The sequence below is a fragment of the Terrabacter sp. NPDC080008 genome (genome assembly GCF_040702505.1).
Taxonomy (GTDB): Bacteria; Actinomycetota; Actinomycetes; order Actinomycetales; family Dermatophilaceae; genus Terrabacter.
On sequence record NZ_JBFBLC010000010.1, the window covers coordinates 1 to 57,671 of the forward strand.

A 57,671-nucleotide genomic window follows, 5' to 3' on the forward strand; every position below is an offset into this window, starting at 1 on the left:
AGATCAAACGCTGCCTCAAGCGCTACATCGCCAGAGACCTCTTCCGAACCCTCGAACACCCACCCGCAACCACTTGACGATCCATAGGAGCGTCGCGACGCCCAGACGAGCAGTATGCGAAGGCCAGGTGCCCACGGCACCTGGCCTTCCGCATACCCCGCCGGTCGGCGTCGGGTCGCCTCAGTTCCGACGGAACCCTTGCCGCCCCGAGACGCCGAGCCGTCCGGGCAGGGACCGCCAGTAGGACACTGCCGCCTGCGGCCACAGGAACGACCGGACGCGCACCTGCCAGGCGCGGGTCCGGCCGATCTGGCGACGGATCGCGCGGATGTCCTCGTGCAGGGCCGCCGCCTCTTCCGGCGTGGTGCGCTCGGGCAGGTCGTAGCGGGACTTCTCGAGGGTGGCGGTGACCCGGCCCATGGCCGTGGCGTTCTCCGGGTCGAGGTGCCCGTCGGTGACGTACCGCGTCCGCAGCTGGCGCAGGGTGATCCCCGCCGGTGTGCCGATGCCGAGATCGCTGAGGTGCGAGGTCAGCTCGGCCCACTCGGCCTCGATGAGGTCCTGCTGCGTCACCGCGGCGCGGCGACGACGCAGGCGCAGCAGCCAGGCCGTGATCGGCATCGAGAAGGCCGCGAGCACCCCGATCAGGAGTGCAAGGACCACGGCGAGGTTGCGCCACGTGAAGACCGAGCCGACGGTGTCGAGGAACGTCGGCGACTTCCGCTGGACCGGAGCCGCCGTCGGACGCGCCGTGGTGGGCGCCGCTGAAGGGACGGCCCCGCTGGACGCCTTCTCGGTGACCTCACGACCCCCACCGGTGGCGCCCGTGCTGGCCCCGAGCACGGCATACGGCGGCGGGCTGCCGGAGCGGGCGCCGGGCGTCGGCTCGAAACGGAGCCAGCCGAAGCCCTGGAAGTACAGCTCGGGCCAGGCGTGCGCGTCGCTGGCACGCACGACGTACTGCTCGCCGGAGAGCTGCCCCGGCAGGAAGCCGATGGCCATCCGCGCCGGGATGCCCTGGGCGCGCGCCATCATGATCATCGCGGTGGCGAACTGCACGCAGTAGCCGCGGCGAGTCTGGTAGAAGCTCTGGATCGGGTCGAGCAGTCGTCCCTGGCTGTCGCGCAGCGGCTCCCCGAGGTCGAGCGAGTAGGTGTAGACGCTCGTGTCGCGCAGGTGGTTCTGGATGGCGATGGCCTTGTCCAGGGGGTTGTCCTGTCCGCGGGTGACCTCGTCGGACCAGCGCTGGAGGAGCTCTTTGCTGCGGTCGGGCACGGCCAGGTCGTCGCTGGTGATCGAGGGGGAGTCCGGCGGACCGGACGCGCGCAGCTGTGGCGGCGCCGGCGCGAGGTCGGCGTAGGTGATGCGGTAGCTGCTGACCGCCCGGCCGACCCGCACGTCCCGGGTCACCGGGTCGATCGACCACGGCGTGCCCTCCATCGCCACAGCCACGACGGGGTAGGGCGCGGCGATCCGCGGAGCCGCCAGCGTGTTGTTGGTGACGGTGATGACGTAGTCGCGACGCTGGCTCGGCGGGGGGAGCGGGGCAGGGCTGTCGGGCCGCTCGGTGGACGAGCCGACGACGCTCCACTGCCCACGCGAGTAGTAGGAGGTCGCGAGTACCCGGAGCGGTGGGCGGCTGAACCCGGTCGTCGTGTAGGTCAGGACCGGTGTCTGGTCCTGGTCGTTGAGGCTGCGCGAGAGGTCCAGGGTGTCGTTGAAACCGACGGAGCCCTCGCCCCCGCTGCTGGTCGAGCGGCCCAGCCCCTCGGTCAGGTAGTGGGGCGGGAAGTGCGGGACGAGGCTGGGGATGGCGACCGCCACGACGATTCCCAGCAGCCCCAGCTGGACCGCGCCCGCCGAGAACGAGCGCAGGGTCTGCCGGTCCTGCTCCGCCTCCTCGATCTCGCCGCCCGCGGCCGCATGCGTGGTGCCCCAACGGCCGAACTGGGCGCGGGCGGTCGTGTGCAGCATGACCAGCCACAGGGCGACCGGGACGACGAAGTAGCGCACCGCCAGCGCGGAGTCGCCGTTCGCGGCGGTGATGAGGTATGCCGTGAGCAGCGGAAGCCCGGCAGCCGCGGGGCTGCGCCACGTGGCAGCCATGGCGTCGACGGCGATCGCCACGAGGGCGACGGCCATCAGCAGGCAGAAGGTCGTCCCGTCGTTGAGCGGAGCCGGCGCGGAGTACCGCTGCACCGTGTCCAGGGCCTGCAGGCCGAGGCTGTTGGCTGCCTCGGCCGTGGCGGGGGTGGGCAGCAGGAAGGCGAACGTGTCCCCGGCCCAGACCGCGAGCAGGACGTAGCCCGTCACCAGCACCTGGACGACGACGACGAGCAGCCGGGAACGGGTCAGGCCCCGCCCCAGCAGGCCGAGGCCCGCCACGAGGGCCACGACGAGCACGGCCCCGGGCAGCCACGTGGCGGCGGTGAACAGGCTGGTGATGGGGTAGATCGCCCCGAGGGTCGCGAAGGCGGCCAGGAGCGTGATCCTCCAGCGGCGGCGGCTCATCGGCTGCTCCCCACCGCAGCCGCGGTCAGCAGCGACCAGGTGCGGGCGACGTCGTCCTCGCTCGTCACCCGGACCGCGCGCCAGCCGGCGAGCCTGAGGGCGTCCACGTGGTCCTGGGCGGGCTCGGCATGGCTGGCCCCGAAGCTCGCAGCGTCGAGCACGAGGGCGAGCCCGGTGGTGCCCGGCTGGCGCAGGCTCGCCACGCGCGAGGTGACATCCCGCCCACTGGCCCCGACGATCGCCACGAGGAAGCCACCCGCCGCGGCCAGGGCCTGGCCGGCGCGCAGGATCTCGTCCTCGCCGGACTCGTCGCGCATCGAGGCGACGGCCAGGACGTCGAGCATCTCGTCGGTCGTCATGGTCTCGACGGCTCGGGAGCTCTCGACCGTCTCGGCGCACACGAGGTGGACGGCATACCCGTACTCGTAGAGGTGCGCGCCGACGGAGGCCGCTGCCGTGACGGCCCACTCGAACGAGCTGCCGGCCCCCACGCCGCCGTGCGCGGCCGGCCGCGGGTCGAGCAGCACGACGGCACGGCGCTGGGCAGGTCGGTCCTCCTGGCGCACCATGAGGTCGCCGGTGCGAGCGGTGGCCGGCCAGTGGATGCGTCGCAGGTCGTCGCCGTCGCGGTACTCGCGGATCGTCACGTCGTCCTCGCCGTGCAGCGCGATCAGGTGCGCCAGCTCTCCTTCCGAGCCGACGCCCGAACTGCGCTGACGACTCGACGCGAGCGGCTGCACGGCGGGCAGCACGACGAGGTCCGAGCTTCCCTCGAGCACGGCGTTGCGGTTGGCGAGCCCGAAGGGGTCCTGGACCTGCACCCCGAGGGGCCCGAGCCGGTAGCGACCGCGCAGGTGCGAGCGCACGACGTAGTCGATCGCGCGCACCCGTCCCGGCGGGATGCGGCCGACGACGAACCGGGGCCGGTCACCGAGGACGTAGTCGAGGCGTTCCTCCGCCAGGAAGATCGGCGTCGTCGTGCCCGAGACGTTCTCGAAGGAGAGGGTGACGTGCGCGTCCTGCCCGACACTGATGCGCTCGGGATGCGTCTGCCGCTCGATGTGCATCCGCGTCTTGCGGGTGCGCACGAGCACCGCCGAGATGAGCGGCAGGGCGATGAGCAGCACCCCGAAGCGGGTGAGGTCGCGGAAGCCGAAGATGACGCCGGCGAGCGCGAGGACCACTCCCGAGCCGAGGAAGGCGCGGCCCCTCGTGGTCAGGACGCTGCGCAGTCGGCCCATGGGCGGCGGCCTCTCCCGGTCGTGCTCGTCGTCATCGGGCGGCGGGCGGCACCGGCACCTGCCGCAGCAGGTCGGTCACCACCTCGGCGGTGGTCCGGCGGGCGAGCTGGGTCTCGCTGGAGGGCATCAGCCGATGGGCGAGGACCGGTCCAGCCAGGGCCTGCACGTCGTCGGGGATCACGTGGTCGCGGCCCTCGAGTGCGGCATACGCCCGGGATGCGCGCAACAGGTGCAGCGCGGCACGGGGTGACGCGCCGAGCCGCAGGGCGGTGCTGGAGCGGGTCCGGGTGACCAGGTCGACGATGTACTGGCTCACCGCCGGGCTCGCGTGCACCCGCGTGACCGAGTGCACGACGCGGGTGATCGTCTCGGCGTCGGTGACGGGGGAGAGGTCGTCGAGCGGGGAGCGGGCCCCGTGGGTGGCGAGCAGGTCGAGCTCGGCGGCCGGCGACGGATAGCCCATCGAGATGCGTGCCATGAAGCGGTCTCGCTGGGCCTCGGGCAACGGGTAGGTGCCCTCCATCTCGATGGGGTTCTGGGTCGCCATGACGATGAAGGGCGTGTGCAGCGGGTAGGTCGTGCCGTCGACGGTGACCTGCTGCTCCTCCATCGACTCGAGCAGTGCGGACTGGGTCTTCGGCGAGGCCCGGTTGATCTCGTCGCCGACCACCACGTTGGCGAAGATCGCGCCCGGCCGGAACTCGAAGCGCCGGGCGTCCTGGTTGAAGATGCTGACGCCCGTGACGTCGCTCGGCAGCAGGTCGGGCGTGAACTGGATGCGGCGCACGGTCGCGTCGATCGTGCGGGCCAGCGTCTTGGCGAGCATCGTCTTGCCCACGCCGGGCACGTCCTCGATGAGCAGGTGGCCTCCGGCGAAGAGCACGGTCACCGTGGTGCGGACGACGTCGGGCTTGCCCTCGATGACGCGCGTCATGGAGGTCATGAGCCGGTCGGCCACCTCGTGGACGAGGTGCAGGTCGAGAGCGTCGGACGCCGAGCCGTCGGACCGGCCGGGCGCCCGCGACGGGAACGGGGTGACCCCCGCAGCCGCGGAGCCGGCCGTCGTGGTGCTGGCGGACGACTCGCGCCCGGTCTCGATCCTCGTCACGCTGTCCTCCGCTGCTCGTCCCCATGTCGTGGCGCAGCCTGCTTCTCGCGGGGTGCGCGACCCGTGGGGAGATCTTCTCCCATGCTTCGGCAAAACCGGTAGCGATCCCCGGCGATGCGGGTCGGCCGGCTTCTCCTCCACTTTCCACCACCCCGACGTCCGAGGCGAGCGTTCGGTTCGTCCCAGCGGGGCGGCTGAGCACGCCCGGGTGTGGTGGGGCCGTATGCCGTGTGCCTGCGCCGGCGGCACGGAGACCCTTCGCGGCGGTGCGCGGGAACAGGCCTCGTCCTCGCCGCTCCACTTCGCACCACCCGCGCTGACCTGCGCAGATGCGCAACTCGCCGGGGCAATTGAGGCCAAAGTTCGTTGACGGTGGAGCAAAGTGGAGTACGGTGGGGCAACAAGGCAGGAGATGGCACGTCTGCGGGTCGGACAGGGGAGGTGGCGGACGATGTTTCTCGGGACGCACACGCCCCGGCTCGACGAGAAGGGCCGCCTGTTCCTCCCCGCCAAGTACCGCGACCGCATGGCATCCGGGCTCGTGGTCACGCGCGGCCAGGAGCGCAGCCTGTTCATCTACCCGATGGACGAGTTCGTCAAGGTCGCCGAGCAGATGCGCCAGGCACCCACCACGAGCAAGGCCGCCCGCGACTACATGCGCGTGTTCCTCTCGGGCGCCTCCGACGAGATCCCCGACAAGCAGGGCCGCTTCACCATCCCGGCCAACCTGCGCCAGTACGCCGGACTCGACCGCGAGGTCACCGTCATCGGCGCCGGCTCCCGCCTCGAGGTCTGGGACAGCGCCGTGTGGAACGCCTACCTGGAGCAGACCGAGCAGAGCTTCGCCGACACGGCGGAGGAGGTGATCCCCGGGCTCTTCTGAGCCCCGGATCCACCCCGACGTCCCGCCCTCGACAGCGCACCAGCCCGCACCAGCCCGCCCAGTCCGACACCGGCCCACCCGATACCACCTGGGTGCCGGCCTCCAGCCGCTCCACACCCGGGACGACTTCCCCCGTCCCGGGCGAGGCAGCGGATGGGGACCAGCCCGCAGGTGGCAGCCGCGGCCCCGCAGGACGGGCGCCACCAGCAGCACACCAGCAGCACCGACCAGCAACACCAGGAACCAGCGTGAAGGACGCAGCATGAGCGACCGAGGACCCGCAGCGGGACGACACGTCCCGGTCATGCGCGACCGGATCCTCGAGCTGCTCGCCCCGGCCCTGCAGCGGCCCGGCGCCGTTCACGTCGACGCGACCCTGGGAATGGGTGGCCACGCCGAGGGCGTGCTGGAACGCTTCCCCGAGTGCGTCGTCGTCGGCATCGACCGCGACCGGGAGGCGCTGGCGCTGGCGGGCGAGCGACTGGCGCGTTTCGGCGACCGGTTCCGTCCGGTTCACGCGGTCTACGACGAGATCAAGACCGTCGTCGCCGACCTCGACGTGCCGGCGGTCGACGGCATCCTCTTCGATCTCGGCGTGAGCTCGCTCCAGCTCGACGAGGCCGACCGCGGCTTCGCCTACCGCGTCGACGCGCCGCTCGACATGCGAATGGACCAGTCGACCGGCCAGACGGCCGCCGACGTGCTCAACACGTACTCGGTCGAGGACCTCACCCGGATCCTGCGGGACTACGGCGAGGAGCGCTTCGCGCGCAAGATCGCCCGCGCCATCGTCCACGACCGCGAGATCGAGCCCTACTCGACCTCGGGTCGGCTCGTCGAGATGCTGCGCCGGGTCATCCCGGCCGCCTCGCAGCGCCAGAGCGGCCACCCGGCCAAGCGGACCTTCCAGGCCCTGCGCATCGAGGTCAACGACGAGCTCGAGGTCTGGCGCCGGGCCATCGACGAGGCGATCGACGTGCTCGCCGTCGGGGGCAGGATCGCCGTGCTGTCCTACCACTCGCTCGAGGACCGCGCCACCAAGCAGGCTTTCGCCGCGGGAGCGACCTCCAGCACGCCGCCCGGCCTGCCCGTCGAGCTGCCCGAGCACGCCGCATACCTCTCCCTCGTCACCCGCGGCGCCGAGGCGCCGGACGACGACGAGGTCACCACGAACCCGCGGGCCGCCTCGGCTCGCCTCCGCGTCGCCGAGCGCGTGCGCGCCACCTCCACGCCCTCAGCCAGCAGGACCAGGAAGGGACACACCCGATGAGCCAGATGACTGCCACGGCCAGGCCGCTCCGCACGCCGCGACGGGGGCCCGCCCCGACGCCCCTGCGGGTCATCCCGAGCAGCATCTCGCGCACGGGCAACGGCGTGTTCACGGCGATCTGCATCGCGCTGCTCGCCGTCGGCCTGATCACGCTGCTGCTGCTCAACACCGCCCTCGCCCAGGGGGCCATGGCCCTCGGTGACCTCCAGCGCGAGTCGGTGCGGCTCAGCGACACGACCGGCAACCTCCAGGAGGAGATCGCGCGCGCGTCGGCCACGGGGGCCCTCGCCGCGAGCGCTGCCAAGATCGGCATGGTCCGCATGAACACCCGCGGCTACATCGACCTGTCCACGGGCACGGTGACGGGCAAGCCGGAGCCGGCCACCAAGGAGAACGCGTTCCCCGTCGTGACCAGCCCCACTCCGCCCGCCTTCTCCTCGACCGTCAGCAAGATCCTGTCGTCCGGCACGGCGAGCGCCGCCGCATCCTCCGCCGCCTCCTCCTCGGCGGGGGCCACGGCTGCGCCGTCACACGACGCCACGCCGACGACCCCGGGTGCCGGGGCGCAGGCCCCCGCAGCCTCCACACTGGGCGGGACGCCCGGCGCGTCGACCGACGGGACCGGCGCCCCGGCCGCGTCGAGCCAGGACGGGCAGGACCAGCAGACGACGGCGAGGTGACCCGGTGACGCAGAACCGAGGGACCGATCCCCAGAGGACCGGTCGCGGCGCTGCACCCGCCCGACAGCCCCGGCAGTCCCGGCAGTCACAGGGGAGCCGGCAGACCCGAGAGCCTCGACCGGCCCGGCAGCCCCGACAGGCGCAGCCGAGCCGCCAGGCCGGATCGGTGCGGAGCGGTGCGGCGCCCAGCCCCAAGCCGCAGCCCGGTGTGCGGGCCGCGCGCCCGACGCGTACCCCGGCGTCCGGCGGCGCAGGCCGCGCCGGCAGCGGCCGGGGCAGGTCGTCCGGCGCACCCGTTCGCGGTGGCGCGGCCGGGTCGAAGCCACGTGCGGCGTCCGCGAGGTCCGGTGGCCCGCGAGGTCCCCGTGGCCCTCGTCGGCCCCTGCGGATCTCGCGCGCCAACCCCAGGCGCCGGGCCCGCGTGATGTTCGTGGCGATCCTCTTCGTCTTCACGATCTTCGCCGGCCAGCTCATGCGCATCCAGGCCTTCGACGCGTCGGCAACCCAGGCCGCGGCGCTGTCCAAGCGCACCGTCAAGACGACGACGCCCGCCCTGCGCGGTCAGATCCTCGACACGAACGGTCAGGTGCTCGCCTCCTCGGTCGAGCGCTACACCCTCACGGCCGACCCGACGGTCGTGCCCCTCTACACGGCGGTCGTCGACGGCGTACGCCGCCAGGTCGGGGTCTCGCGCGCCGCGGCGGACCTCGCACCGCTGCTGGACGTGTCCGAGGGCGACCTCACGAAGCTGCTGACCCGGGCCAACACCCGCTACGTCGTGCTGAAGAAGGACGTCAACCCGGCCATCTACCGCGAGATCCGCGCGCTCGGCATCCCCGGCATCAACGGCGAGCGCGTCGCGCAGCGGGTCTACCCCACGTCGATGGCCTCGAGCCAGCTCGTCGGCTTCGTGCTGCCCTCCGACCAGACCGGCGCCGCCGGCATCGAGCAGATGTACAACTCGACGCTCAAGGGCACGCCCGGGGTCAACGTCGCCGAGCGCGCCCGTGACGGCTACGTCATCCCGGGCTCCCAGCGCGTCGACACCCCGGTCGTCAACGGGCGCGACGTGAAGCTGACCATCGACGCCGACCTGCAGTGGTACGCCGAGAACGCCCTGGCCAAGCAGGTGTCCGCGGTGGGCGCCGAGTCGGGCACGGCTGTCGTCATCGAGGTGGCGACCGGCAAGATCCGTGCGGCGGCGAGCTCCCCGACGTTCGACCCCAACGACCTGGCCGACGCCCAGGCCAAGTCCCTGCGCAACTACGCCTTCGACGACGCCTTCGAGCCGGGCTCCACCGGCAAGCTGATGACGATGTCGGCCGCGCTCGAGCAGAAGGTCATCACCCCCGACACGGGCGTCATCGTCCCGCCTCGGCTGCCTCGCGCCGGCACGAACTTCAAGGACAACGAGCCCCACGGCGTCGAGAACATGACGGCCACCGGCGTGCTCGCCAAGTCGTCCAACATGGGCACCATCATGATCGGGGAGCGGGTCTCGCCCGCCGTGATGGAGGGCTACTACCGCAAGTTCGGCATCGGCTCGAAGACACCGGTGGGCTTCCCGGGGGAGTCGGCGGGCTTCCTCGCCGGGGCCAAGGACTGGATCTCCAGCCGCCGCTACACGATCCTGTTCGGCCAGGGCTACTCCGTGACGGCCATCCAGCAGGCCGGGGTCTTCCAGACCATCGCCAACAAGGGCGTGCGCATGCCTCCGTCCCTCGTCGAGGGCACCGTCGACCAGAACGGCACGCTCATCCCCGCGGCACCGACCACGCCCGTGCGCGTCGTCTCGCAGGACACCGCCGTGAAGCTCTCCCGGATGATGGAGGAGGTCACGGGCAAGGACGGCACCGCCAGCGCCGCCCGCATCAAGGGCTACCGCGTCGCGGGCAAGACCGGCACGGCCGACCGCTACGACGAGAAGCTCAAGCGCTACAACGGCTTCACCGCCTCCTTCATCGGCTTCGCGCCGGCCGAGGCCCCGAAGTACGTCGTCGCTGTCTTCATCCAGAAGCCGAGCGCCGGAATGTTCGGTGGCGCGCTCGCCGGACCGGTCTTCAACCAGATCATGACCTACCTGCTCGAGCGCACGGGTGCGCCGCCGAGCCCGAAGTCCAACCTGAACTACCACGTGTGGGCCGACAAGCCCCTCTCGTCGGACGACCCGGAGGTCATCAGCAATGCGCGGGCCAAACGGGATGGCCTGTAAGTTGGGATGACGTGTCACCTTCCCCTCTACGACCCGCCACGTCGGGTGTGCGACTTCGCGACCTGACCCCCCTGGCGGGAGACGGCGCCAGCCTGCACACCCGCGAGCGCCCAGCCCCGCAGCAGCCCTGCGGCCAGGCCGCGGGGCAGTCCGGTGACGTCCTCGTCACCGGCGTCACGCTGGACAGCCGCGCCGTCGTCCCCGGTGACCTGTATGCCGCCCTGCCGGGGTTCAACGTCCACGGCGTGCGGTTCACGGCCGACGCCGTGGCGGCCGGCGCCGTGGCCGTGCTCACGGACGCCGCAGGGCTCTCCGAGCTGCGCTCGGGCGAGGGCAGCGCCGCCGACGTGCCGGTCCTCGTGGTCGATGACCCCCGGAGCGTGCTCGGCGAGCTCGCTGCCGCCGTCTACGGCCGGCCGTCGCAGAGCCTGACGATGGTCGGCATCACCGGGACCAACGGCAAGACGACCACCGCCTACCTCGTCGAGTCGGCGCTGCGCGCCCACGGCCGGCGCACCGGCCTCATCGGGACGGTCGAGACGCGCATCGGCGACGAGGCGGTCGAGTCGGTGCGCACCACCCCGGAGGCCACCGACCTGCACGCCCTCCTCGCGGTGATGGGCGAGCGGGGCCTCGACGCCTGCGTCATGGAGGTCTCGAGCCACGCGCTGGAGCTGCACCGCGTCGACGGCGTCGTCTACGACGTCGCCCTCTTCACCAACCTCTCGCAGGACCACCTCGACTTCCACGCGTCGATGGAGGACTACTTCGCCGCCAAGGCGTCCCTGTTCACGCCGCAGCGGGCGCGCTCGGCCGTGGTGTGCATCGACGACGACTGGGGGCGGCGTCTCGCCGGTGACGCCACCGTGCCCACGACCACCCTGGCGACGAAGCCCGCCGCGGCCGCCGACGCCGACTGGCTCGCCGAGCCGGGGGAGGGCGGCGGCTTCACCCTGCGCGAGCGCTCGGGCGCCGTCGCACTCTCACTCGTGTCGCACCTGCCCGGCGACTTCAACGTCGCCAACACCGCCCTGGCCGCCCTGGCCCTGCTCCGCCTCGGGATTGCACCGCTGGAGGTCGAGGCGGCCATGGCCGTGGCTCCCGACGTGCCGGGGCGCATGCAGGTCGTGTCGCCCGGCGGGGCGCACGGTCCGCGCTGCGTCGTCGACTTCGCGCACACCCCCGACGCCGTCGACGCCGCCCTGGCCGCGCTGCGACCCTCGACCCCTGGACGGCTGATCGCCGTGCTGGGTGCGGGGGGAGACCGCGACCGCGGCAAGCGTCCCGCCATGGGTGCCTCGGCAGCCCGGCAGGCGGACGTCGTCGTCGTCACCGACGACAACCCGCGCTCGGAGGACCCCGCCGAGATCCGGGCGGCCGTCACCGCCGGAGCCCGGGAGGCCCTGCGTTCCGGGTCGGCCCGCGCGAGCGAGATCATCGACGGCGGCACGCGCTCGAACGCGATCGCGGAGGCCATCGCCCTCGCGGTGGTGGCCGCAGGCAAGGACCGCCCCGTCGACACCGTCGTGGTGCTCGGCAAGGGGCACGAGAAGGGTCAGGAGATCCACGGAGTGAAGCACCCGTTCGACGACCGCGACGCCGTGCGCGCCGCCCTCGCAGCCGTCAGCTCGCAGACGGAGCTGGAGGCCACCTCGTGATCCCCCTGACGCTGAGCGAGATCCGCGACCTGACCGGGGGTGTGGTGCACGGCACGGACACCCCGGAGGCGGTTGTCGTCGACGGACCGGTCACGACGGACTCCCGTGAGTGCGGGCCGGGCAGCCTCTACGTCGCCCGCGTCGGCGAGGTCGCCGACGGCCACGACTTCGTCGGCGCCGCCGTGCAGGCCGGGGCCGTGGCGGCCCTCACCGCACGCGCCGTCGAGGGCGTGCCCTGCGTCGTCGTCGACGACGTCCAGACCGCTTTCGGCCGGCTGGCCCGCGGGGTCGTCGACGCCGCACCGGAGCTGCGCATCGTCGGCATCACGGGCTCGTCCGGCAAGACGAGCGTCAAGGACCTGCTCGCCTCCGTCCTGTCGTCGGTCGCCGAGACCGTGGCGCCCGTCAACTCGCTCAACGGCGAGATCGGCGTGCCTCTCACGGTCTGCCGCGTCACCTCGACGACGCGCTTCCTCGTGGCCGAGATGGGCGCCCGCGGCGTCGGGCACATCGACTACCTCACACGCATCGCGCCGCCGCAGGTCGCGATCGTCCTCAACGTCGGCAGCGCGCACCTCGGGGAGTTCGGCTCGCGCGAGAACATCGCCCGCGCCAAGTCGGAGCTCCCGCGCTCCGTGCCGGCCGAGGGGCTGTCCGTCCTCAACGCCGACGACCCGCTCGTGGCCGGCATGGCCGACGGGCTGCGGTCCCGGGTCCAGCTCGTGGGCCTGGCGCCCGAGGCGGACGTCCGCGCGGAGGAGGTCAGCCTCGACGAGCGCGGGAGGGCGGCATACGTCCTCGTCTGCCCGCAGGGGCGGGCACGCGTGACGCTGCGGCAGAGCGGCGCCCACCACGTCGGCAACTCGCTCGCCGTGGCCGCCGCGGCCCTCGAGCTCGGACTGTCGCTCGACCAGGTCGTCGCGGGCCTCGGCGCCGCCGAGGCGGTGAGCCGCTGGCGCATGGAGATCACCGATCGTCCCGACGGCGTCGTCGTCGTCAACGACGCCTACAACGCCAACCCCCACTCGATGCGGGCGGCGCTCGATGCCGTCACTGCCATGCACGTCACGGGGGAGCGCTGGGCCGTCCTCGGCGGGATGCTCGAGCTCGGCGCCGACAGCGACGCCGAGCACGCGTCCGTCGGGGCGTATGCCGCGTCGCTCGGACTCGACCACCTCGTGGCCGTCGGCGAGGGGGCGCGCCCGCTCGGCGACGCCTTCCCCGGGGCGGAGTGGGTACCCGACACCGACGCCGCCTACGAGCTGCTCGTCGGACGGGTGCGCCCGGGGGACCTCGTGCTGCTGAAGTCCAGCCGCGACAGCGGCCTGCGCTGGCTCGGTGACCGGCTCGCCGCCGACGCGGACACCGACGCCACCGCCACCACGAACCCCGAGGCGGTCACGCGGTGAAGGGTGTCCTGCTGGCGGCCTCCATCTCGCTGCTCATCTCGTTGTTCGGCACGCCGCTGTTCATCAAGTTCCTCGTCAAGCGCGGCTACGGCCAGTTCATCCGCGACGACGGGCCGACCTCGCACCACACGAAGCGCGGCACGCCGACGATGGGCGGCGCGGTCATCATCGCCGCCATGATCGGGGCCTACCTCCTGGCCCACCTGTTCACCCTGGTGCCGCCGACCGCCAGTGGCGTCCTCGTGCTGTTCCTCGCCGGCGGCCTCGGCTTCGTCGGCTTCCTCGACGACTTCATCAAGATCAGCAAGCAGCGAAGTCTCGGCCTGCGCTCGAAGCAGAAGCTGGTCGGACAGGCGCTGGTCGGCATCATCTTCGCCGGCCTGGCGCTGCAGTTCCCCAACGACCAGTACCGCACGCCCGCGTCTCTGCTCGTCTCGTTCGTCCGCGACACGAACATCAGCCTGGCTCTCGGGGGCAGCACCGTCGTCGGCGTCATCCTCTTCGTCATCTTCGCCAACGTCATGATCGCCGGCGCCTCCAACGGCGTGAACCTCACCGACGGGCTCGACGGCCTGGCCACGGGCGTGTCCACCATGGTCTTCGGCGCCTACGTCCTCATCAGCATCTGGACCTTCAACCAGAACTGCCAGACCAACCCGGGCATCAAGTGCTACGAGGTGCGCGACTCGCACGATCTGGCCCTCGTGGCCGCGGCCGGGATGGGAGCCTGCTTCGGCTTCCTCTGGTGGAACGCCACGCCGGCCAAGATCTTCATGGGTGACACCGGCTCGCTCGCGCTCGGGGGCGCGCTCGCCGGGCTCGCGATCATGACCCACACCGAGCTGCTCCTCATCATCCTCGGCGGCATGTTCGTCCTCGAGACGCTCTCGGTGGTGGCCCAGGTGGCCTCGTTCAAGACCACTGGCAAACGGGTGCTGAGAATGGCACCGTTGCACCATCACTTCGAGATGGTCGGGTGGAACGAGGTGACCGTCGTGGTGCGCTTCTGGATCATCGCCGGACTCTTCGCCGCCTTCGGCCTCGGCGTGTTCTACGCCGAGTGGGTGGTGGGGTCCCAGTGACGTACGACCCGCTCTACGAGCCCCGCGAGGGCCTGACCCACCGCGACGCCGACTGGTCCGGGCTGCACGTGCTCGTCGTCGGCCTCGGGGTGTCCGGCTTCGCGGCCGCCGACGCCCTCGCCGACCGCGGGGCCCACGTCGTGGCGGTATCCCGCGACGAGACCGACGCCATCCGCGAGCGCGCCACGATCCTCGAGATCCTCGACGTCGACGTGCGCATCGGGCCGGAGCACGTGGTCTCGCCACCGCCCGGCACCGAGCTCGTCGTCACCTCGCCCGGGGTCCCGCCCCACGACCCGCTGATGCTCGCGGCGGCCGCGGCCGGCATCCCCGTCTGGGGTGAGGTCGAGCTCGCCTGGCGGATGCGCGCCAAGGAGGGCGCGGCGCCGTGGCTGACCGTCACCGGCACCAACGGCAAGACGACCACCGTCACCATGCTCGCCTCGATCCTGCGCCACGCCGGCCTGCGCGCTACGGCCGCCGGCAACGTCGGCACGCCGCTGCTCGAGGCCGTGCTGCACCCCGAGCCCTACGACGTCCTCGCCGTCGAGCTGTCCAGCTTCCAGCTGCACTGGCAGCGGTCGATCTCGGCCGTCGCCTCGGCCGTGCTCAACGTCGCCCCCGACCACCTCGACTGGCACGGCAGCTACGAGGAGTACCTCCGGGCCAAGGGCAAGATCTACGAGAACACCCACATCGCGTGCGTCTACAACGTCGCCGACATCCAGACCGAGCAGCTCGTCATGGAGGCGAACGTCGTCGAGGGCTGCCGCGCCATCGGCTTCACCACCGGCATCCCGGCGCCCTCGATGGTGGGGGTCGTCGAGGACGTGCTGGCCGACCGCGCGTTCGTCGAGCAGCGGCAGCGCTCGGCTGCCGAGCTGTGCACGATCGCCGACCTGCAGGGCGACGCCCCCTCGGTGGCGCCGCACTACGTCGCCAACGCCCTCGCCGCCGCCGCCCTCGCCCGGGCCTACGGCGTGGGCCCCATCGCGGTGCGCGACGGGCTGCGCGCCTTCCGGCCCGACCGGCACCGGATCGCCGAGATCGCCACGGTCGAGGGCGTGCGCTTCGTCAACGACTCGAAGGCCACCAACCCGCACGCGGCCGCGGCCGCCATCCGGTCGTTCGACTCGGTCGTCTGGATCGCCGGTGGCCTGCTCAAGGGCGCCGACGTCGACAGCCTCGTCGAGGAGATGGCCGGCCGCCTGCGGGGTGTCGTGCTGCTCGGGGCCGACCGCGACCAGATCGCGCAGGCCCTTTCCCGACACGCCCCGGATGTGCCGGTAGTCGACGTGGCCCAGACGGACACTGGGGTCATGGACCGCGTCGTGAGGGAGGCCGCCCGCCTCGCCCAACCGGGCGACGTCGTGCTGCTGGCCCCGGCCGCCGCGTCGATGGACATGTTCACCAACTACGGTGCCCGCGGCGATGCCTTCGAGGAGGCGGTCCGGCGGCACCAGGAGGCGCACGGAGGGCTGCAGTGAGCACGACGACCGCCGGGCCCAAGGCCGGCGCCACCGCAACCACGTCAGGCTCGGACGGCTCGAAGGCGCGCTCGGAGGGGCATCGGCCACTGGCCGTCATCGGCAAGCTCGAGTCGCCGCTGACCACGTACTACCTGCTCCTGGGCGTCACCGCGACCCTCGTCGTCTTCGGGCTCGTCATGGTCTTCTCGGCCTCGAGCGTGGAGCAGCTGCTGGCCGACGAGGCGTCCTACACGGTCTTCGTCCGTCAGCTGATCTTCGCCGCCGTCGGCGGCGTCGCCGCGACCTTCGCCAGCCGGCTCGACGTGAGCTGGTGGAAACGCCTGGCCGCTCCCACGATGGCCCTCTCGATCCTGCTCATGGCCGCCGTCATCCCGCTCGGGCGCACCGTCAACGGCAACCGCAACTGGCTCTCGGTCGGGCCGGTGCAGTTCCAGCCCTCGGAGTTCGCCAAGCTGGGCATCGTGCTCGTGGGCGCGGTGATCTTCGCGAACAAGTCCTCGCGGATCAGCAGCCTCGTGCACGTGGCGGTGCCCTACCTCTTCCCCATCTCGCTCATCGTCCTCGGCCTGATCCTCGTCGGTCACGACCTCGGCACGGCGATGATCTTCATCGGCATCATCGGCGCGGTCCTGTTCGTCGCAGGCGTGCCCAAGCGTGTCTTCGCCATGGCCGGAGGCGTGGCCCTGGTCGGGGTCGCGTTCATGGTGACGGGCAGCGGCAACCGCACGAGCCGCATCGCCAACTGGCTCAGCCCCGCCTGCCAGTCCGACCCCGACGGCTGGTGCGGCCAGTCGGTCCACGGGATGTACGCCCTCGCCGACGGCGGCTGGTGGGGTGTGGGCCTCGGGGCCTCGAAGGAGAAGTGGGAGTGGCTCTCCGAGGCGCACAACGACTTCATCTTCGCGATCATCGGCGAGGAGCTCGGGCTGCCCGGCACGCTGCTGATCCTCGCGCTCTTCGCGATCCTCGCCTGGGCGTGCTTCCGGCTCGTGACCCGGACCCAGGACCGCTTCGTGCGCATCGCCGGCTTCGGCATCATGGCCTGGCTGCTCGGGCAGGCCATCATCAACATCGGCGCCGTGATCGGCCTCTTCCCCGTCATCGGCGTGCCGCTCCCGCTGGTGTCGGCCGGTGGGTCCTCGCTCGTGACCACGTTGCTCGCCCTCGGCATCCTGCTGTCCTTCGCCCGCAACGAGCCCGGGTGCAAGGCGCTGCTCGATGCGCGGCCCAGCCTCGTCCGCAGGTCCCTCGCGGTGCTGCCCGCCCGGGTGCGCTCCGTGCCGCAACGTCGCAGAAGTCGGTGATCCCGCTGTCCTCGCCCACCTCCGTCCTGCTCGCAGGGGGAGGGAGTGCCGGCCACGTGTCGCCGCTCCTCGCCCTCGCCGACGCGTTGCGACGACGGCACCCCGACCTGCGCGTGACCGCGCTCGGCACCCGCGAGGGGCTGGAGGCTCGCCTGGTCCCCGAGCGGGGCTACGACCTCAGGTTCGTCCCCAAGGTCCCGCTGCCACGTCGCCCGAGCGGCGACCTGCTCCGCCTGCCGGCACGGCTCAAGGCGGCGGTCGACGCCGCGGGGGCCGCGATCGACGAGACCGGGGCCGAGGTCGTCGTCGGCTTCGGCGGCTACGTCAGCACACCGGCCTACCTCGCCGCCCGGAGGCGGCGCGTGCCGATCGTCGTCCACGAGCAGAACACCCGGGCCGGTCTCGCCAACCGTCTGGGGGCGCGATGGGCCAGCGCGGTGGCCACCACCTTCTCCGGCACCGTCCTGCCCGGGGCCCAGCGCGTCGGCATGCCGCTGCGTCGGGAGGTCGCCACGCTCGACCGGGCCGGCTCGCGTGCCGCGGCGCTCGAGCACTTCGGCCTCGAGCCGCAGTGGCCCACGGTGCTCGTCACAGGTGGCTCCCTCGGCGCCCAACGCCTCAACGACGCCTTCCGCAGCCGGGTCGCCTCGCTCAGCAGCGCGGGGGTGCAGGTCCTGCACGTCACCGGACTCGGCAAGGAGTTCTCCCCGGAGGTGCCCGAAGAGGGAGCGCCGTACGTCGTCGTCCCCTACGCCGACCGCATGGAGCTCGCGTATGCCGCCGCCGACCTCGTCGTCGCCCGTGCGGGTGCCAACACGGTGTGCGAGCTGACGGCCGTCGGGCTGCCCGCCGTCTACGTCCCGCTGCCCATCGGCAACGGGGAGCAGCGGCTCAACGCCGCCGAGGTGGTCGCCGCCGGGGGCGGTCTCCTCGTCGACGACGCGGACTTCACCCCGGAGTGGATCGACGCCGAGGTGCTCCCGCTCGCCACCGACCGCGAGAGGGTGGCCCGCATGGCCGCGGCCGCCCGGACGCTCGGCGAACCCGCCGCAGACGAGACGCTCGCCGACCTCGTCGAGCGGGCCGCGCAGGACAGGAACCGCACGTGAGCCAGGTCCCGCACGCCCCGACCGTCGACGACCCCTTCGCCGCGGCCCGGTTCGACTTCTCCGTCCCCGTCCCGAGGGCCGACGAGCTCGGACACGTGCACTTCCTCGCCATCGGCGGGGCCGGCATGTCGGGTGTCGCCCGCATCATGCTCGCCCGTGGCATCGGCGTCACGGGCAGTGACGCCAAGGACGTGCCGGTCCTCAAGGCCCTCGAAGCCGAGGGCGCGCGCGTGTGGGTCGGCTTCGACCCGGAGCACCAGCGCAGCGCCGACGCCGTCGTCATGAGCTCCTCCATCCGCGACGACAACGTCGAGCTCGTCGCCGCCCGAGAGCGCGGCATCCCGGTGCTGCACCGGGCCCAGGGCCTGGCCGCCCTGATGCACGGTCGTCGGCCCGTGGCGGTGGCCGGTGCGAACGGCAAGACGACGACGACCTCGATGCTGACCGTGGCCCTTCAGGGCTGCGGCCTCGACCCGTCCTTCGCCGTCGGTGGGGAGCTGGCCAAGCACGGCACCAACGCCCACGACGGCGCCGACGACGTCTTCGTCGTGGAGGCCGACGAGAGCGACGGGTCGTTCGTCGTCTACCGGCCCGAGGTGGCCGTCGTGACGAACGTCCAGCCGGATCACCTCGACTTCTACTCGAACTTCACAGTTGTGCAGGCGGCCTACGACGCGTTCGTGGCCACCGTCCGCCCCGGTGGGCTGCTCGTGACATGCGCGGACGACACGGGTGCCGTCGAGCTGGCCGCACGGGCGCGGTCCGCGGGCACCACGGTCCTGACGTACGGCTTCGACCCTGCCTCCGACGTGGTGCTGAGCGACCACCGGCAGGACGGCGTCACCGCCTCCGTCACGGTCCGGGACGGCGGGGTGGAGCGCCGCATGACCCTCGGCGTCCCCGGGCGCCACAACGCCCTGAACGCGGCCGCTGCCTACGCCGCGGCCGTGCACGGGCTGGGACAGCATCCCGACCGGGTCCTGGCCGGGCTGGCGTCCTTCACCGGCACCCGGCGCCGCTTCGAGCCCAAGGGCGAGGCCGGGGGAGTGGTCGTCGTCGACGACTACGCCCACAACGCCGGCAAGGTGGCGGCCGTCGTGCAGACCGCCAAGCAGCTCGTCGGCGACAGCGGGCGTCTCGTCGTCGTCTTCCAGCCGCACCTCTACAGCCGCACCCGTGACTTCGCCGCGGAGCTGGGCGCCGGCCTGTCACCCGCCGACGTCGTCGTCGTCATGGACGTGTACGCCGCCCGGGAGGATCCCATGCCGGGGGTGACCGGGGCGCTCGTGGCCGCGGGTGTCACCGCGGCCCGGCCGGGCGCCGAGGTGCACTTCGTCCCGTCCTGGTCCGAGGTGGCAGGACGCGTCGCGCAGCTGGCGCGGCCGGGCGACCTCGTGCTCACGGTCGGCGCCGGCGACGTGACCATGGTGGGCCCGGAGGTGCTGCGGATCCTCGGGGGTGGGGAGCCGTGATGCTCGAGCAGGGCGGGGCCCGCAGGCGGGTGGCGGGGACCGGTCTCGCGTCCTCGCGCAGCCGGTTCGAGCGCCGCGCGGCAGCCGCGCGACGCCGCCCCCGGCTCGTGGCCGGCGTCCTGGCCGCAATCGTCCTGCTCGCCGTGCTGGTCGTCTGGGTCGGTTGGTTCAGCAGCGCCATGACGGCCTCGAAGGTCGAGGTTCGCGGCGTCGGTGCCGCGGCGTCCGACGAGGTCCGTGCCGTCGCCAAGGTCCCCCTCGGCGAGCCGCTCCTGCGCGTCGACACCGACGCCATCACCCAGCGCCTGGTCGAGGGCAGGTCCTGGGGCGAGGTCGCGGTGAGCCGGGCGCTGCCGGACACCGTCGTCATCTCCGTCGACCCTCGGGTCGCGGTGCTCGCGGTGCGCAACCCTCGAGGTCAGATCGACGTCGTCGATCGCGACGGCGTCGCCTTCCGGACGGTGGCCAGCCCGCCCAAGGACGTGCCCTTGGTCAGCTCCGGCGCGGCGCAGGTGACGAAGGCCGGTGTCGACGCGGCCCTGCAGGCCCTCGGCTCCCTCGAGCCCGCCGTGCGGGCGCGCGTGTCGGGCGTCTCCGTGTCCGCGGCCGACCAGGTGTCCTTCACCGTCAAGCCGAAGGGCAGGTCGCCGAAGACCGTGGTCTGGGGCGGTGCAGGCGACGGGCCGCGCAAGGCCGAGCTGGTCAAGGTCCTGCTGCCGGAGCCCGGGTCGACGATCGACGTCAGCGTCCCGGCCTCACCCGTGACGCGCTGACGGTGGGCCGACTCCGCAGCGCCACCTGCCTGGTCACGGGTGGGCAACCCCGACATCCCGGACGTTCAGGTTCCATGGGAGGCTTGACCCCAGCGGCTGGAGTCACTCATGGGACGGATGGTGTTCATGGGGTCTGGCCTGCGTGGACGTGTCGATCCCGGGGCCGACACGCCGCGCCCGTGGGTTGATCGGCCTCGCGGCTCGTCATACCGTCGGGGCACTGGTTCGTGACCAAACTGTAACCTTGAGGTCTATGTTTAAGGTTTGAGGCTTACAGGCGCGGGGGCGAGCCGCACCAGCCGGACCTCTCCACCGCTTCGTCCACCCGCTCAGCCAGACCATCGGGCACCACGCATCACCAGCCGCCCGTTCCCAGCCCACCCGCAGCACGGCACCACCAGTCAGGAAGGCCCACTCTCGTGGCAGCAGCACCGCAGAACTACTTGGCCGTCATCAAGGTCGTCGGCATCGGCGGCGGCGGCGTCAATGCCATCAATCGCATGATCGAGGTCGGCCTCAAGGGCGTCGAGTTCATCGCCATCAACACCGACGCCCAGGCGCTGCTCATGAGCGACGCCGACGTCAAGCTCGACGTCGGCCGTGAGCTGACCCGCGGGCTCGGCGCCGGCGCCGACCCCGAGGTCGGCAAGAAGGCCGCCGAGGACCACGCGGAGGAGATCGAGGAGGTCCTCAAGGGGGCCGACATGGTCTTCGTCACCGCCGGTGAGGGTGGCGGCACCGGCACCGGAGGCGCACCCGTCGTGGCCCGCATCGCCCGCGGCCTCGGGGCGCTGACGATCGGCGTCGTCACGCGACCGTTCACGTTCGAGGGTCGCCGTCGTGCCAACCAGGCCGAGTCCGGCATCGGCAGCCTCCGCGAGGAGGTCGACACGCTGATCGTCATCCCGAACGACCGGCTGCTGTCGATCAGCGACCGCAACGTCTCGATGATGGACGCCTTCCGGTCGGCCGACCAGGTGCTGCTCTCCGGTGTCCAGGGCATCACCGACCTCATCACCACGCCCGGCTTGATCAACCTCGACTTCGCCGACGTCAAGTCCGTCATGCAGGGCGCGGGCTCGGCCCTGATGGGCATCGGCTCGGCCCGCGGCGAGGATCGCGCGGTGCAGGCCGCCGAGCTCGCCATCAGCAGCCCCCTGCTCGAGGCCTCGATCGACGGCGCCCACGGCGTCCTGCTCTCCATCCAGGGCGGGTCGGACCTCGGCCTCTTCGAGATCAACGAGGCGGCTCGCCTCGTCCAGGAGGCCGCGCACCCCGAGGCCAACATCATCTTCGGCGCGGTCATCGACGACGCGCTCGGCGACGAGGTGCGGGTCACTGTCATCGCGGCGGGCTTCGACGGCGGCGGCCCCAGCCAGCGCCACGACGAGCGCGCCCTCGGGCACGTGGTCGGCCGCCAGCAGCAGCCTCAGGCGCAGCAGCGTCCGAGCGTCCCGCAGCAGGCCGCACAGCCCAACGGGCAGGCGCAGCACCCCGGCGTCCAGCCGCAGGTCCCGCCCCAGCAGCAGCCGGTCCACCGGCCGGCCCAGCAGCTGCCCACCCAGCAGCCGGCCGCCCCGGTCCAGCAGCAGCAGATGCCCCAGCACCAGCAGGTGCCGCAGCACCAGCAGGTGCCGCAGCACCAGCAGCAGGCGCCCCAGCACCAGCAGCAGCCGAGCCAGCAGCCCCCGCGCCAGGTGACCTTCGACGAGGGTGACGAACTCGACGTCCCCGACTTCCTCAAGTAGGCCGGGGCCGCCGCGACCGGCACCTGGGCCGGGCCTCGTCCGGAGGGCGGGAGACGCACACGCGTCTCCCGCCCTCCGGCGTCTCTGCACCGTGCGGACCGGGAGCACACGCTCGTCCGGCCGACGTCGCCCTGCCGTTAGGTTGGTCCCCGTGTTCTACTGGCGCACCACCCTCACCCCCTCACCCGGCGCGGGAGCCGTGGACCTGGCGTTCACCGGCCGCTCGGCAGCGCGGGGCAGCGGGCCGTATGCCGGCCTCAACCTCGGCGGCCACGTGGGCGACGACCCCGCCGACGTCGAGGCCAACCGCGCCGCCCTCGCGCACGAGGTGGAGCTGCCCCGCGAACGGCTCGTCTTCATGAGGCAGGTGCACGGTTGCGAGGTCGTCGAGGTCGACGGTCCCTGGGCGGGTGAGGCGCCCGAGGTGGACGGCGTGGTCACGCGAGCCCCGGAGCTGGCCCTGGCCGTCCTCGTCGCGGACTGCGTCCCGGTGCTGCTGCACGACGCCGACAGCGCGGTCGTGGGAGCCGTCCATGCGGGGCGCCCGGGGATGCTCGGGGGCATCGTCCCTCGTGCGGTCAGCGCCATGCGCGACCTCGGTGCCAGGCGCATACACGCCACCGTCGGTCCCTCCGTGTGCGGCCGCTGCTACGAGGTGCCCGAGGAGATGGCACGTGCGGCCGCCCTGACGGCCCCCAGCTCCGCGGCCCGGTCGTGGACCGGAACGCCCGCTGTCGACGTCGCGGCGGGGGTCGTCGAGCAGCTCGCTGCGGCGGGTGTCACCGTGCAGTGGGTGCCCGGGTGCACCCGCGAGAGCGGGGATCTCTACTCCTACCGTCGCGACGGGCGCACCGGCCGGTTCGCCGGTGTCGTGGCGCGCCGGAAGGAGCAGGCATGAGCAGCGAGGAGCGGCAGCGGCTCGAGCAGCTGCGCGAGAACCTGGCGGCCGTGCACGAGCGGATCGCCCGCGGCTGCGCCGACGCAGGTCGCGACCCGGGGGAGGTCACCCTGGTCGTGGTCACGAAGTTCTTCCCCGCCTCGGACGTGCTGCTGCTCCACCGCCTCGGGGTGCGCGACTTCGGCGAGAACCGCGACCAGGAGGCCGGCGAGAAGTTCGCCGAGGTGCGCCGTGTCCTGTTCGCAGCCGACGGGCAGGGGCCGACCCTGCACTTCATCGGGCAGCTGCAGAGCAACAAGGCGGCTCACGTGGCGGGCTACGCCGACGTCGTGCAGTCCGTCGACCGGCGCAAGCTCGTGACCGGTCTCGCCAAGGGCGCCGCCGGCCGCGGCCGGCGTCTGCAGGTACTGCTCCAGGTCAGCCTGGACGGCGACACCTCCCGCGGTGGTGCGCCGCCCGAGCAGCTGGACGAGCTGGCCGAGGCCGTCGCGGGCGAGGAGCACCTGGACCTGCGGGGTGTCATGGCCGTCGCACCGCTGGGAGCCGACCCCGACGCCTCCTTCGCGCGGCTGCGGGAGGTCGCTGACGGCATACGCTCTCGGCACCCCGGAGCCGACCTCGTCTCGGCGGGGATGAGCGGCGACCTCGAGGCGGCCCTGCGCCACGGCGCGACACACCTGCGTGTCGGTACCGCAATCCTCGGTTCACGCCCGTCACTTCTGTAACGTCGGCGAGGATCACAATTCGACGCTTGGGAGTTGGCCATGGCAGGGGCACTGCGCAAGACGATGGTGTACCTCGGACTCAGCGAGGAGGACCAGCGTCATGACCGTTACGACGACTACGACGCGTACGACGAGTCCGACCGCTACGACGACGAGAGCGAGCACACCGCTGCCGTGACCCAGCTGCCCACCAAGCGCCCCGTGGCCGCCGTCGTGCGTGACGTCGAGGTCGGCTCCCTCAACCGGATCACCACGATCCACCCGCGTACCTACAACGAGGCCAAGAACATCGGCGAGTGGTTCCGCGACCAGGTGCCGGTCATCATGAACCTCAGCGACATGGACGATGCCGACGCCAAGCGCCTCGTCGACTTCGCCGCCGGCCTCGTCTTCGGACTGCACGGCACGATCGAGCGGGTCACCTCCAAGGTCTTCCTGCTCTCGCCCGCCCACGTCGAGATCTCCGCCGACGAGCCGGAGCCGCCCACGGCCTCCGCCCGCGGCTTCTTCAACCAGAGCTGAGGACCCCGTCCTGCCCGACGGGCGCGCGCCGCGAGGAGCCGGCGCGCGCCGCCGCGTTTCGCTCCGGCGCGAAGATCAGGGACACTGACGACCATGGATGTGTTCTGGGCGATCTACGGAGTGGTCGTCTTCACCTTCTTCATCGCGCTCATCGGCCGCTTCATCCTCGACTGGGTGCAGGTGCTGGCCCGCTCCTGGCGGCCGACGGGTCCCGTGCTCGTGCTGGCCGAGGCGATCTACACCGTCACGGACCCACCGCTGCGGGCCCTGCGCAAGGTGATCCCGTCGCCCAACCTCGGTGGCGTCCGGCTCGACCTCAGCTTCCTCGTCCTGATGCTGCTGACCTCTCTCGCCCTGAACGTGCCCCACTACTTCTGACCGACTTCTGACCGACTTCTGAACGACGAGGACGCGACTGCCGCGTCAGCCGTGATCGCTGCGGCCGGCACCCCGTCGTGACGTCCACCGCAGACGTGCCGACGAACGCGCCGGACGTTGCTTTGGTCGCATACCGAGTCGTTGGATAGCGTTGACCCGAACCATTACGTCTGCATCGAGGTGACCCATGGCGCTAACGCCGGAACAGGTGCTCAACAAGCACTTCCAGACCACGCAGTTTCGTCGTGGCTACGAGGAGCGGGACGTTGACGACTTCCTCGACGAGATCGTCGCCGAGATGCGCTCGCTGATCGAGCAGCGGGACGACTACCTCAAGCAGCTCAACGACTGCCGCGCCAGCAAGAACCAGAGCGCCGTGCGCGCCGACGGCCCGACCGCGGCCATGCCGGCGGTCGCCCGCCCTGGTGACGAGGCCCGGCTCGGCGGCCTGACCGCCAAGATCCAGGACGCCGAGCGCGCCTTCAAGGCGGCCTCCGAGCGCGCCGCGAAGGCCAAGGCCGAGGCGGAGAACGCCGAGCGCCTCGCCAAGGAGCGGGTCGAGCGGGCCAAGGCCGAGGCCGACCGTGCCGAGGCCACGGCCAAGGCGGCCGTCGACTCCCAGGCCCTCGACGACGCGCAGGCCAAGCTCAACGCCCTCAAGTCCCAGGTCGCCGACGCCGAGGCACGGCTGGCCAAGGTGCAGGAGAACGCCCGTGCCGCCGAGGAGCGCGCCGCCAAGGCGCAGGCCGACGCCGAGGCCGCCGAGACCGAGGCTGCTCGCCTGCGCGAGGAGTCCGCGAAGGCGCCTGCCGCCGCGGCGGCCGCTCCGGCTGCGGCCCCGCAGGCTCCCAGCGCCCCCGCCGGCAACCTCGACGCCGCCGGCGTGATCGCCCTCGCCCAGCGCCTGCACGACGAGCACGTCGCCGCAGGTGAGAGCCGACGGGACGAGCTCATCTCGGAGGCCGAGAACCGCCACCGCGAGATGGTCGCGGCCGCCCAGGCGCGTCACGACGAGCTGGTCAACGCCGGCCAGAGCCGTCACGACCAGGCGACGCAGGAGGCCGAGCGCATCGCGTCCGAGGCCGCCGAGCAGCGCGACCAGATGATCGCCGAGGCCACCTCGCAGCGCGACCAGATGATCGCCGAAGCCACCTCGCAGCGCGACCAGATGCTCGCCGAGGCCACCACCCGACGCGACGAGATGCTGACCGAGGCGCGCGAGCGCGCGACCGGCATGGTCGCCGAGGCCCAGCAGAAGAAGGCGGCCCTGCTCGAGGAGCTCGACAAGCAGAAGGGCCTGCTCGACCGCAAGATCGCGGAGCTGCGCGGCTTCGAGAAGAACTACCGTTCCAACCTCAAGTCCTACATCGAGAGCCAGCTGAACGACCTCGACTCGAGCGCCCAGGAGCCGGCCCACGCCGGCGCCGGCGAGGGTCACCAGGGCTGAGGCGCCTCCCCGCAGACGCACCAGGCCGCCCGGACGACGTCCGGGCGGCCTGTGCCGTCTTCCGAAGGGTGAACAGCGGGGACCAATTTGCGTTTCACGTTTGTGCGGGCCTCTCCCGGGGCTTATTGTCAGCCCCACTTGTCAGCGTCGACGGCATGACGACGGAGGGCCTGATGGCGGTGAGGAAGACCACGGCGACGGGCACCGCTGCGCCGCAGACCGGTTCCACCGCGGCGAGGAAGGCGGCCGCGAAGAAGTCGACGGCCGGGAAGAAAGCGGTGCAGAAGGCTGCCGCGAGGAAACCCGCTGTGAAGTCCGCTGCGAAGGAGGCGGCGGTCGACGAGCCCGCTACGGCCGGGTCCACGGCGAAACGGTCTGCGGCGAGCAGGACCAGCGCTACGAAGAAGACGAGCGCCACCAAGGCCAGCGCCACCAAGGCCAGCGCCACCAAGGACAGCGTCACCACGGCCGGCGCCACGAGGACCAGCGCCACGAAGAAGACGAGCACCGAGAAGAACCCGACGGGGAACGCGGCCGGTCCGGCCACGTCGCGTCGGTCCACGGCGGCGAAGCAGCCGACCGCCACGTCCTCATCCCGTGCAGGTGCCGCGGCCCCGAAGGCCGCCGCGAAGACCCCTGCACCCCGAACCGAGAAGGCACCAGTGACGACGAGTTCCACCACCCGCGCGGCCGGCAAGAAGGCCGCCGCGAAGAGCACGACGAAGACCAGCCGCCCCTCCGTCGACACGGCCAAGCTCACCGAGCAGCTGCGCGTCAAGGAGGACGAGAGCCCCTGGAGCGAGGAGGAGATCACCGAGGTCCGGGGGATCCTGCTCGAGGAGATCGAGCAGCACCGCGTCGAGCTGCAGCTCGCCGAGGACGAGCTCGACGAGATGCTGCGCGCGTCCGGGGACGGCGCGGGCGACGACCAGGCCGACGCCGGCGCCAAGACGGCCGAGCGCGAGCACGAGATCTCGGTGGCCGCGAACGCCCGGGGCAGCCTGCGCCAGGCGGAGCACGCGCTCGAGCAGCTCGACGCCGGCACCTACGGCATCTGCGAGGAGTGCGGCAACCCGATCGGCAAGCTTCGACTTCAGGCCCGTCCTCGTGCGACCCTGTGCATGACATGCCAGGAGAAGCAGGACCGCCACTGACCCCCGAGCACGCCACGTCGACCCCCCGAGCGGGGGTCGACGGCGTGTCCGCCCCTTCGACGACCGACAGCCGCGCAGGCTCTCGCACCGACCCTCGAACCGAGACCGATGCCGACACCCAGACCGTGAGCTCGCCCGACCCAGACGACAGCCGACCGACACCGCGCCGGCGCAGACGGCTCTTCGCCGTCCTCGCCGTGGTGGCGGTTCTCGCCTACCTCAGCGACCAGCTCACCAAGGTGGTCGCGCTCGACGTGCTCGCCGATGGCGAGTCCCGCCCGTTCATCGGGCAGCTGATCCGCTTCAAGCTCATCGGCAACCCCGGCGCGGCCCTGTCCCTCGGCGCCGGCAACACGTGGGTCATGACGGGGATCGCGATCGCCGTCCTCGTCGCCATCGTCGTCGTCGCGCGCCAACTCGGTTCGCGGGCGTGGGCGATCGCGCTCGGGATGCTGCTGGGTGCCGCGCTGGGCAACCTCACCGACCGCTTCATCCGTCCGCCCGGTGGCGGCCAGGGCCACGTCGTCGACTTCATCGACTACGACCAGTGGTTCATCGGCAACGTGGCCGACATCTGGATCGTCTCGGCCGCGGCCCTCATCGTCATCCTCGCGATGCTCGGCATCGGGGTCGACGGCCGCCGCGAGCGGGGCAAGGCCGGTGGTGACGATGCCTGACGTGCGCACCGTCCTCGTCCCCGACGGCCTCGAGGGCGAACGCGTCGACGCCGGGGTCGCGCGCCTCTTCGGTGTCTCGCGCACCAAGGCCGCCGAGCTCGCCGCCGACGGGCACGTCGTGCTCGAAGGCAAGGCAGTGGGCAAGTCGGAGCGGCTCTCGGCCGGGTCGATGCTCGAGGTGTCGCTGCCCAGCGCCCAGGAGAGTCCCAGCCTGCAGGTCATCGCCCAGCCTGTCCCCGGCATGCGGATCATCCACGACGACGACGACATCGTCGTGGTCGACAAACCCGTCGGGGTGGCCGCCCACCCCAGCGTGGGCTGGACCGGCCCCGACGTCGTCTCCGGGCTGGCCGCGGCCGGCTACCGCATCTCGACCTCGGGAGCGCCCGAGCGCCAGGGGATCGTCAGCCGCCTGGACGTGGGCACCTCGGGACTCATGGTGGTCGCGAAGAGCGAGTACGCGTACTCCCGCCTCAAGCACGCCTTCCGCAGCCGCACCGTCGACAAGACCTACCACGCCCTCGTGCAGGGGCTGCCCGACCCGGTGGTCGGCACCGTCGATGCGCCGATCGGCCGCCACCCGGGGCACGACTACAAGTTCGCGGTGATGGGCAGCGGGAAGCCGTCGGTGACCCACTACGAGGTGATCGAGGCCTTCCGCCACGCGAGCCTGCTCGACATCCACCTCGAGACGGGTCGCACCCACCAGATCCGCGTGCACTTCGCGGCCCTGCATCACCCGTGCTGCGGCGACCTGACCTACGGCGCCGACCCGAGGCTCGCGGCCCGGCTCGCGCTCGAGCGGCAGTGGCTGCACGCCGTGGGCCTCGGCTTCGAGCACCCGGGCACGGGGGAGTACGTCCACTTCGAGAGCCCCTACCCCGAGGACCTGCAGCGCGCCCTCGACGTCGTCGCGACGTTCTAGGACCCTCACCTTCGAGTCGAGGTCGAAAGACGATCGAGTATGCCGTCCGGACCCTCCGCGGGCCCGGGCGGCTTCGTCGCCCGCGCGTTCGGACGACAGCTGGAGCGACTGGCCGCGACACCGGATCCGACACGCCGGGGAGTGTCCTCGGCGAGGCTTAGACTCATCCACGATGTCGACCCAAGCCGCCCCGAAGAACGACCCGAACTTCGTGCACCTCCACGTGCACACGGAGTACTCCATGCTCGACGGGGCGGCCCGCATCGGCGACCTCTTCAGCGAGGCCGCGCGCATGGGTATGCCCGCCCTGGCCACGACCGACCACGGCTACGTCTTCGGTGCCTACGAGTTCTGGAAGAAGGCGCAGGGCACCGGGGTCAAGCCGATCATCGGCGTCGAGGCCTACATCACGCCGGGCACCCACCGCACCGACCGCACCAAGGTCAGCTGGGGCGACGGCGGCCGCGACGACGTCTCCGGCAGCGGCGCCTACACCCACATGACGATGCTCGCCCAGAACAACGAGGGCATGCACAACCTGTTCCGGATGAGCTCGATCGCGAGCCTCGACCAGGTCTACACGAAGTGGCCGCGCATCGACCGCGAGCTGCTCGGGGCCTATGGCAAGGGCCTGATCGTCACCACCGGGTGCCCGTCGAGCGAGATCCAGACCAAGCTGCGCTTCGGGATGTACGACGAGGCCCGTGAGGTCGCCGGCGAGCTGCGCGACATCTTCGGCAACGAGAACGTCTACGTCGAGCTGATGGACCACGGCCTCGACATCGAGCGCCGCACCCAGAAGGACCTCATCCGCCTCGCCCGCGACCTCAAGCTGCCGCTGGTCGCCACCAACGACCTGCACTACACCCGGGCCGAGGACGCCAAGGCCCATGCGGCGCTGCTGTGCGTCCAGTCCGGCTCGACCCTGATGGACCCCAACCGGTTCAAGTTCGACGCCGACGACTTCTACCTCAAGTCCGCCCAGGAGATGCGCCACCTGTGGCGCGAGCTGCCCGAGGCGTGTGACAACACGCTGCTCATCGCCGAGCGCTGCGAGGTCTCCTTCGAGGAGGGCGAGGGGCGCTACATGCCGCGCTTCCCCTGCCCGCCCGGCGAGGACGAGACGTCGTGGTTCATCAAGGAGGTCGAGACCGGCCTGCAGCGTCGCTTCCCCGAGGGGGTGCCCGACTACGCCCGCAAGCAGGCGGCCTTCGAGGAGGACGTCATCGTCTCCAAGGGCTACCCGGGCTACTTCCTCGTCGTCGCCGACTTCATCAACTGGGCCAAGCGCAACGGCATCCGCGTCGGCCCCGGCCGAGGCTCGGGCGCCGGCTCGATGTGCGCCTACGCGATGGGCATCACCGACCTCGACCCGATCCCGCACGGCCTGATCTTCGAGCGGTTCCTCAACCCCGAGCGCATGTCGATGCCCGACTTCGACGTCGACTTCGACGAGCGCCGGCGCGGTGAGGTGATCCGCTACGTCACCGAGAAGTACGGCGAGGAGCGCGTCGCCCAGATCGTCACGTACGGCACCATCAAGGCCAAGCAGGCCCTCAAGGACGCCAGCCGCGTCCTCGGCCACCCGTTCGCGATGGGCGAGAAGCTCACCAAGGCGATGCCGCCCGACGTCATGGGCAAGGGCATGCCGCTCGCGGACGTGTTCAAGCCGGACTCCAAGCGCTACAACGAGGCCGTCGACTTCCGGGCCGTGCACGACGAGGACCCGCAGGCCCAGGAGGTCGTCGCGACCGCCCTCGGCCTCGAGGGCCTGAAGCGCCAGTGGGGCGTCCACGCCGCCGGCGTCATCATGAGCAGCGAGCCGCTCGTCGACGTCATCCCGATCATGCGCCGCCTGCAGGACGGCCAGATCATCACGCAGTTCGACTACCCGAGCTGCGAGAACCTCGGCCTGGTCAAGATGGACTTCCTTGGGCTGCGCAACCTGACGATCCTCGACGACGCCATCGAGAACATCAAGCTCAACCGCGACGAGGACATCGACCTCGACGCCCTGTCCAAGGACATGACCGACAAGGCCACCTACGAGCTGCTCGGCCGGGGCGACACGCTCGGCGTCTTCCAGCTCGACGGCGGCGGCATGCGCGCCCTGCTGCGGCTCATGCAGCCCGACAACTTCGAGGACATCTCCGCCGCCCTCGCGCTCTACCGGCCCGGCCCGATGGGCGTGAACGCCCACACCAACTTCGCCCTGCGCAAGAACGGCAAGCAGGAGCTCATCCCGCTCGACCCGCAGCTGAAGGGCAAGCTGCAGCCCGAGATGGTCGAGGCCCTCGACCCGATCCTGAAGATGACCTACGGCCTGGTCATCTACCAGGAGCAGGTCATGGAGATCGCCCAGAAGCTCGCCGGCTACACCCTCGGCAACGCCGACCTGCTGCGCCGTGCCATGGGCAAGAAGAAGAAGGAGGTCCTCGACGCCGAGTACGTCCCCTTCTCCGAGGGCATGAAGGCCAACGGCTTCAACGAGGCCTCGATCGCCGCGCTCTGGGGTGTCCTCGTCCCGTTCTCGGACTACGCGTTCAACAAGGCGCACACGGCCGCATACGGCCTCGTCTCCTACTGGACCGCCTACCTCAAGGCCAACTACCCGGCCGAGTACATGGCGGCGCTGCTGACGAGCGTGCGCGACGACAAGGACAAGTCGGCGCTCTACCTCAACGAGTGCCGGCACATGGGCATCAAGGTGCTGCCGCCCGACGTCAACGAGTCGATCGCCAACTTCGCGGCCGTCGGCACCGACATCCGCTTCGGCCTCGCCGCCATCCGCAACGTCGGCCTCCCGGTGGTCCAGGCCATCATCAAGGCGCGTGAGGAGAAGGGCGCCTTCGCCTCGTTCAAGGACTTCCTGTCCAAGGTGCCGGCCGTCGTCTGCAACAAGCGCACCATCGAGTCGCTCATCAAGGGCGGCGCCTTCGACTCGCTCGGCGAGTCGCGGCGCGGCATGGTCGAGGTGCACGAGCGCTACATCGACGCGCTCGTCGAGGTCAAGAAGCAGGAGGCCATCGGCCAGGACAGCCTCTTCGGCAGCTTCGGCGACGACGCGGCCGACGGCCAGCCGGGCCCCGGCGCCTTCGACGGGCTCCCGCCGGTGCCCACCCTCGAGTGGGACAAGTCGACCCTGCTGTCGTTCGAGCGCGAGATGCTCGGCCTCTACGTCAGCGACCACCCGCTCTTCGGCATCGAGCACATCCTCGCCACGCACGCCGACACCTCCATCGCTGCGCTGATGGGTGACGACCCGAAGCCCGACGGCACCCCCGTGACCGTGGCGGGCCTGATCACGAGCCTGCAGCTCAAGCGCACGAAGAAGGGCGACCTGTGGGCCATCGCCACGGTCGAGGACCTCGACGGAGCCGTCGAGTGCCTCTTCTTCCCGTCCGCCTACATGACCTACTCCACGATGCTCGCCCAGGACACCGTGTGCGCGGTCAAGGGCAGGGTCAGCGCGCGCGACGACTCGATCTCGATCTTCGCGCAGGAGCTGGCGATCCCCGACATCAAGGAGGGGCCGCGCGGGCCAGTCGTGCTGACCCTCCCGCTCGGGCGGGCCACCCCGGCCATCGCCGAGAGCCTCAAGCGCGTCCTCGGTGAGCACCCCGGGGCCACCGAGGTGCAGGTCAAGCTCACCCAGCCCGGGCGATCGGTGCTGATGTCGCTCGACGACTCGCTGCGGGTCAACGCGACCTCCGCGCTGTTCGGCGACCTCAAGGCCCTCCTGGGCCCGGCCTGCCTCAGCTGACGCGCGGACGGGCAGTGATGCGCGAGAGCGACCGGCGGCGGCTGCGCCGGGCGCGGGTGGCCGCCCTCGGCCTCACTCCGCGGCTCGGCGCCGGCGACACGGCACCGGTGTCAGCGCTCGAGGTGGCCCGTGAGCTCGGCGCCCTGCAGGCCCAGGACTACGGCAGCGGGGCGTGGTCCCTCGGGGTGCGGTCGGGCCTGACGCTGGCGCAGGTGGAGCAGGCGGTCCATGACCGGGAGGTCGTACGCACCTGGCCGATGCGGGGCACCATCCACTGGGTTCCCGCGGAGGACGCCCGGTGGATGTGCGAGCTGTTCGCCGCGCCTCGCAGCACCACCCTGGCGACCCGGTTCGCCCAGCTGGGCATCACCGCGGCCGACCTCGAGCGGTCGGGAGCCCTCTTCGAGGAGCACCTGACCCGGCCGATGAGCCGGCCCGACGTCGCCGCCCTGCTCGTCGAGCACGGCATCGACCCGACCGACCAGCGCAACTACCACCTCATCGGCTACCACTGCATGACCGGACTCATCTGCCACGGTCCGCTCCTCGGCAAGCAGCCGAGCTTCGTCCTCATCGACTCGTGGATCCCGCACTCGCGCAGGCCATCTCGCGAGGAGGCGCTCGCGACCACGGCCGAGCGCTACGTCCGCAGCCACGGCCCGGTCACCGAGAAGGACCTCGCCGGCTGGCTGCTCAAGCCGCTGGCGCTCACCCGGGAGGCGCTCTCCCTCGTCGAGGACCAGCTGGTGCGCGAGGAGCTCGACGGGCAGGTGTGGCTCAGCCACGCCGACGCGCGCCCCGTGCCCGAGGGCCCGGCCGGCGTGCACCTGCTGCCGCAGTGGGACGAGTTCCTGCTCGGCTACAAGTCGCGCGACGTGACGCTGCCGCCCGAGCACTTCGTCAAGGTCGTGCCCGGCCGCAACATGGTGTTCAAGCCGACCCTCGTCGTCGACGGCGAGGTCGCAGGCACCTGGCGGCGCGACCAGAGGCGCACCCACGTCCGCGTCGAGGTGCAGCCGTTCACCCGGCTGTCCGACCGACGCTGGCGGGAGGTCGACCGTGCCGCAGCGGCCTACGCGGCCTTCCTCGAGACCGACGTCGAGGTCGTACGCGTGGAGCCGGGGCTCGCGAGCCCCGACGCCTCACGCACGGGGAGCGACTGAGTGGCCCGCGGAGCCATCCCGCCGTCACCGCTGCCTCCGCGTCACGGCGTCGACGCCCAGCGCTTCCGGATGCCGCAGCACGGCCCGTGGGCCTCGCTGCGGGACCATCTCGTGGAACGCCTCGCGCCGGGACTGACGGTGGAGCAGGTCGACCGCATGCTGGCAGACGGCGCGTTCGTCGACGGCTCCGGGACTCCCGTGCGCCCCGACGCGCCCTTCGTGCCGCGGGCGGCCGTGTGGGCCCACCGGGACCTTCCCGACGAGGTGGCCCACCCGGAGCCGCCGGTCGTGCTGCACCGGGACGAGCGGATCGTCGTCGTCGACAAGCCGCACGCCATGGCGACGATGCCGCGGGGCCGCCACGTCGTGCAGAGCGCCCTGGCCCGCACCCGCGTGGTGACCGGGCTGCACCGCCTGGGCCCGGCGCACCGGCTCGACCGCCCGACCGCCGGTGTGCTGCTCTTCACCACCGAGCAGCGGTGGCGCGGGGCCTACCAGCGCATCTTCGCCGAGGGGCTGGTGCACAAGGAGTACCTCGCGGTGGCGCCGGTCCGGCCCGACCTCGCACTGCCCCTCGTGCGTCGCACCCACCTCGTCAAGGAGCACGGCACCCACCAGGCGCGCGAGGTGGAGGGGGCGCCGCCCAACGCCGAGACGCTCGTGGAGCTGCTCGACACCGTCCCGGACGCCGGGTGTGAGGGAGCCGACCTCGGGCTCTACCGCCTGACGCCGCGCACCGGCCGCACCCACCAGCTGCGGTGCCAGCTGCACGGCCTCGGCATCCCCATCGTCGACGACCCGCTCTACCCGGTCGAACGCGACGTGCCCGCCGACGACTTCCGCTCGCCCCTGCAGCTGCTGGCGGCCGTCCTCGCCTTCGATGACCCCGTGGACGGCACGCCGCGCCGGTTCGTCAGCCGGCGCCGGTTGGGTGCCTGGCCCGGCCCCTGGCCGGCCTTCTGAACTCGGAGGACCCCCACAGGCGCCGTTCATGCCCCGTTCAGGAGGCCGTGCTCGTCTCGACGCGCGCACGTCGGTCCTGACGTCTAGGGTGACGCCCAGACCGAGCGGAGGAGCCGGTCCCAGGGAGGAAGCACATGCGTCAACATCGTCCTGCCCTGCGCCGGGTCGCCGCGGTCACCACCGCTGCTCTCGCCGTGGGCATCACCCCCTTCGTCGCGGCTGCGCCGGCCTCGGCGGCGGCCCCGACGGAGCTGTTCATCAGCGAGTACGTCGAGGGCACGAGCAACAACAAGGCGCTCGAGATCTACAACGGCACAGGCGGGCCCGTCGACCTGCATGGCGGCGACTACGACGTGCAGGTCTTTGCCAACGGCGCGACCTCCGCCACCAACACCATCAAGCTGGACGGCACGGTCGCCAATGGCGACGTCTTCGTCCTGGCCAACCCCTCGGCGGTCGCCGCGGTGCTGTCGCAGGCCGACCAGCAGAGCGGGAGCGCCAACTGGAACGGCGACGACGCCGTGGTGCTGCGCAAGGGCGGCGCGGTCCTCGACGTGCTCGGCCAGGTCGGCTTCCGACCCGCGACCGAGTGGGGCTCGGGCCTGACCTCGACCGCCGACAACACCCTGCGTCGCAAGCCGTCCGTCACCGCGGGTGACAGCAACGGCACGGACGCCTTCGACCCGGCCGTGCAGTGGGACGGCTACGCCGTCGACACCTTCGACGGCCTCGGCAGCCACACCGTCGACGGCGGCCCCGCGGCCGACGTCGCGCCCGCCGTCACCTCGACGACCCCCGCCGACGGCGCCTCCAGCGTGGCCGTCGACGCCAGCCCGACCGTCACGTTCTCCGAGCCTGTCGACGTCGCAGGCGGCGCCTTCTCGCTCGTCTGCTCGATCTCGGGCGCCAAGACCCTCACCGTCACCGGTGGACCCACGACCTTCACGCTCGACCCGTCCAAGGACTTCGCGCTCGGTGACGCCTGCACGCTGACCGTGTCAGCGGCAGCGGTGAGCGACCAGGACGCCATCGACCCGCCGGACACCCTGCCCGCCGACGTCGTCGTGCGGTTCTCGGTGCCCGCCACCAACCCATGCGAAGCGGCCACCACGCCGATCTACGCGATCCAGGGCAGCGGCGACACCGCGGCCGTCACCGGCTCCGTCACGACGCGCGGCGTGGTCGTCGGCGACTACGAGGGCCCGTCCCCGGCGCTGCGCGGCTTCTACATCCAGGACCCCACCGGTGACGGCAACCCCGCCACCTCCGACGGCATCTTCGTCTTCGAGGGCAGCAACGCCGACACCGTCAAGGTCGGCGACCTCGTCACCGTCAAGGGCAACGCCGGAGAGAACCAGGGCCAGACGCAGGTCAGTGCCAGCACCATCACCGTCTGCGGCACCGGCACGGTCGCCCCGACGGAGGTCCGGTTCCCGGTCGCCTCCCCGACGGCCCTCGAGCGCTACGAGGGCATGCTCGTCACGCTCCCGCAGCAGATGAGCGTCACCGAGCACTACCAGCTCGGCCGCTTCGGCCAGGTCACGCTCTCGCAGGGTGGCCGGCTCGAGCAGCCGACCAACGTCGTGGCCCCCGGAGCCCCCGCGGCTGCGCTCCAGGCCGACAACGACCTGCGCAAGATCGTCCTCGACGACACCACCCAGGCCCAGAACGTCGACCCTGTCCCCTTCGGGCGCGGGGGGCAGCCGCTCTCGGCAGCCAACACCCTGCGCGGCGGCGACACCGTCACCAACCTGACCGGCGTGCTCACGTACACGTGGGGCGGCAACTCGGCCAGCCCCAACGCGTACCGCATCCGGCCCGCCACGGCTGACGCGAAGGTGAACTTCGAGCCCACCAACCTGCGCCCGTCCACGCCGCCGGCCGTCGGCGGCCACACCCGGGTGGTGGGCATGAACCTGCTCAACTTCTTCAACACCCTCGACACCACCGGCAACAACTGCAAGGGCGGGCTGACCGGTGACGTCATGGACTGCCGCGGCGCCAACACCGCCGCGGAGTTCGACCGCCAGTGGCACAAGACGGTCTCGGCCGTCTCGGGCACGGGCGCCGATGTCGTCGCGTTCATGGAGATGGAGAACGACGGCTACGGGGTCGACAGCGCCGAGCGATTCCTCGTCGACAAGCTCAACGCGAAGGACGGAGCCGGGACCTGGGCGTTCATCGACGCCGATGCCCGCACCGGCCAGGTCGATGCCCTCGGCAACGACGCGATCAAGGTCGGCATGCTCTACAAGCCGGCCGCGGTGACACCGGTCGGCACGACCGCCGCGCTGAACTCGACGGCGTTCGTCAACGGTGGCGACCCGGCCCCGCGCAACCGCCCGTCGCTCGCGCAGGCCTTCCGCGACAACACCACGGGCGGCACGTTCGTCGCCGTCGCCGACCACCTCAAGAGCAAGGGCAGCGCGTGCAGCGTGCCGGACGCCGGTGACGGCCAGGGCAACTGCAACGCCGTCCGCGTCCGCTCGGCCCAGCTGCTCGCCGACTGGCTGGCGAGCGACCCGACCGGCACGGGTGACCCCGACGTCCTCATCCTCGGCGACATGAACTCCTACGCCAAGGAGGACCCGATCACCACGCTCGAGAAGGCCGGCTATGCCAACCTCATCGAGAAGCTCAGCGGGCGCGAGGCGTACTCCTACGCCTTCGACGGGCAGTGGGGCTACCTCGACCACGCGCTCGGTTCGGCGTCGATCAGCAGCCAGGTGACCGGAGTCGGCGACTGGCACGTCAACGCGGACGAACCGGCGATCCTCGACTACAACACCGAGTTCAAGACGCCGGGTCAGGTGGCGAGCCTCTACGCGCCCGACCAGTTCCGCATCTCCGACCACGACCCCGTGGTCGTCGGCCTCGACCTGACCAACGCCGCACCGGTTGTCGGCACCGTCACTGGGCCCTCGTCGGCCGTCTCGGTCGGCGCCCCGGTCAGTGTCGACGCCACCTTCACCGACGCCGACACGCTCGACAGCCACACGGCCTCGGTGCAGTGGGGTGACGGCTCGACGTCGGTCGGCACCGTGAGCGGTGACGCCGTCAGCGGCCGTCACGTCTACTCGGCGGCCGGCGTCTACACCGTCACCGTCACGGTGAAGGACCAGTGGGGCAACTCGGGCACCGGCACCACCACCGTGGTCGTCTACGACCGAGCCGCCGGGTTCCTCACCGGCGGCGGCTGGTTCGTCTCGCCCAAGGGTGCCGTCGCCGGTTCGCCCTCGCTGACCGGCAAGGCGGAGTTCAGCGTCTCGGCCAAGTACGCCACGGGGGCGGAGCGCCCGGACGGGTCCCTGACGCTGACGACGCCGGGGCTGGCGCTCGCCTCCACGGGACTCGACTGGCTGGTCGTGTCCCATGGGACCGCACGGCTCGCCGGGCCCGCGACCGTCGGCGGGGTTCCCGGCTACCGCTTCGAGGCGACCGCGACCGATGCGGCGACCGACATGCTGGGCGTCGTCGTCCGTGACTCGGCCGGCGCCGTCGTCTACGACAGCGGGAGCCAGCGGGTCCAGGGTCAGGTCAAACTCCACTGACCATTCGCGCAACGGCACCGGACGGCGCCCGGCGGGATCTCCCGCCGGGCGCCGTCTGCTGACCGACGGGGGTCCGTAGAGTGAGCCGAATGCAGCAACCTCCGACCGCCAGGCGCGATCCCGTCGTCCGCGAGCACCACGGCGACCGCTTCGAGGACCCGTACGCGTGGATGGCCGACCGCGACTCGCCGGAGCTGCGCGAGCTGCTCGTCGCCGAGAACGCCTACGCCACCGAGCGCACCGAGCACCTGCGTCCCCTGGCGGAGCAGGTCTTCGAGGAGTTCCGATCCCGCATCGAGGAGACCGACCTGTCGGTGCCGGTGCGGCACGACCGCTGGTGGTATTACTCGCGCACCGTCGAGGGGGAGCAGTACGCCGTCGAGGCGCGGGTCGCGGTGGCCGAACACCCGCAGCGTCCGGCCCTCGACGCCGGCCGTCCCCCGGCGGGCGAGGAGGTCCTGCTCGACCAAAACGAGGAGGGCCGCGACCACGAGTTCTTCGCCGTGGGCGCCAGCGAGGTCTCGCCTGCCGGCGACCTGCTGGCGTACGCCGTCGACGTCGTCGGTGACGAGCGTTACGACGTGCGCGTGCGCCGCATCGAGGACGCCGCCGTGCTCGACGACGTCGTCCGGCAGACCGGAGGGTCGCTCGCCTGGTCGCTCGAGGCCCGGCACCTCTTCTACACCCGTGTCGACGAGGCGTGGCGGCCATTCCAGGTGTGGCGCCACGAGGTCGGTACGCCGGTCGAGGACGACGTCCTCGTCCACGAGGAGGCCGACGAGCGCTTCTTCGTCGGCGTCGGCACCTCTCGCGACGACCGGCTCGTCATCATCGCCATCGGCTCGAAGACGACGAGCGAGTTCCGCGTGCTCGATGCCGACGACCCGCTCGGCACCCCTCGGGTGGTGGCGGAGCGGCGCCAGGGCGTCGAGTACGACATCGAGCCCTTCGGTGACCAGCTCCTCGTCGTGCACAACGCCCACCGGGTCAACTTCGAGCTGGCGGTCGCTCCGGTGACCAGCACGTCCGCCGACGACTGGGTGCCCCTGGACGTCACGACCGAGGACGAGTTCGTTACGGGCGCAGAGGGATTCGACGACTTCATCGCTGTCTCCCTGCGTCGCGAGGGCGGCACCGGCATCCGGGTGGTGCTGCGAGACCCGGATGCGCCCAACGGCCTGGGGGAGGCGCACGACGTCGCGGTGGGCGAGCCGATCGGCACCCTGCACGTCGGCGTCAACCCGGAGGCGAGCACGCCCACGCTCCAGGTCGTCCACGAGTCGCTGGTCACACCGCGAACAGTGCAGGACTACGACGTGCGCTCGCGCAGCTTCACGCTGCTCAAGCAGCAGCACGTCCGTGGCGACGTCGACCTGGGCCGCTACGTCCAACGACGAGAGTGGGCGACGGCCCCCGACGGCACCCGGATCCCGCTCTCCGTCGTCCACCGTCGCGACATCGCCTCCGACGGCACGGCCCCGGGGCTGCTGCACGCCTACGGGGCCTACGGCATCTCGAGCGACCCGTGGTTCTCGGTGCTGCGCCTCTCGCTGCTCGATCGGGGCTGGGTGTTCGCCATCGCGCACGTGCGGGGCGGCTCCGAGATGGGGCGCTCCTGGTACGACGACGGCAAGCTCGGAGCCAAGCCCAACACGTTCACCGACTTCGTCGCCTGCGCCGACCACCTCGTCGAGACCGGGACCGTGGCACCCGATCGCCTTGCTGCAGAAGGCGGCTCGGCGGGCGGCCTGCTCATGGGTGCGGTTGTGAACCTCGCGCCCGAGCGCTTCCGGTTCGTGCACGCGCAGGTGCCCTTCGTCGACGCGCTCACCACCGTGCTCGACCCGAGCCTGCCGCTCACGGTCGTCGAGTGGGAGGAGTGGGGCAACCCGCTCGAGGACCCCACGGCATACGCCCTCATGAAGTCCTACACCCCCTACGAGAACGTGCGGCCGGCACGGCACCCGAGCCTCCTGGTCACGGCCGGTCTCGACGACACCCGCGTCTACGTCACTGAGCCGGCCAAGTGGGTGGCCGCGCTGCGCCACGCGGACCTCGACGTCGCGGACCCCCGTCAGATCCTCTTCCGCACCGAGATGGCCGCGGGGCACGGCGGCCGCTCCGGGCGCTACGACCTGTGGCGCCAGTGGGCTTGGGAGACGGCCGTGCTCATCGACCAGACGTCGTGAGCGCGGCCGCCGGCCGGCACGGTCCTCCGGTCAGGACCCGTAGATCGCGGTGACCCACTCGGGGTGGTCGACGAAGGGGTTCCGGTTGTGCTGCCAGGTGTCGAAGATGACCTGGTTGCGGCGCTTCTCGAAGGCGTCGGGCGGGTCCTGCAGGTTCCACTGCTTGAGCACCGAGATCTTGCCGATGTAGGGGGCCGTGCCGTTGCCGACGACGTCGTCCGGCTCGAGGTCGGGGAAGCCGTCACCGCCGTCCCAGCGCACCGCCATGTAGAAGATCATCCGGGCGACGTCGCCCTTGACGGCGTCGCGCGGCTCGAAGGAGTCGACGTCGCTGCGGCAGCCGGTGCACTGGGCGACGGCTGTGCCGCCGTTGTCGAAGTCGAGGTTGCCGCGAGTGCTGTTGACGGTGACGTCCTCCGGCCGCAGGTGGTGCACGTCGGTGCCGGGCCCGTTGGCGGTGCCGAAGTTGCCGTGGCTCTTGGCCCAGACGTGCTCGCGGTTCCACTGGTCGACGCCGCCGCCGTTGTCGGACTTGGCGATCGAGCGGCCGGAGTAGACCTCGATGACGTTGTTCGCGTTGGCCGGGTCCTGGTCGGTGTCCTTGAGCGCCGTCCAGACCTGGTCGTAGCTCAGTGTCGTGACGCCGCTCGAGATGATGCGGTGCAGCTCGGCGTGCAGGGCGGTGCCCGTCTTGCCGATGGCGGAGGCATAGTAGGTGGAGTCGTAGGGGTTCGTGGTCCCGGTCGGGACAGGGCTGGTGCTGGTGGCGCTCGTCGGGCTGGTGCTGGTCGACGTGCCGCTGAACGCGAAGGCGGTCGTGGACGTCATGCCGGGGTGCGAGAAGTACGCGGACAGCACACCCGTGACGTCGAGCTGGCGGCCCATGAGCGACGGGTTGCTCTTCAGCCCCCAGGACGCGCGGGACGCCGAGGGGATCTGGACGTAGAGCATGCGGCTCGTCGACGTCTCCGTGGGCGAGTCGGCGATGGCCAGCGCGTAGTCGTTGGGGAAGTCGCTCCGCACGACGGTGCTCGTGGCGGTGGGCTGGCCCACGACGTAGCCGCGGACCGTGGCGCTCTGGCTGCTCTGGGAGCCGATCGCCTGCGAGACGGTGAGTGGCGCGACGACCGCGAGTGCGGGCGCGGCCGCGCGGGGGAGTGGCAGCGCCGAGGCCGACGACCCCGCGGCCGTGGTGAGGGCGACGCTCGGGGGCACGAGGGCCACGGCGAGGCCGGTGACGAAGGCGGCGAGTCGACGCCTGGCGATGACGACGGGCACGGGTTCTCCTGTCCGAAGGAAGGTCCGGTGGTGCCGGACGCTCAGCGCCCGGTGCATCGGGCGGCGCTCCGAGCGTGGCGGATGCCGGCTGCGGCCGGGGTCAGTCCTTGGTCTGGCCTTCGTCTCGGGCGGTTCAGCATTCGGCAGGGCGGGGGCTGCGCCTCCGCCCGCTGAGACCGCGGTCGGCCGGACGCCGGGCGCCTCCTAGACTTGTGACCCATGATGTCCTCCCTCGACCTGCGCGGCCGCACCCTCGACGTGCGCCTCCTGCGCCGGGAACTGCCCCGAGCCGAGTTCGACGTCACGGCCGCCCTCGAGCAGGTGCGGCCGATCTGCGAGGACGTCGAGCATCGCGGCGCCGCGGCGCTGCGCGACCTCGGGGAGCGCTTCGACGGGGTCCGTCCCACGCACCTGCGTGTCCCGCGGGAGGTGCTCCGGTCGGCCCTCGAGCAGCTCGACCCCGACCTGCGCACGGCTCTCGAGGAGTCGATCCGCCGCGCCCGCCTCGTGCACGCCGACCAGCGTCGCACCGACACCACCACCGAGGTCGTCCCCGGCGGGACCGTCGTCGAGCGCTGGGTGCCGGTCGACCGGGTCGGCCTCTACGTCCCCGGCGGCCTGGCCGTCTACCCGAGCAGCGTGGTCATGAACGTCGTCCCGGCCCAGCTGGCCGAGGTGGGCTCGCTCGCCGTCGCCTCGCCGCCCCAGCGCGAGAACACCGGCGAGTTCGCCGGCTACCCCAACCCGACGATCCTGGCCGCGTGCGAGCTGCTCGGCGTCGACGAGGTGTATGCCGTCGGCGGGGCCCAGGCGGTCGCCATGTTCGCCCACGGCTTCGTCGACGACGACCCGCAGTGGGGCGAGGTCGAGGGGGAGCGTGTCGTCTGCGACCCGGTGTCGCTCGTGACCGGCCCGGGCAACATCTGGGTCGTCGCGGCCAAGCGCCTGCTCAAGGGGCTCATCGGCATCGACGCCGAGGCCGGCCCCACCGAGATCGCGATCCTCGCCGACGACTCGGCCGACCCCGACCACGTCGCGGCCGACCTCGTCAGCCAGGCCGAGCACGACCCCCTGGCGGCCTCGGTCCTCGTCACGGACAGCGAGCAGCTGGCCGACGACACCCAGCAGGCGCTCGCCCGACGGGTCGCGGCCACCAAGCACTCCGAGCGTGTCACCGAGGCGCTCGAGGGCACCCAGTCGCGGATCGTGCTCGTCGACGACGTCGATGCCGGTCTCGCGGTCGTCAACGCGTATGCCGCCGAGCACCTCGAGATCCAGACGCGCGACGCCGCCGCCGTCGCGGCCCGCGTGCGCAACGCGGGGGCCGTCTTCGTCGGTCCGCACAGCCCGGTGAGCCTCGGCGACTACGCCGCCGGCTCCAACCACGTGCTGCCGACCGCTGGATGCGCGATCCACTCCAGCGGCCTTTCCGTGCAGTCGTTCCTGCGCGGCATCCACGTCGTGACGTACGACGAGCCGGCCCTGCGCGAGGTCGCGCGGCACGTCGTGACCCTCGCCCAGGCCGAGGACCTGCCGGCCCACGGCGAGGCCGTCACGGCGCGCTTCGGCGACGAGGTGCCTCGGTGAGCGAGGACGGCTCGAGCACGCCGGCAGCGCGGGAGGTCCAGCGCCTGCTGCGCCCCGACCTGCGGGGACGGACGCCCTACGGCGCCCCGCAGCTCGACGTGCCGGTCCGCCTCAACACCAACGAGAACTCCTACCCGGTGCCGCAGGTGGTGGTCGACGCCGTCCTGGCGGCGCTCGCCGACGACGTCGCGGCCCTCAACCGCTACCCCGACCGCGAGTTCACCGACCTGCGCAAGGCGCTCACGGCATACCTCGAGAAGCAGTCGGGTGTGTCGGTGACGCCGGAGCAGGTGTGGGCGGGCAACGGCTCCAACGAGGTGCTCTCGCACGTCGTCCAGGCGTTCGGCGGCCATGGTCGCGTCGCGCTCGGGTTCACCCCTAGCTACTCGATGCACCCGATCATCAGTGAGACCCACGGCATGACGTGGGTCGACGGGCTGCGCTCTGCCGCGACGGAGCCCGACGCCTTCGACCTCACGCCCGAGTCGGCAGCGGCCCAGGCGCGCCAGCACGACCCGTCCGTCGTCTTCCTCTGCTCGCCCAACAACCCGACCGGCACCGCGCTGCCGTTCAAGGTGATCGGTGCGGTGCTCGAGGCCGCCCCGAACGCGATCGTCGTGGTCGACGAGGCGTATGCCGAGTTCGCCCGTCCCGGGACCCGGTCGGCCCTCACGCTGCTGGCCGAGCACCCGCGGCTGGTCGTGACGCGCACGATGAGCAAGGCCTTCGCCTTCGCCGGCGGGCGCCTCGGCTACCTCGTCGCCGCGCCGGAGCTCGTCGACGCCCTGCGTCTGGTGCGGCTGCCCTACCACCTGAGCAGCCCCACCCAGACGATCGCCCGGGTGGCCCTCGAGCACGCTGACGTCATGCTCGGCACCGTCGAGGTCATCAAGCACCAGCGCGACCGCATCGTCGAGCGACTCGCCGAGCTCGGCGCGCGACCTGTCGCGAGCGACAGCAACTTCGTGCTCTTCGGTGGCCTGCGTGACGAGAAGGCCACGTGGCAGGCGCTGCTCGAGCAGGGAGTGCTCGTCCGCGACATGAACATCGCCCACCACCTGCGCGTCACGGCGGGCGACCCCGACGAGACGACCGCCTTCCTCGAGGCCATGACGCGCCTCGCCCCCACCCACGTCGAGCGTGAGGAACGCCAGGCATGAGCCAGACGACCCCCGACGGCACCCGCAGCCGTACGGCCAAGATCACCCGCGCGACCTCCGAGTCGTCCGTCGAGCTGTGGCTCGACCTCGACGGCACCGGCCGGTCCGAGGTCTCCACCGGGGTGCCCTTCTACGACCACATGCTCCACTCGCTGAGCAAGCACTCGCTCATCGACCTCACCGTCAAGGCCACGGGTGACATCGACGTCGACGTGCACCACACCGTCGAGGACACGGCCATCGTGCTGGGCCAGGCGCTGCGCGAGGCGCTCGGCGACAAGTCGGGCATCTCCCGCTTCGGCGACGCCACGGTGCCGCTCGACGAGGCCCTGTGCCACGCCGTCGTCGACGTGGCGGGCCGGCCCTACGTCGTCCACGAGGGTGAGCCGGAGGGGCAGCAGTACGCCCTCATCGGCGGACACTTCACCGGGTCGATGACGCGCCACGTGCTCGAGTCCTTCGCGTACAACGCGGGCCTGTGCCTGCACGTGCGCGTGCTCGCTGGCCGCGACCCGCACCACATCGTCGAGGCGCAGTTCAAGGCCGTCGCCCGCGCCCTGCGCGCGGCTGTCGCGCCCGACCCGCGCGTCGTCGGCATCCCCAGCGCCAAGGGTGCCCTGTGACGCTGCAGGTGCGCCGGTGAGTGCCGACGTCGTCGTCCTCGACTACGGCAGCGGCAACGTCCGCTCGGCCGTGCGCGCCCTCGAGCGCGTCGGGGCCGACGTGAACCTGACGTCCGACCCGGTCCGGGCCCTGGAGTGCGACGGGCTCTTCGTGCCCGGGGTCGGCAACTTCCACGCGTGCATGGCCGGCCTCGCAGCCGCCCACGGGCCCCGCATCATCGGGCGGCGCATCAGTGGTGGCCGTTCGGTCCTCGGCATCTGCGTCGGCATGCAGGTGCTCTTCGACGGCTCGACCGAGCCGTCGGAGCACCCGCTCGAGGGCCTCGCCGAGTGGCCGGGCACCGTCGAGCGCCTGCCTGCCGACGTCGTGCCGCACATGGGGTGGTCGCAGGTGCGTCCGCCCGAGGGCTCCAGCCTGTTCGCGGGCGTCGAGGAGGAGCGCTTCTACTTCGTCCACTCGTATGCCGTCCAGCGCTGGACGCTCGAGGCCACCGGTGCCTTCGCGCGAGTGGCGCCCCGGGTCACGTGGGCCCACCACGGCGCGGACTTCGTCGCCGCCGTCGAGAACGGCCCGCTCAGCGCCACGCAGTTCCACCCCGAGAAGTCGGGCGACGCAGGCCTGCACCTGCTCGAGAACTGGGTCCGCTCCCTCTGACGCACCCGTCGGGAGGCCACGTCTGGCCCCTCGCCACCCGTCGAGAGGCCACGTGTGGCCCCTCGCCCACCGTCGAGAGGCCACGTGTGGCCCTCCCGACCGTCGAGCAGGCACGCCGCGCCGCCCACGTCCTGGGCCGGGCGGCTTCGGGAACGTGGCTCACGGCATACTCGGGAGGCCACCCGACCCACCACCGAGGAGCACTCGCCGCGATGAGCCAACCGACCGACCAGCCCCGCCTCGAGCTGCTGCCCGCCGTCGACATCTCCGGGGGCCGCGCCGTCCAGCTGGTGCAGGGCGTGGCCGGCAGCGGCGGTGAGTTCGGTGACCCGTGGGAGGCCGCCTCCCGCTGGCAGGAGCAGGGCGCCGAGTGGATCCACCTGGTCGACCTCGACGCAGCGTTCGGCCGCGGCAGCAACCGCGAGCTCATCGCCTCGATCGTCGGCCGCCTCGACCTGCAGGTCGAGCTCTCGGGCGGCATCCGCGACTCGGATTCTCTCGAGGCCGCCCTCGCCACGGGCTGCCGGCGCGTCAACATCGGCACGGCAGCGCTCGAGGACCCGGAATGGACCGCCGCGATCATCGGCGAGCACGGCGACAGGGTCGCGATCGGCCTCGACGTCCGCGGCACGACCCTCGCCGCGCGGGGCTGGACCCGCGAGGGCGGCGACCTCTGGGAGACGCTGGCGCGCCTCGACGCGGAGGGGTGCGCGCGCTACGTCGTCACCGACGTCAACAAGGACGGCATGCTCCAAGGGCCCAACGTCGAGCTGTTGCGCGCGGTGTGTGCCCGCACCGACCGGCCGGTCGTCGCCAGCGGCGGTGTGTCGACGCTCGACGACATCGCCACCATCCGCGAGATCGTCGGGGAGGGTGTCGAGGGTGCCATCATCGGCTCTGCGCTCTACCGTGGCGCCTTCACGCTGCCCGAGGCGCTCGACGTCGCCGGGCGGCCCGGCGCATGACACCGGCGCCTCCGGCCCACCACGACGAGCAGGGTCGCCCCTCGGACTCTGCGGGCCAGGCGTGGCAGGGCAAGTCGATCCCGTCGCACGGCTTCGCCGGAGACACGGGGGAGGCCGACCCCGCCCTCGTGGAGGCGCTCGTCGCCGCCCATGCGGAGCCTTCCGACGAGGGCGAGCAGGTCGTCATGGAGCTCGCCGCCCGCAGCCGCTGGCTCGTGCCCGTCGTCGCCGTCGCGGCCGAGGTGGACGAGTCCGGTCCGCACACCGTCGACACCCGCAGCGACATGGCGGCCGTCACCCTGACCTCGCCGGACGGATCGCGAGCGCTGCCGATGTTCAGCTCGCTCGAGAGCCTGGCGGCGTGGGACCCGACCGCCCGGCCCGTGCCCGTCGCAGCCTCCGCTGCCGCCCAGGCCGCCATCAGCGAGGAGTGCCAGGTCCTCCTCGTCGACGTCGCCTCCCCGCACGCGATGGTGCTGCGACCCAGCATGCTCTGGGCGCTGGCCCAGGAGCGCGCTTGGGAGCCCAGCCATCGCGACGCACACGTCGCCTCCGCCGTACGCCGAGCGGTCGAGTCCGAGACCGACGTGACCGCGCATCGGCTGGAGCCGGGGGAACCCGTCGGCGCCGGGGTGCTGCGTGTCGTGCTGACGCTGCCACCGGGTCTCGATGCCGACCGTGTGAGCGCGATCGCCACCCGGATCGGGGAGCGGATCGCGACTGACGGCGAGACCCGTGCGAGGATCGATGCTCTGACCTTTGCGCTCGAAGCGGCGCGCTGAGCACACCACCCGCGGAGGTGCCGCACGTGGACACCACACGACCCACGACGCAGGAGCGCGGCCCCGAGCCGTCGCCGACACCGCTCGCCACGGCCGGGCTCTCCGCGGCGCCCGCTCCAACCGGCACCTTGCCGTCAGTGTCCTCGGGGACGACGTCCGCCGGTGATGGCGGTCACGACGGCGGAGCCCGCGCCCCCCGCGGCCGGCGCGGCGGGGGAGGGCCCCTCGGCTTCATCGTCGACCCGGCCCTGGACGCGCAGAGGCGGCGTGACCTGCGCCGGATGCGACTGCTGGCCACCGGGCTGCTCGTGCTCGCAGCCGTCGTCTACGTCCTGACCCGCGGACACGACGTGGGCCTGCTCGGGTTCGTCAACGCCGGGGCGGAGGCCTCCATGGTCGGTGCGTGTGCCGACTGGTTCGCGGTGACGGCGCTCTTCCGGCACCCTCTCGGCCTGCCCATCCCGCACACTGCCCTGATCCCACGCAAGAAGGAGATGATCGGGCGCAGCCTCGAGGAGTTCGTCAGCGAGAACTTCATGCGCGAGGACATCATCCGCGAGCGGGTCCTCGACGCCGAGCCGACCCGGCGCGCCTCCGAGTGGGCCCTCGCCCCCGGGCACGCCAAGCGCCTCGTCGACGAGGTGGCCACGGTCACCGTGCACGCGCTGCACCGCATCCCCGACGAGGACGTCCGCGCGGTCATCGAGCACGCGCTGCTGCCCCGGCTGGTGCAGGAGCCGGTCAGCTCGCTCGCGGGGGGCCTACTCGACCAGGTGGTGCGAGACCAGGCCCACGTCGGCCTCGTCGACCTGGCGCTGGACGAGATGCGGGTCTGGCTCGTGGACAACGAGGACCTGTTCGAGTCCCTGATCCGGCAGCGGGCGCCGGCGTGGGTGCCAGACGCCGTCAACGACCTCGTCGCCCGCAAGATCCACGTCGAGGCGCTCAAGTGGCTCGCCGACGTGCGCAACGACCCGAGTCACGACGTGCGCCTCGCCCTCGACAAGCTGCTCGTCGACCTCGCCGACGACCTGCAGCACGACCCGGTGACCCAGGCCAAGGCCGAGCGGCTCAAGGAACGGGTGCTCATGCACCCACAGGTCGCCGACACGGCCATGTCGTTGTGGGGCTCGCTGCGCGCCGTCGTCGTCGCCGCCCTCGAGGACGAGCACGGTCCGGTGCGCACCCGGGCCGTCAAGGAGGTCACTGCCCTCGCCGAACGCCTCCTGGCAGATGCCGACCTGCGCGACCGCATCGACGGCCGCATCTGCGACGCGACCGTCTACGCCGTCGAGCGCTACGGCTCGGAGCTGACACGGGTGATCAGCGACACGGTCGAGCGGTGGGACGGCAAGGAGACCGCTGAGCGCGTCGAGCTGCAGGTGGGACGCGACCTGCAGTTCATCCGCATCAACGGCACGCTCGTCGGCGGACTCATCGGCATGGTGATCCACGCCGTCTCGATCCTGCTGCCCTCCTGACCCGTCCCGGTTGGGTCTGGGCCGCCGCCCGAGACCCGTGCCGTATGCCGTCCCACCGCCGCCGCGGCCAGCCACCCAGTCGCGCGGCCAGCAGTCAGCCGTGGGCGTCGAGGCTCTCGGAGATGTGCCGGAGCGTGCGGTGCAGGTCGACCAGCTGCTCCCGGGACAGGCCGCTGCGCTCTGCGACGCGGCGCGGCACGTCGCCGAGCGCGCTCAGCCGCTCGGTGCCTGCCGTGGTCAGGGAGACAACGACGCGGCGCTCGTCCTCGGGGTCGCGGGCGCGCTCGACGAGCCCGGCTGCCTCCATGCGCTTGAGCAGCGGCGAGAGCGTGCCGGAGTCGAGGCGCATGAGCTCGCCGAGCGCTCCGACGGTGAGCGGCCCGTGCTCGCCGACCGTCATGAGGGCGATGTACCGCGGGTAGGAGAGCCCGTGCTCGGCGAGCAGCTCCCGGTAGACGCCGTCGAACGCGCGCACGGTCGTGTGCATCGCGTAGCAGATCTGCCGCTCGAGGCTGAGGTCCTCCGAGGGGGTCGACGGGAAGTTGGACGGGTTCATGCCTCCAGCGTACTATCCAATTGCGCACAATAGAATTGTTTGCAATCGAAGGAGTCCCATGAGCACCCCGACCCAGACCGCCTCCTACGTCGCCTCGGCCACCGCCTCCGGTCGGGAGGGACGCGCCGTCAGCTCCGACGGCCATCTCGACGTGACGCTCGCCGCCCCGCGCGAGCTCGGCGGCAGCGGTGATGGCACCAACCCCGAGCAGCTCTTCGCCGCCGGGTATGCCGCGTGCTTCGCGAGCGCCCTCGGGCTCGTCGCCCGAAGGCGCCGGGTCGAGGACTTCGACGTGGCCGTCACCGCCGACGTCAGCCTCTCCGGCTCCTCGAGCAGCGGCTTCGGCCTCGGCGTCGTCCTGCACGTCGAGCTGCCCGAGGGCCTCGACCCGCAGCTCGGGCGCGAGCTCGTCGACACCGCGCACCAGGTGTGCCCCTACTCCAACGCGACGCGCGGCAACATCCCGGTCGAGATCGTCGTCGACTGACCCCTCCCGGAGCCCACCCCGGACAGCCCCCACAGAAGGAGAACCATGACCAACCCCCGTGAGGTCCAGCTCAAGAGCCGCCCCGTCGGCTGGCCCACCCCCGACGACTTCGAGCTCGTCCAGAGCGCCCACGCCGACCTCGCCGACGGCCAGGTCCGCGTCCGCAACGAGCTCATGTCGGTCGACCCCTACATGCGTGGCCGCATGAGCGACGCCAAGTCCTACGCCGAGCCGTATGCGCTGGGCGAGGCCATGAACGGGGGCGCCGTCGGCGTCGTGACCGAGTCCCGCGCCGACGGCATCGAGGTCGGCGCCCACGTGCTCCACGGTCTCGGGTGGCGCGAGGAGGCCGTGCTCGATGCCTCCGGCGTCCGCGTCGTCGACACGTCGGTGGCCCCGGCCTCCGCCTACCTCGGCGTGCTCGGCATGACCGGCCTGACGGCATACGCCGGGCTGACCCGCGTCGCGGGGCTCAAGGAGGGCGACGTCGTGTTCGTCTCCGGCGCCGCGGGTGCGGTCGGCAGCGTCGTGGGCCAGGTTGCCAAGGCGCTCGGCGCCAGCCGCGTCATCGGCAGCGCCGGCTCGCAGGAGAAGGTCGACCACCTGCTGAACGACCTCGGCTTCGACGCCGCCTTCAACTACAAGGACGGCCGCGTCTCCGACCTGCTGCGCGAGGCCGCACCCGACGGCATCGACGTCTACTTCGACAACGTCGGCGGCGACCACCTCGAGGCCGCCATCGGCTCGCTCCGCCTCGGTGGCCGCATCGCCATCTGCGGCGCGATCTCCGTCTACAACAACACCGAGCCGGCGCCCGGGCCGCGCAACCTCGCGCGCCTGATCCAGACGCGCGGCACGATCACCGGCTTCCTCGTCGGCGACCACTGGGACCTCGCGGGGGAGTACGCGCGGCGCGCGGCCGGCTGGATCGCCGACGGCACGCTGACCTCCCGGGAGACGTTCGTCGACGGCATAGACCACGCCGTCGACGCCTTCCTCGGCGTCCTGCGCGGCGAGAACGTCGGCAAGATGGTCGTCCGGCTCTGAGCCGACGCGTCGTCCTCGACAGACGACAGGCGAAGGGGCGGGTGCCGCGGGCACCCGCCCCTTCGTCGTCCCGTCCCGGCGCTCTCAGCCCTCGAGGAGCTCCCTCGCCTTGTCGGCCGGGAGCAGGTCGTGGCGCAGCGGCTCGCGCACGAACGAGCCGGTGCCGTGCGAGACCGAGCGCAGGTCGATCGGGTAGCGGGAGAGCTCGGCCTGCGGCACCTCGGCGTGCACCACGGTCCATCCGCCGTCCGTGCTGGTGCCGTCGCCCATCGGGTCGGCCGGCTCGGTCCCGAGCACCTGGCCCCGCCGGCCGCGCAGGTCGGACATCACGGCGCCGAGATAGTCGTCGGCGACGGTGATGTCGACCCGGTCGATCGGCTCGAGCAGCGCCATCGTCGACTCGTTGGCGGCCTCCTTCAGGGCGAGGGCGGCTGCGGTCTGGAACGCGACGTCCGAGGAGTCCACCGAGTGCGCCTTGCCGTCGGTCAGCGTGACGCGCACGTCGACGACGGGGTGGCCGGTCAGCAGCCCCTTCTCGAGCTGCAGCCGCGCGCCCTTCTCGACGGAGGGGATGAACTGCCGGGGCACCGCGCCGCCCACCACCTTGTCGACGAACTCGAAGCCGGCCCCGCGGGGGAGCGGCTCGATCTCGATCGAGCACACGGCATACTGACCGTGCCCGCCCGACTGCTTGACGTGCCGGCCCTGGGCCGAGCACCGGCGCACGAACGTCTCCCGCAGCGCGGTCCGGTAGGGCTCGGCCGTCACGGTGACGCCGTAGCGGTCGGCCAGCTGCCCGATCAGGTGGTCGACGTGGGCCTGCCCCATCGCCCAGAGCACGACCTGGTCAGTCTCGCCGGAGTGCTCCATCCGCATCGTGACGTCCTCCGCCACGAGGCGCTGCAGGGCGCCGGCCAGCTTGTCCTCGTCGGACTTGGTCGCGGCCCGGATGGCGACGGGCAGCTGCGGCTCGGGAAGCACCCACGGCGCCACGACCGCGGGCCGGTCGGGCGCCGAGAGGGTGTCGGACGTCTCGGCCCGCGTCAGCTTGGACACCAGCACGAGGTCGCCGGCGACCGCCGTCCCGCGTGGCCGGTGCTGGTCGAGGAAGGGCGAGGCGAGCGGGCCGACCCGCTCGTCGTCGTCGTGGGCCGGGTGACCCTCGACCTCGTGCCCGACGAAGTCGCCGAGGTGGCCCGAGACGTGGACCGTCTCGTCGACGCGGAGCGTGCCGGAGAAGACCCGCACGAGCGAGAGGCGCCCGACGTAGGGGTCGGTCGTCGTGCGCACGACCTCCGCCACGAGCGGCTGCGACGGGTCGCAGGCCACGTCCTTGATCGCGCCGCCGACCGGCGAGGTGACCGCCGGGAGCGGGTGCACCGTCGGGTCGGGGAAGGCGCGCTCGACGATGCCGAGCAGCGCCTCCACGCCGACCCCCGACATCGGGGCCACCGGGACGATGGGGAAGAACGTGCCCCGGCAGATCGCCGTGCGCAGGTCGGCGAGCAGGGCGTCGGTGTCGAGCGGCTCGCCCTCGAGGTAGCGGTCGAGCAGCGTCGCGTCCTCGGACTCCTCGATGATCGACTCGATGAGGGCCGAGCGCGCCTGCTCGTGCTCGGCCGAGGTCTCGCCGGTCAGCAGGCCGACGACGTCGGTGACGACGCCGTCCTCGACGACCGGCCACAGGGTGGCGCGTGCGTCGCCGAAGGTGCGCCGACACGTCTCGACGGTCGCCGCGAAGTCCGCGCGGGGCTGGTCGAGGTGGGTGACCGCGACCGCCCTCGGCATGCCGACTGCCGCGCACTCGCGCCACAGCAGCGCCACGGGCCGGTCGATGCCGTCGGCGCCCGAGACGACGAAGACGGCCGCGTCGGCGGCCCGCAGCCCGGCCCGCAGGTCGCCGATGAAGTCGGGGTAGCCCGGCGTGTCCAGCAGGTTGACCGTGACGTTGCCCGACGCGAACGAGGCGGCCGTCAGGGTGGTGGTGCGCACGTGCTCGGTCGTGCCGACGCGCTGCCCGGGCACGCGCGCCGCGACGAGTGCCTCGAAGAGTGCCGTCTTGCCGGCCCCGCCGGGTCCGACTAGCACGACGTTGCGGATGTCCTGCGGCGAGGCGGGGTTGGGAGCCGCAGGAAGGTCTGGTCTGCCGGTTGCTCGCGCCATGCCACCACCTTTCTCCTCCTACGCACCCCTCACAAGGACTTTGGCGTATGCCGTCCGCCGCGGCGGTCTCGTGGGCACCGTCCGCAGGTGCCGTCCCGTCAGGCAAACCCGGGTGCGCGCTGTCGGCGCGCAGTGACACCCTTGGCGGCATGGATCTGGGCGCATACCGGCCGGTGCTGGCCAACCGAGACACGCGCAACGCGCTCCTGCTCGGCTTCCTCATCCGCGTGCCCATGTGGGCCGGTGGCGTGATCCTGACCCTGCACGTCGTGACCTCCCTCGGCCGCAGCTACGGCGAGGCGGGGCTCGTCACGGCCGCGTCCACCGTGGCCGTGGCGATCTCCGGGCCCTGGCGCGGGCGGCTGCTCGACCGGGTCGGCCTGCGACGCACGGTCGGTCCCTCGCTCCTGGTCCAGGTCGTGTGCTGGTCGATCGCGCCCTGGGTCGGCTACCTGCCGCTCATCGCCTTCGCGGCGCTCGCCGGGCTCTTCGTCGTGCCGACATTCTCGATCCTGCGGCAGGTCATCATCCGTTCGGTCCCGAGCCACCAGCGGCGCACGGCGCTCTCGCTCGACTCGTCGGCGACCGAGCTGTCGTTCATGGCGGGCCCGGCCATCGGGGTCTGGCTCGCGACGGCCTGGCACACCGGCTGGGCGCTGCTGGTCTGCGAGCTCGCCTCGGTCGCCGCCGGCTTCGTCATGTGGCTCGTCAATCCGCCGCTGACCTCGGCACCGGCCGGCGCGGCCGAGGCTGACGCGCAGAAGCAGGCAGCCCACGACCAGCAGGGGGAGGCCGTCCGGGCCGAGGCGATCGCGGCTCCGGCGGTGTCCGGTCAGCCGGCCGCCCGCCGCACGGTGCGCGGCTTCGTCACGGTCCCGGTGGCGGCCGTGCTGCTGGCGGCCGCCTGCTCGACCCTCGTGCTGAGCGGCACCGACGTCTCGATCGTGGCCGCGCTGCGGTCCTTCGGCTCCACCGGCTCGATCGGCTGGGTGCTGGCCCTGTGGGGCGCCGGGTCCCTGGTGGGCGGACTCGTCTACGGCGCGTGGCACCGCTCGCTGTCGGTGTTCTGGCTCCTCGGCGGCCTGGCGGCCACCACTGGGCCGGTCGCCCTGGCCCTCGGGGTGCCGAGCTTCGCGGTGCTCATCACGGTCTCCGGGTTCCTGTGCGCGCCCACCGTCACGGCCACCGTCGAGCAGCTGAGCCGCCTCGTGCCCGAGCGCTTCCGCGGCGAGATGATGGGCTGGCACGGCTCGGCGATGACCGCCGGTTCGGCCGTGGGTGCGCCCGTCGCGGGCTTCGCCATCGACCGTGGCGGCTGGTCCTGGGGCTTCGTCGTGGTGTCCGCGCTCGGAGTGGTCATCGCGGCGGCGGGATGGCTCGCCTCCCGGCGTGGGCAGCCGGCGGTCGAGGAGGGCCCGGCGACGAGCCCCACCGACACCACTGCGGCGGCCGCCCCGGCCCTCGCCGGGACCGTCGATTCGGAGCACGGCCTCCCGGCTGCTACCATCGATCACTGACCAGCCGTCACAGTGCATCCGCTCCGGTGGGCGCCTGTGACGACGTGCAAGAGAAGCTCGCTTCCACCCGCGTCGACCTCACGGTTGCCGGGTCAAGGTCTGCTCGATCCGAGTCTGCCGTCCGCGGTGCACGGGTCGAGACGTGTGACGTGACGTCGACCGTCCGGCATACGCGACCCTTGAGGCTCCTCGTGCACACACGGGGAGCCTTTTTCTCGTTGTGGTCGCGGCAAGGACTGGCACCACACCCGTCTGGTCACCACGTTTCACGATCTAAGGAGCACCACATCAGCGAGCCTCGCATCAACGAGCGCATCCGGGTCCCGGAAGTGCGCTTGGTTGGCCCCAACGGCGAGCAGGTCGGCATCGTCCGCGTCGAGGACGCGCTGCGTCTGGCCGAGGAGGCGAACCTCGACCTCGTCGAGGTGGCCCCCATGGCCAAGCCGCCGGTCGCCAAGCTCATGGACTTCGGCAAGTTCAAGTACGAAGCCGCCATGAAGGCACGGGAAGCGCGCAAGAACCAGGTCAACACGGTCATCAAGGAGATCAAGCTCCGTCCGAAGATCGACCCGCACGACTACGGCACCAAGAAGGGCCACGTCGAGCGGTTCCTCAAGGCCGGTGACAAGGTCAAGGTGACCATCATGTTCCGTGGCCGCGAGCAGAGCCGTCCGGAGCTCGGACGCCGCCTGCTCGAGCGCCTCGCCGAGGACATCGCCGAGCTCGGCTTCGTCGAGTCGGCGCCGAAGCAGGACGGCCGCAACATGATCATGGTGATCGGCCCGACCAAGAAGAAGGCCGAGGCCAAGGCCGAGCAGCGCCGCTCCCGCGAGCAGCACGAGCAGCGTCCGGCGGGCGAGCCGGCAGCGTCCGGCGAGCAGCCGGAGGCGCAGGCCCCGCAGACCGACGAGGCCACCGCAGCCGCCGAGTGACCGGCGGTCGGTGACCGACCGGAGGGCCCAGGCCACCCGGTACGACAGACCACGTGCGCCCACTGGTGCACGCAACACGAAGGAGATCGGCCCCCATGCCGAAGATGAAGACGCACAGCGGTGCGAAGAAGCGTTTCCGCCTGACCGGCACCGGCAAGGTCATGCGTGAGCAGGCCGGCGGCCGTCACCTGCTCGAGCACAAGTCGAGCAAGAAGATGCGTTCCATCGCGAACGACGTCGAGCTCGCCAAGCCCGACGCCAAGAAGGCCAAGAAGCTCCTCGGCAAGTGAGCCGGGACCCCCACCCATCAGCACTTCGCTGAGCGACCGGGTCCCCGGTAGGCCAGCAGCAGCAAGCACTGCGTCAAGCAGAGAAGGAGTATTCACGTGGCACGCGTGAAGCGGGCGGTCAACGCCCAGAAGAAGCGTCGCGTCGTTCTCGAGCGCGCCAGCGGTTACCGCGGTCAGCGGTCGCGCCTCTACCGCAAGGCCAAGGAGCAGGTCACCCACTCGCTGGGCTACGCCTACCGTGACCGTCGCGCCAAGAAGGGTGACTTCCGTCGCCTCTGGATCCAGCGCATCAACGCCGCGGCCCGCGCCAACGGCATGACCTACAACCGGTTCATGCAGGGCCTCAAGGCCGCCGGTGTCGAGGTCGACCGCAAGATCCTCGCCGACCTCGCCGTCAACGACGCGCCGGCCTTCGCCACGCTCGTGGAGCTCTCCCGCGCCAACGTCCCGGCCGCTGCCAACGCCGCCGAGGCGAAGGCCGCCGGCGACGCCGCCTGAGCGGCGCCGTCCGACACGACGTAGCACTGACCACCAGAGCGCCGGGACGCCCCGTGCTGACCAACCCCCGATCCGATCGGGTCAAGGCAGTCCGGGCGCTGTCCCGGCGCTCGGTGCGTTCCCGCACCGGCGAGTTCCTCGCCGAGGGTCCCCAGGCCGTGCGCGAGGCGGTCGGCTTCCGCGCCGACCTCGTCCGTGACGTCTACGTCACGCCCGAGGCGGCCGAGCGGCACCACTCCATCGTCGACGCGGCTCGGTCCGCCGACCTGTGGGTTCACGAAGTGAGCGCCGACGTGCTCGCGGCGATGTGCGACACCGAGTCCCCGCAGGGCATCGCAGCCGTGTGCCGGGTGCTCGACCGCCCGCTCGAGGAGGTGCTCGCGGACCTGCCGCCCGACGCGCTCGTCTGTGTCCTGACGAACGTGCGCGACCCCGGCAACGCCGGCACGGTCATCCGCGGGGCCGACGCCGCGGGCGCCGACGCGGTCATCGTCAGCGACGCGAGCGTCGACATCTACAACACCAAGGTGGTGCGCTCGACCGTCGGGTCGCTGTGGCACCTGCCGCTGAGCATCGGCGCATCCGTCCCCGAGATCCTCGGTGCCCTGCGTGAGCGGGGGGTGCGCCTGCTCGCCGCGGACGGCGCCGGCGCGACGCTGCTGCACGACGCGGACCTGTCCGGACCACATGCGTGGGTCATGGGCAACGAGGCGTGGGGTCTCCCACAGGAGGTACGCGACGCCTGCGACGACGTCGTGCGCGTCCCCATCCACGGCCACGCCGAGTCGCTCAACCTCGCGATGGCAGCGACGGTCTGCCTCTACGCCTCCGCCGAGGCCCGTCGCACGGGCCGCTGACCGCCCGCTTCCCGTGACCTCGTGACTATTGTCGGAACCATGACCTCCGTGGACGCGTCCATCGCTGGGGCCGCCGGGGCTACGAGCACCGACGCCGCCGTGGTCGCGGGGCTGCTCCCCGACGGGCTGGTCGTCGTCGATGCCGAGCAGCGCATCGCCCTCGCCAACGCCGAGGCCCTGCGCATCCTCGAGTGCGACGGCGCCGACGTCGTCGGCCGTCCCGTCGTGCAGGGCCTGCCGCTCACCGACAAGGACGGGCGCGACTGGTGGGCGCACACCGACCCGTGGAACGACACCTCGTCCCACTCCGGACACCGCGAGACGCTGCTCGTTGCCCCGAGGGGCCACGAGGTGCTCGTGACCGCCCGCTACGTCCGGTCCGACGAGACCGGCGTCGTCGAGCAGGTCCTCCTCGGGCTGCGCGACGCCGAGGCGCGCCAGCGCGCCGAGCGCGACCAGGCGAGCGTGCTGTCCACGGTGGCGCACGA

General features: G+C 71.9%; 48 protein-coding genes (1 of these 48 running past the window's edge). 41 read left to right on the top strand and 7 right to left on the bottom strand.

Annotation, left to right across the window (positions count from 1 at the left end; translation table 11 throughout):
* Window positions 1-180 precede the first annotated feature (180 nt).
* From AB0316_RS20035 to AB0316_RS20045, 3 genes are read right to left on the bottom strand one after another with little or no spacing between them, the layout of a single operon-like run.
* Window positions 181-2,511, bottom strand: coding sequence for a DUF3488 and transglutaminase-like domain-containing protein (locus AB0316_RS20035; RefSeq protein WP_366274937.1), 2,331 nt, complete (start codon window positions 2,509-2,511; stop codon window positions 181-183).
* On the bottom strand, window positions 2,508-3,752 hold the full coding sequence (locus AB0316_RS20040) for a DUF58 domain-containing protein (RefSeq protein WP_366274938.1): 1,245 nt from the start codon (window positions 3,750-3,752) through the stop codon (window positions 2,508-2,510). The genes AB0316_RS20035 and AB0316_RS20040 overlap by 4 nt, the downstream gene beginning before the upstream one ends.
* 31 nt (window positions 3,753-3,783) lie before the next feature.
* A complete protein-coding gene (locus AB0316_RS20045) occupies window positions 3,784-4,728 on the bottom strand; it encodes a MoxR family ATPase (protein WP_366275011.1) in 945 nt (314 codons plus the stop codon).
* Between the two features lie 583 nt (window positions 4,729-5,311).
* Here AB0316_RS20045 and mraZ point away from each other — a divergent pair.
* From mraZ to AB0316_RS20135, 18 genes are all read left to right on the top strand, one after another.
* The gene (gene mraZ / locus AB0316_RS20050) at window positions 5,312-5,743 is read left to right on the top strand and encodes a division/cell wall cluster transcriptional repressor MraZ (RefSeq protein WP_366274940.1); all 432 of its coding nucleotides are present in this window, start codon (window positions 5,312-5,314) and stop codon (window positions 5,741-5,743) included.
* A gap of 262 nt (window positions 5,744-6,005) precedes the next feature.
* Window positions 6,006-7,013: a 16S rRNA (cytosine(1402)-N(4))-methyltransferase RsmH gene (gene rsmH / locus AB0316_RS20055; protein ID WP_366274941.1), complete on the top strand. Its 1,008-nt coding sequence runs from the start codon at window positions 6,006-6,008 to the stop codon at window positions 7,011-7,013.
* Entirely contained in the window at window positions 7,010-7,693 is a 684-nt protein-coding gene (locus AB0316_RS20060) for a hypothetical protein (protein WP_366274942.1), read from the top strand. Before rsmH ends, AB0316_RS20060 begins: the two co-directional genes overlap by 4 nt.
* Before the next feature lie 430 nt (window positions 7,694-8,123).
* Complete coding sequence (locus AB0316_RS20065) at window positions 8,124-9,905, top strand: penicillin-binding protein 2 (RefSeq protein WP_366274943.1); 1,782 nt, start codon at window positions 8,124-8,126, stop codon at window positions 9,903-9,905.
* Window positions 9,906-9,952: 47 nt separating this feature from the next.
* Window positions 9,953-11,563 carry a UDP-N-acetylmuramoyl-L-alanyl-D-glutamate--2,6-diaminopimelate ligase gene (locus tag AB0316_RS20070; protein WP_366274944.1) on the top strand — a complete coding sequence of 537 codons (1,611 nt, stop codon included), beginning with the start codon at window positions 9,953-9,955 and terminating at the stop codon, window positions 11,561-11,563.
* Complete coding sequence (gene murF / locus AB0316_RS20075) at window positions 11,560-12,972, top strand: UDP-N-acetylmuramoyl-tripeptide--D-alanyl-D-alanine ligase (RefSeq protein WP_366274946.1); 1,413 nt, start codon at window positions 11,560-11,562, stop codon at window positions 12,970-12,972. The genes AB0316_RS20070 and murF overlap by 4 nt, the downstream gene beginning before the upstream one ends.
* Window positions 12,969-14,054, top strand: a complete 1,086-nt coding sequence (gene mraY / locus AB0316_RS20080; RefSeq protein ID WP_366274947.1) for a phospho-N-acetylmuramoyl-pentapeptide-transferase — start codon at window positions 12,969-12,971, stop codon at window positions 14,052-14,054. The genes murF and mraY overlap by 4 nt, the downstream gene beginning before the upstream one ends.
* Window positions 14,051-15,541, top strand: a complete 1,491-nt coding sequence (gene murD, locus AB0316_RS20085; RefSeq protein ID WP_366274948.1) for a UDP-N-acetylmuramoyl-L-alanine--D-glutamate ligase — start codon at window positions 14,051-14,053, stop codon at window positions 15,539-15,541. The genes mraY and murD overlap by 4 nt, the downstream gene beginning before the upstream one ends.
* Window positions 15,538-16,848, top strand: coding sequence for a putative lipid II flippase FtsW (ftsW, locus tag AB0316_RS20090; RefSeq protein ID WP_366274949.1), 1,311 nt, complete (start codon window positions 15,538-15,540; stop codon window positions 16,846-16,848). Before murD ends, ftsW begins: the two co-directional genes overlap by 4 nt.
* Window positions 16,845-17,957, top strand: coding sequence for an undecaprenyldiphospho-muramoylpentapeptide beta-N-acetylglucosaminyltransferase (gene murG / locus AB0316_RS20095; protein WP_366274950.1), 1,113 nt, complete (start codon window positions 16,845-16,847; stop codon window positions 17,955-17,957). Before ftsW ends, murG begins: the two co-directional genes overlap by 4 nt.
* Complete coding sequence (gene murC / locus AB0316_RS20100; RefSeq protein ID WP_366274952.1) at window positions 17,954-19,429, top strand: UDP-N-acetylmuramate--L-alanine ligase; 1,476 nt, start codon at window positions 17,954-17,956, stop codon at window positions 19,427-19,429. The genes murG and murC overlap by 4 nt, the downstream gene beginning before the upstream one ends.
* Window positions 19,429-20,202: an FtsQ-type POTRA domain-containing protein gene (locus AB0316_RS20105; protein WP_366274954.1), complete on the top strand. Its 774-nt coding sequence runs from the start codon at window positions 19,429-19,431 to the stop codon at window positions 20,200-20,202. Before murC ends, AB0316_RS20105 begins: the two co-directional genes overlap by 1 nt.
* 419 nt (window positions 20,203-20,621) lie before the next feature.
* A complete protein-coding gene (ftsZ, locus tag AB0316_RS20110; RefSeq protein WP_366274956.1) occupies window positions 20,622-21,950 on the top strand; it encodes a cell division protein FtsZ in 1,329 nt (442 codons plus the stop codon).
* Window positions 21,951-22,101: 151 nt separating this feature from the next.
* On the top strand, window positions 22,102-22,848 hold the full coding sequence (gene pgeF, locus AB0316_RS20115) for a peptidoglycan editing factor PgeF (protein ID WP_366274958.1): 747 nt from the start codon (window positions 22,102-22,104) through the stop codon (window positions 22,846-22,848).
* Entirely contained in the window at window positions 22,845-23,573 is a 729-nt protein-coding gene (locus tag AB0316_RS20120; protein WP_366274960.1) for a YggS family pyridoxal phosphate-dependent enzyme, read from the top strand. The genes pgeF and AB0316_RS20120 overlap by 4 nt, the downstream gene beginning before the upstream one ends.
* A 39-nt stretch (window positions 23,574-23,612) precedes the next feature.
* On the top strand, window positions 23,613-24,095 hold the full coding sequence (locus AB0316_RS20125) for a cell division protein SepF (RefSeq protein ID WP_142186393.1): 483 nt from the start codon (window positions 23,613-23,615) through the stop codon (window positions 24,093-24,095).
* 93 nt (window positions 24,096-24,188) lie between these two features.
* Complete coding sequence (locus AB0316_RS20130; protein WP_366274961.1) at window positions 24,189-24,473, top strand: YggT family protein; 285 nt, start codon at window positions 24,189-24,191, stop codon at window positions 24,471-24,473.
* A 187-nt stretch (window positions 24,474-24,660) separates the two neighbouring features.
* On the top strand, window positions 24,661-25,920 hold the full coding sequence (locus AB0316_RS20135; protein ID WP_366274962.1) for a DivIVA domain-containing protein: 1,260 nt from the start codon (window positions 24,661-24,663) through the stop codon (window positions 25,918-25,920).
* Window positions 25,921-26,014: 94 nt separating this feature from the next.
* On the opposite strand, the gene AB0316_RS20140 is transcribed toward AB0316_RS20135, so the two are convergent.
* Entirely contained in the window at window positions 26,015-26,638 is a 624-nt protein-coding gene (locus AB0316_RS20140) for a hypothetical protein (protein WP_366274963.1), read from the bottom strand.
* On the opposite strand from AB0316_RS20140, the gene AB0316_RS20145 reads away from it, so the two are divergent.
* The 8 genes from AB0316_RS20145 to AB0316_RS20180 all read left to right on the top strand — a co-directional run bounded on the left by AB0316_RS20145 (window position 26,583) and on the right by AB0316_RS20180 (window position 40,305).
* Window positions 26,583-27,074, top strand: a complete 492-nt coding sequence (locus tag AB0316_RS20145) for a TraR/DksA family transcriptional regulator (protein ID WP_366274964.1) — start codon at window positions 26,583-26,585, stop codon at window positions 27,072-27,074. The two genes, AB0316_RS20140 and AB0316_RS20145, sit on opposite strands and share 56 nt — an antisense overlap.
* A gap of 125 nt (window positions 27,075-27,199) precedes the next feature.
* Window positions 27,200-27,751, top strand: coding sequence for a signal peptidase II (lspA, locus tag AB0316_RS20150; RefSeq protein WP_366274965.1), 552 nt, complete (start codon window positions 27,200-27,202; stop codon window positions 27,749-27,751).
* A complete protein-coding gene (locus tag AB0316_RS20155) occupies window positions 27,744-28,676 on the top strand; it encodes an RluA family pseudouridine synthase (protein WP_366275012.1) in 933 nt (310 codons plus the stop codon). The genes lspA and AB0316_RS20155 overlap by 8 nt, the downstream gene beginning before the upstream one ends.
* 172 nt (window positions 28,677-28,848) lie before the next feature.
* Entirely contained in the window at window positions 28,849-32,439 is a 3,591-nt protein-coding gene (dnaE, locus tag AB0316_RS20160; RefSeq protein WP_366274966.1) for a DNA polymerase III subunit alpha, read from the top strand.
* A 17-nt stretch (window positions 32,440-32,456) separates the two neighbouring features.
* Window positions 32,457-33,602 (top strand): winged helix DNA-binding domain-containing protein, encoded by a 1,146-nt coding sequence (locus AB0316_RS20165; RefSeq protein WP_366274968.1) that lies wholly within the window; start codon window positions 32,457-32,459, stop codon window positions 33,600-33,602.
* The gene (locus tag AB0316_RS20170) at window positions 33,603-34,565 is read left to right on the top strand and encodes a pseudouridine synthase (protein WP_366274969.1); all 963 of its coding nucleotides are present in this window, start codon (window positions 33,603-33,605) and stop codon (window positions 34,563-34,565) included.
* 134 nt (window positions 34,566-34,699) lie between these two features.
* The gene (locus AB0316_RS20175) at window positions 34,700-38,116 is read left to right on the top strand and encodes an ExeM/NucH family extracellular endonuclease (RefSeq protein WP_366274971.1); all 3,417 of its coding nucleotides are present in this window, start codon (window positions 34,700-34,702) and stop codon (window positions 38,114-38,116) included.
* A gap of 89 nt (window positions 38,117-38,205) precedes the next feature.
* Window positions 38,206-40,305, top strand: coding sequence for a S9 family peptidase (locus AB0316_RS20180; RefSeq protein WP_366274973.1), 2,100 nt, complete (start codon window positions 38,206-38,208; stop codon window positions 40,303-40,305).
* A 30-nt stretch (window positions 40,306-40,335) separates the two neighbouring features.
* On the opposite strand, the gene AB0316_RS20185 is transcribed toward AB0316_RS20180, so the two are convergent.
* Window positions 40,336-41,583, bottom strand: coding sequence for an endonuclease (locus AB0316_RS20185; RefSeq protein WP_366274975.1), 1,248 nt, complete (start codon window positions 41,581-41,583; stop codon window positions 40,336-40,338).
* A gap of 219 nt (window positions 41,584-41,802) precedes the next feature.
* On the opposite strand from AB0316_RS20185, the gene hisD reads away from it, so the two are divergent.
* The 7 genes from hisD (at window position 41,803) to AB0316_RS20220 (ending at window position 48,836) form a co-directional block, all read left to right on the top strand.
* A complete protein-coding gene (hisD, locus tag AB0316_RS20190) occupies window positions 41,803-43,170 on the top strand; it encodes a histidinol dehydrogenase (protein ID WP_366274977.1) in 1,368 nt (455 codons plus the stop codon).
* A complete protein-coding gene (locus tag AB0316_RS20195; protein WP_366274979.1) occupies window positions 43,167-44,330 on the top strand; it encodes a histidinol-phosphate transaminase in 1,164 nt (387 codons plus the stop codon). The genes hisD and AB0316_RS20195 overlap by 4 nt, the downstream gene beginning before the upstream one ends.
* Complete coding sequence (hisB, locus tag AB0316_RS20200; RefSeq protein WP_366274981.1) at window positions 44,327-44,953, top strand: imidazoleglycerol-phosphate dehydratase HisB; 627 nt, start codon at window positions 44,327-44,329, stop codon at window positions 44,951-44,953. Before AB0316_RS20195 ends, hisB begins: the two co-directional genes overlap by 4 nt.
* Window positions 44,954-44,969: 16 nt before the next feature.
* Window positions 44,970-45,608, top strand: a complete 639-nt coding sequence (hisH, locus tag AB0316_RS20205; RefSeq protein WP_366274983.1) for an imidazole glycerol phosphate synthase subunit HisH — start codon at window positions 44,970-44,972, stop codon at window positions 45,606-45,608.
* A gap of 212 nt (window positions 45,609-45,820) precedes the next feature.
* The gene (gene priA, locus AB0316_RS20210) at window positions 45,821-46,573 is read left to right on the top strand and encodes a bifunctional 1-(5-phosphoribosyl)-5-((5-phosphoribosylamino)methylideneamino)imidazole-4-carboxamide isomerase/phosphoribosylanthranilate isomerase PriA (protein WP_366275013.1); all 753 of its coding nucleotides are present in this window, start codon (window positions 45,821-45,823) and stop codon (window positions 46,571-46,573) included.
* Window positions 46,570-47,355 (top strand): SseB family protein, encoded by a 786-nt coding sequence (locus tag AB0316_RS20215; RefSeq protein ID WP_366274984.1) that lies wholly within the window; start codon window positions 46,570-46,572, stop codon window positions 47,353-47,355. The genes priA and AB0316_RS20215 overlap by 4 nt, the downstream gene beginning before the upstream one ends.
* Window positions 47,356-47,381: 26 nt before the next feature.
* Window positions 47,382-48,836, top strand: coding sequence for a DUF445 domain-containing protein (locus AB0316_RS20220; RefSeq protein ID WP_366274985.1), 1,455 nt, complete (start codon window positions 47,382-47,384; stop codon window positions 48,834-48,836).
* Between the two features lie 94 nt (window positions 48,837-48,930).
* Here AB0316_RS20220 and AB0316_RS20225 read toward each other — a convergent pair whose 3' ends face one another.
* Window positions 48,931-49,392 (bottom strand): MarR family transcriptional regulator, encoded by a 462-nt coding sequence (locus AB0316_RS20225; protein WP_366274987.1) that lies wholly within the window; start codon window positions 49,390-49,392, stop codon window positions 48,931-48,933.
* Between the two features lie 58 nt (window positions 49,393-49,450).
* On the opposite strand from AB0316_RS20225, the gene AB0316_RS20230 reads away from it, so the two are divergent.
* A complete protein-coding gene (locus AB0316_RS20230) occupies window positions 49,451-49,879 on the top strand; it encodes an organic hydroperoxide resistance protein (RefSeq protein ID WP_366274989.1) in 429 nt (142 codons plus the stop codon).
* Between the two features lie 45 nt (window positions 49,880-49,924).
* Window positions 49,925-50,926 carry an NADP-dependent oxidoreductase gene (locus tag AB0316_RS20235; protein WP_366274991.1) on the top strand — a complete coding sequence of 334 codons (1,002 nt, stop codon included), beginning with the start codon at window positions 49,925-49,927 and terminating at the stop codon, window positions 50,924-50,926.
* An 84-nt stretch (window positions 50,927-51,010) separates the two neighbouring features.
* Here the strand turns inward: AB0316_RS20235 and AB0316_RS20240 are convergent, their stop codons facing one another.
* Window positions 51,011-53,089 (bottom strand): elongation factor G-like protein EF-G2, encoded by a 2,079-nt coding sequence (locus AB0316_RS20240; RefSeq protein WP_366274992.1) that lies wholly within the window; start codon window positions 53,087-53,089, stop codon window positions 51,011-51,013.
* Between the two features lie 149 nt (window positions 53,090-53,238).
* Between AB0316_RS20240 and AB0316_RS20245 the strand changes: the two genes are divergently transcribed.
* The 6 genes from AB0316_RS20245 to AB0316_RS20270 all read left to right on the top strand — a co-directional run.
* Window positions 53,239-54,606, top strand: a complete 1,368-nt coding sequence (locus tag AB0316_RS20245; RefSeq protein WP_366274993.1) for an MFS transporter — start codon at window positions 53,239-53,241, stop codon at window positions 54,604-54,606.
* A 287-nt stretch (window positions 54,607-54,893) separates the two neighbouring features.
* Window positions 54,894-55,538, top strand: a complete 645-nt coding sequence (infC, locus tag AB0316_RS20250) for a translation initiation factor IF-3 (protein ID WP_366275014.1) — start codon at window positions 54,894-54,896, stop codon at window positions 55,536-55,538.
* Between the two features lie 95 nt (window positions 55,539-55,633).
* Window positions 55,634-55,828: a 50S ribosomal protein L35 gene (gene rpmI / locus AB0316_RS20255; RefSeq protein ID WP_020144695.1), complete on the top strand. Its 195-nt coding sequence runs from the start codon at window positions 55,634-55,636 to the stop codon at window positions 55,826-55,828.
* 96 nt (window positions 55,829-55,924) lie between these two features.
* Window positions 55,925-56,326, top strand: a complete 402-nt coding sequence (gene rplT, locus AB0316_RS20260; protein WP_366274995.1) for a 50S ribosomal protein L20 — start codon at window positions 55,925-55,927, stop codon at window positions 56,324-56,326.
* 53 nt (window positions 56,327-56,379) lie between these two features.
* The gene (locus AB0316_RS20265) at window positions 56,380-57,183 is read left to right on the top strand and encodes an RNA methyltransferase (protein ID WP_366274996.1); all 804 of its coding nucleotides are present in this window, start codon (window positions 56,380-56,382) and stop codon (window positions 57,181-57,183) included.
* Between the two features lie 39 nt (window positions 57,184-57,222).
* Window positions 57,223-57,671 carry the start of an ATP-binding protein gene (locus tag AB0316_RS20270; protein ID WP_366274997.1) on the top strand. Its footprint extends 673 nt past the window's final position, so 449 of the gene's 1,122 nt are visible here — the first part of the coding sequence; its start codon is at window positions 57,223-57,225; its stop codon lies off the right edge, out of view.

What these genes read in the sequence shown, in the direction of transcription:
- AB0316_RS20180 (WP_366274973.1), top strand. Translation starts at nt 38,206, where the DNA reads ATGCAGCAACCTCCGACCGCCAGGCGCGATCCCGTCGTCCGCGAGCAC.
- dnaE (WP_366274966.1), top strand. Translation starts at nt 28,849, where the DNA reads ATGTCGACCCAAGCCGCCCCGAAGAACGACCCGAACTTCGTGCACCTC.
- rpmI (WP_020144695.1), top strand. Translation starts at nt 55,634, where the DNA reads ATGCCGAAGATGAAGACGCACAGCGGTGCGAAGAAGCGTTTCCGCCTG.
- AB0316_RS20155 (WP_366275012.1), top strand. Translation starts at nt 27,744, where the DNA reads ATGCCTGACGTGCGCACCGTCCTCGTCCCCGACGGCCTCGAGGGCGAA.
- mraZ (WP_366274940.1), top strand. Translation starts at nt 5,312, where the DNA reads ATGTTTCTCGGGACGCACACGCCCCGGCTCGACGAGAAGGGCCGCCTG.
- AB0316_RS20225 (WP_366274987.1), bottom strand. Translation starts at nt 49,392, where the DNA reads ATGAACCCGTCCAACTTCCCGTCGACCCCCTCGGAGGACCTCAGCCTC.
- AB0316_RS20125 (WP_142186393.1), top strand. Translation starts at nt 23,613, where the DNA reads ATGGCAGGGGCACTGCGCAAGACGATGGTGTACCTCGGACTCAGCGAG.
- AB0316_RS20245 (WP_366274993.1), top strand. Translation starts at nt 53,239, where the DNA reads ATGGATCTGGGCGCATACCGGCCGGTGCTGGCCAACCGAGACACGCGC.
- AB0316_RS20175 (WP_366274971.1), top strand. Translation starts at nt 34,700, where the DNA reads ATGCGTCAACATCGTCCTGCCCTGCGCCGGGTCGCCGCGGTCACCACC.
- priA (WP_366275013.1), top strand. Translation starts at nt 45,821, where the DNA reads ATGAGCCAACCGACCGACCAGCCCCGCCTCGAGCTGCTGCCCGCCGTC.
- AB0316_RS20165 (WP_366274968.1), top strand. Translation starts at nt 32,457, where the DNA reads ATGCGCGAGAGCGACCGGCGGCGGCTGCGCCGGGCGCGGGTGGCCGCC.
- AB0316_RS20060 (WP_366274942.1), top strand. Translation starts at nt 7,010, where the DNA reads ATGAGCCAGATGACTGCCACGGCCAGGCCGCTCCGCACGCCGCGACGG.
- AB0316_RS20230 (WP_366274989.1), top strand. Translation starts at nt 49,451, where the DNA reads ATGAGCACCCCGACCCAGACCGCCTCCTACGTCGCCTCGGCCACCGCC.
- AB0316_RS20215 (WP_366274984.1), top strand. Translation starts at nt 46,570, where the DNA reads ATGACACCGGCGCCTCCGGCCCACCACGACGAGCAGGGTCGCCCCTCG.
- AB0316_RS20105 (WP_366274954.1), top strand. Translation starts at nt 19,429, where the DNA reads ATGCTCGAGCAGGGCGGGGCCCGCAGGCGGGTGGCGGGGACCGGTCTC.
- rsmH (WP_366274941.1), top strand. Translation starts at nt 6,006, where the DNA reads ATGAGCGACCGAGGACCCGCAGCGGGACGACACGTCCCGGTCATGCGC.
- AB0316_RS20040 (WP_366274938.1), bottom strand. Translation starts at nt 3,752, where the DNA reads ATGGGCCGACTGCGCAGCGTCCTGACCACGAGGGGCCGCGCCTTCCTC.
- hisD (WP_366274977.1), top strand. Translation starts at nt 41,803, where the DNA reads ATGATGTCCTCCCTCGACCTGCGCGGCCGCACCCTCGACGTGCGCCTC.
- hisB (WP_366274981.1), top strand. Translation starts at nt 44,327, where the DNA reads ATGAGCCAGACGACCCCCGACGGCACCCGCAGCCGTACGGCCAAGATC.
- AB0316_RS20135 (WP_366274962.1), top strand. Translation starts at nt 24,661, where the DNA reads ATGGCGCTAACGCCGGAACAGGTGCTCAACAAGCACTTCCAGACCACG.
- AB0316_RS20120 (WP_366274960.1), top strand. Translation starts at nt 22,845, where the DNA reads ATGAGCAGCGAGGAGCGGCAGCGGCTCGAGCAGCTGCGCGAGAACCTG.
- AB0316_RS20235 (WP_366274991.1), top strand. Translation starts at nt 49,925, where the DNA reads ATGACCAACCCCCGTGAGGTCCAGCTCAAGAGCCGCCCCGTCGGCTGG.
- AB0316_RS20130 (WP_366274961.1), top strand. Translation starts at nt 24,189, where the DNA reads ATGGATGTGTTCTGGGCGATCTACGGAGTGGTCGTCTTCACCTTCTTC.
- AB0316_RS20035 (WP_366274937.1), bottom strand. Translation starts at nt 2,511, where the DNA reads ATGAGCCGCCGCCGCTGGAGGATCACGCTCCTGGCCGCCTTCGCGACC.
- AB0316_RS20240 (WP_366274992.1), bottom strand. Translation starts at nt 53,089, where the DNA reads ATGGCGCGAGCAACCGGCAGACCAGACCTTCCTGCGGCTCCCAACCCC.